The following is a 57671-nucleotide window of genomic DNA, read 5'->3' as shown; positions in this document are numbered from 1 at the left end:
CCTGCTAATTGTGCAACCTCTTCTCTTCGTAACCCAGGTGTCCTTCTCCGAGTTCCGGCAGGCAATCCAATAGACTCTGGCTTAATTTGGGCACGCTTAGCTTTTAAGAATGTCGACACAGCTTCTAGCCTAGTTTTATCATTCATTATTAAAACTCCTCATCTTATCAATTTAACCTAGTATTTATTATACCAGTATAAACAAGCCCTTGTAATAGGATAATAAGGATGTAAAATACAAGTATATTAATGATTTGGAGGAATGGGAAATGGAAAGAGTTGTAATTACCGGTATGGGAGTAGTTTCTCCTATAGGAAACAACATAAAAACATTTTGGAATAATTTGATTAATGGGAAATCTGGTATATCCATTATTGATACATTTGATGTAACTAATCAGAAGGCTAAAATTGCAGGTATCATACGAGATTTTGATGCAGATGAAATTTTAGGAAAGAATGAAGCAAGACGTTTAGATCGCTTTTCTCAATTTTCTTTGGCTGCAGCCGAACAAGCTTGGTCAGACTCTGAGTTAGATCTCAAACGTATAGACGGAGAAAGGTTAGGCGTATATGTAGGTTCAGGTATAGGGGGACTTGAAACCTTAATTGAAAATATTGATACGCTTAAACAGAAGGGACCAAGAAGAGTCAGCCCAACTCTAGTACCTGCTATGATTTCTAATGCCGCTGCAGCACAAATCAGTATCAAATGGAACGCCATGGGACCTTCTATGTCTCCTGTTTCCGCTTGTGCAATTGGGAATACAGCTATCGGAGAAGCCTTTAGACTAATCCGTTCTGGAGAAGTTGACGTTATGTTTGCAGGTGGAACAGAGGCAGCTTTAACAGACTTATCAATAGCAAGCTTTGGTAATGCTACAGCATTATCAACAAGAAACGATGAACCTACTAAAGCTAGTCGTCCATTTGATGAAAATCGAGATGGTTTTGTCATGTCAGAAGGAGCTGGAATACTAATCTTAGAATCTTTATCTCATGCTTTGCGTAGAGAGGCAAAGATTTATGCAGAAGTCATTGGATATGGTGCAAGTTCAGATGCACACCATATGGTAGCTACACACCCAGAAGGTAAAGGGGCATATCTTGCAATGAGATCCGCTTTAAAAAATGCCAATATATCACCTGAAGAAATTAATGTAATTAGTGCCCACGCAACAAGTACAAAAGTTGGGGACATCTCTGAAACGATGGCTATTAAGCAGCTATTTGGAAAGCAAGCTTATAAGATTCCAATTTCAGCTAATAAATCTATGCTTGGTCATATGTTAGGGGCAGCTGGTGGAGTTGAAGCAATTGCTTTAGCAATGAGCATAAAGGAACAGATAGTTCCTCCAACAATTAACTTAGAAAACCCTGATCCATTATGTGATCTAGATTATGTACCGTCTGTAGCTCGCCAAGTGAAAATAAATACAGGCCTATCTAACTCATTTGGTTTCGGAGGTCATAATGCGGCTATTGTTTTAAAAAAATACGAGTAAATAAGCTTTCTCTCGTAAATCTAACCTTTTCCTATAGAAACGGTTAGATTTATTAAATTAAATGGCCCGATTGTTGAACTCAAGTTAAACAACACTGTTGAACTAACCTGCTGCTTTAGTTCAATAAAAAAAGAGCTACCTAAGCAACTCAATGATCTTCAAGTAAAGCCCCTGTTAGCCATCCATGTAGCGGAAAACCCGCGCTATACCACAGAGAATGAAAGTTTATGACGTTCTTTCATGGGAGTTTAATTAGATTATTGAAGAATTATTGACAAGTTCCTCTACCATTATTGCTTGTTTGTTTTAATTCCTTCTTATATTTAGTATAAGAAACAAGAACTCCTATCAAATAAATTACCCATGGTATTGGATTAGTCAATCCAATACCAGCCTGAGAAACACCACCAAGTAAACTTAAGATTATAAGTAATGAGAAAATGTATATCCCCGAAAAAAAGGTGAAAATAAGTTCTTGTTTACTTGATTTAAATACTGGTTTCCCAATTTGACGAGTAATAAAAGCTAATACAATAAAGGTAACACCCCCCATTATCACTATTGACATATTTATTCCTATATCGGGGAAGAAGTCTATAACGACCATTAAAGTAAAAAATCCCACTACTAAAGTTTAGGATATATAATTAACTCTAGTTTTCATGCGTCACCCTCCTCTACTCAATCCAACCATACATTTAATTATTCTAATCATAACACCAATTCCCTTTTATTTAGGAAGTAATCATTAAACCATATACACCTTCTTGAACTAACCTGCTTCGTTATCTCAAGAAGAAAAAACACCCCTAAAGGCAGCCTTGTTCTGCTAATGCCCCTCGTTAGTGAACAGTTCGTTAAGGTGCATTCCATATAAAAGAACGCACTATGATTGGACCAATTACTGTAAATAATAGAACAAAAGCATTTCCAAAAATACCTATGTTTCTTGTAACTCCTTTATTGCCAAACCACGAAAGAATAAACCCAATAATTGAACCACCTATCATTAAAGGAAAGATTACTTCATCTGGAACTAAATCAATTCCGTTTAAAAATAAAATATAAACCACTAAATCAAATCCACATATTAATACCGATAAAACGTTGAAATAATTTTTCAATTTTCATACTCCCCCTTATTAACATTAACATATTCCTTGTTCAACTAAACTGCTTCGTTAGTACAATAAGAAAAAAAAAACTGTCTAAGAAGCTTAATAATCTTCAAGTAAAGCCCCCGTTAGTTGAAGAAGCACCTTCTCTTTTATTACACATTATGGTCGTACTGTGTATTAGATTTCATCTAACATAGATTGAATCTTATGATAGTCCTTATTCATAAGATTGTTATTTCCCAGTGTCAATAATGTTAATAACTGTGTCTAAGTTTAAGGGGTCACTTCAATGTAAAATGTCCGTTTTTAAGAACTATTATAGAAATAACAAAAAACAGAGAAAACCTATCAAGTAGATTTTCTCTGTTTTCATTATTTATCCATTTGAATCTGTTTCACTAGATAGTAGTTGAATTCTTAATTTAGACATTTCTTTGTCCAGTAACGAGGAAGCATTGGATAGCTCAATTAATTGTTTTTGAGCTTCTTCCGGTATCGATTCACCTTGATATTTATAGTTGAGTTTATGTTCTGTTGATGCCCAAAAATCCATAGCGGATGTTCGGATTTGGATTTCCGCGGGAACCCATATTACTTCATTAGATAAGATGACTTGCGTTTCTACAACAAGATGAAGGCTTTTGTAGCCACTCTTTTTAGGTTCTTTAATATAGTCTTTTACTCTAATCATGCGAATATCTTCACGCTGCTCGATATGTTCCTTCAGCAAATATACATCATCAATAAAGCTAGTGATAATTCGTACTCCAACAATATCTCGTATTTCTTGTTTAATAGATTCTTGAGTCAGCGGTATTTCTTTATTTTCAATCTTCTCAACCAATGACATAATAGTTTTCATGCGTGTTTTCATATGCTCAATGGGAGAGTATCCGTGTTTCGATTTCCATTCAAGATCAATAATATTGAAATCACTCTTCAACTCATATAACGCCATCTCATATGGGATGAAAAAGCCTTTCCAGTTTTTTAAAACCTTTTGAACTAAATCAATCTTATTTGTCTCTTGATACATATTAAACACCCCTTGATTAAAATCACACTTTATTATTCTGTCATCATATCACAGGTGGTTTGAATCGGATATATAAGAGTGACTAGCCAGGGGATGAAATGGAAGTGTAATCGTGTTGTAGAAACAAGCTAAATTGAAGAACGTTTGAGCTCCCCCAAACTGCGAGAAATCCATTATCTTAAATTTTCACGTCCCTGGGAACAATCAATTATGACTATTCCAATACCGGAATTATGGCGTTCGTCCAGATTTAATTAAATCATTGAGAAATGAAAATCTACAAACAAAAGTGTACGTCACATATGGCACGGAATGGTACTTGTATCTTGCACACCGCATTGCAGAGCATCCACCAAATCTGTATACGTTTGTATCTGATATGATTGAGTCAAAAAACTTACAGACCTCCCTTTATTAATAAAAAGGAGTATGAATATTTTAAAGGCAGAATGCTTTGCGCTGCCTTTTTTTGTTTCGCAGTTTGTGTCAAATGCGACATGAAAACTTCCATTGTCTTATTGAACTAACCTGCCCCGTTAGTTCAATAAGAAAAAGCTACCCCAAAGGCAGCCTTGTTCTGCTAAAGCCCCCGTTAGCTTAATAAGGTTTATTTTACTTCTATTGAAAAGGCATAGTTTCCGTTTCCTCGCTCCCAATTAGCTATTACATAATAAGCGTATACACCTTTTTCTTTCGGAACTTTAATTATGTCATTCTTTACTTCGATATCTATTTTATTGTTCTCATCCACCAATTGTTCAACTACCATCGTTCCCTCTAGGGGTTCTTTCTTAAATGTAATACTTATTTCTTCGTTTGGAGAGACCCCAGTTGGTTTGTGTTCATCTGCCATATCTAACGGACTAGTATAAATTTTATCTATACATTGGCCGGATAAAAGTCCATGCCAGCAGAATGACCCTTGTGTAGTAGGAATATCAACATCTCCTATTGTTACGTTTGGTGTAGGTGGTTCTGAACGAAACGGTTCAAAAAAAAATATTCCTATCATAATCAGTCCAATAATAATTAACACAGAAATCTTTTTAATTATACTCACCCCTTTATTTACAGTAGACGTTAATATTGAATAAAAGTAACAATTCTTATTGAACTAAACTGCTGCTTTAATTCAATAAGAAAAAAGGCTTTACTCCTACTTGATGTAAAGCCCGCATTAGTTGAATAAGGAATATCTTGTGATTTAACCAAACATTTAACTCAACTTTCCCTTGAACTGCCAATAAACGATATAAGTACCGATAAGGCTCGCTGCATTTTGTTAAATCTGGAATTCCCATAACCTTTTCATAACCAGATTAAAACTCCCTTGCCGATTTTTTATCTAGAACGTATAATGCAACCTTTACTTGAAATATGCTCTATATGCTGTGATAAAATCTTTTGGTGAAGATTTCACGATATACGTATATACACCTTGTAGCGTATGTAAATAGAGAATACCACCTTGATTTGCAATTTCTCGAAAAGAAAAATCCATCACAACCTTAATCGGAAACTCTCTATACTGTGTAACGACCTTGTCATTGTATAAGTAAATGATTCGGTCATGCTCAATTTCAAACTGTTCAAAACTTGTCACTTTTCTTTCAATTTTTATATAAGGATGTTGCGCTATCAAGCTCATATGATCCTCCTAAAATAAAGGCTTCTACTTCTAATTATATTATCACAATTCATGTTGTCTATTTGATTTAATTCCTCTTACACGTGTAGACCTTTCCAATGATGAAACATCCTGAATATTTAACCACGGTTTATAATCCGCACATACTCCAGAACCTCGACCGTCTTTAATCGACATCACAACTTTAGATGTCCTAGTTCTTTTAGACATAAAACACTCCTTGAGATTATAGTAATCCAAAGGAGTGAAACAGTATAACTTTATTTAAAACGGTATATCTTTTTTTAAACAGTAAAACTTCATTTAAAATCTACACAAATACTAGTTTATCCTTATTGAACTAACCTGCTTCGTTAGTTTAATAAGAATAAGCTACCCCAAAGGCAGCCTTTTTTTGCTTAAGCCCCCGTCAGTTGGATAAAAGTTATTTCTTCTTTCTTGTTTGAATGTATTTTTCCGTCAATAATCCCGCATTAAACACCAATAAAATCATGGTGAAGAAAAATATTACCCGAAATGTTGGATCCCTCTTGTCAGCAATAAACTCAATACTAGAAAAATTAACATAAACAAAGCCAATAGCAACAAATATAGATAAGATAAATTGCCCTTTTAAAGACTTAATCATAAAATACCCCCTATAAATATTATTTAACTGTCCTGCGTTAGTTTAAGAAAAAAGTGCCACCCCCAGACTTGAAGTAAAGCACCCCTTTCGTTCAATATTTTACATAAATCAACTTAATTAACACATTCGTAAAAAAAAACCTTATTTAACTAAAGTGCTCCGTTCATTCAATAAGAAAAATAGAGCTGCATATGCACCTCAATAATCTTCAAGTAAAGCCCCAGTTAGTCATCCATGAAGCCCTGTTCCACCATAGAATATGGGAGAAAACAATATTCTTTAATGGTAGTTGAATATTATTTTTGTGTTAGAACTCTATCTCCCTTGCTATTTGGCTGAGAGGTAACTTTAAAATCTACATCAAGATTAGTTTTATTAAACATTTGATGTGGAATATCAGGGGGACTTCATATCCTTCTTGCGGAATTAATTCTATCATTTCACCATCAACTCCAATCGTAGCTGTACCCGATAGCGAAAAATGTGTTCTTTAAACAATTAACCACTCCAATTACAAATATCTTAGGTCCGCTAATTGCGATTTTAGTTTAAGTACATTCCATCAAAATCATTATAGTTACATTAACATAAATATCCAACTGGGTAATCATCTAAGCTCTAAGAAATTTGCAGAGGAGAGATGATTTTAATCAAACTATATTTTAAATATGTACTCTATTCTTATGATGCTATCAGCTACTATAGAAACTATATTACTTTCAAATAATATATTTTCTGTTATAATAGTTTATGTAACTTGAAAAGGAGTGTGTATATTTGAGTAGAATGATTCAAAATACGTTGCTAGCATTCATTATCGCAACTTCCGTAACAGCATTATTTCAGGGCACGAGTTTTACTTGGATCAATGCGACTATTTTTCATATACCTGTTCTATTTATCGTATTATTATTTGCTGGTTTCATCATTGCAGAGGATGTTCGAAATTCCTTTAAAAAAGTATTATGGTTCGAAAAGCGCAAAGACAAGCGACCAATTTGGCAAGTAGGAATTGGAATGATTTTTTACTTCACGCAAATCGGATTTGTTGAAGTATTTGCGCGCTCACTTATGCAGTATGATTTAGGTGGAATGCCTCTGTATTTCGTCATTCCATTCTTAAATGCGTTCCTCTTAACAGTAATTTTTGAAGAGATTTTTTATCGTGAAGAAAAAGATTCTGTACAAAATTATAAATTTAAAAAGTTGAAATAATAAGGGTATACCCTAAAAAACGTTCCATTTGCATGTAAGCAAATGGAACGTTTTTTGCTTTTTTGAACAAACTATTCGCAGCGAAACACCTATATAATCAACATAAAGTTAGACTGGATAAAATTTCGCCGAGGTGTAATTAAGATGGGAAAAATCAGGTGAATTGTGAACAAACTGACTAGTCGTATGTATTAGAAAAATGAAATACTCGTTGACATGGAAAGGGAAAAGAAGCAAAATTTATGAGACCGAACTTATTAGTACGACAAATTTATTGAAAAGTTCTGTGTGCAACATTTGGCGTAATAAGGAAGGAGGCACTTACCTATGAAAACGCTGAAACGTATGCGCAAGGATCTTATTTTATATGTCATGTTACTTCCTGGCTTCATTTACTTCACAATTTTTCATATTATCCCGATTGTTAATATGAAACTTGCATTTGAAGATTATAAAATTATTGGGGAAAATACATGGGCTGGTATGAAGCATTTTAATACGCTCTTCAGTTCGCCGGCATTTTTAGATGTATTGCAGAACACTATTATTATTAGTTCGATGAAAATTATTTTTATCTTCCCGATTCCGATTATCCTTTCGTTACTTATTAATGAATTACGTTTTGGACCTTATCGGAAATTTATTCAATCAATATCGTACCTCCCTCATTTTCTGTCATGGGTAGTCATTGCAGGAATTTGGATTACTTTTTTAAATCCCGCTGATGGTGCAATTAATGTGATACGAAATTTCTTCAATCTTCCTTCAATTGATTTTATGACGAGTAAGGAACATATACGTTGGGTACTCGTGTTTTCCGAAATGTGGCGAAGTGCCGGCTGGGATACGATTTTATACATTGCAGCAATATTAAAAATAAGTCCTTCTCTTTATGAAGCAGCGAAAATGGACGGTGCATCAACGTTTCAACAAATGCGCTATATTACACTTCCGGCAATGGTGAGTACGGTAATTACGGTATTTATTTTAAATTTAGGTTTTTTCATGAATGCTGGATTTGACCAAGTATTCAATTTAATGAATGACTCTGTTTTAAGTGTCATTGATATTTTAGATACGTATGTATATCGAATCGGTTTAATGAATGGGCAATATGCTTATGCAACAGCGGCAAGTTTATTTAAAGGTGTAATTGGCTTAATATTAATTTTAGGTACACATTTTATATCGAAAAAAATTACGGGCAAAGGTGTATGGTAGGGGATGATTAAAATGAGAACATTTTCTGTTACAAAATCGATTATTCAATTTGTCTTATTTTTATTCGCGCTTGCGATTTTAATCCCATTACTAAACATTTTAGCGATGTCATTATCAGATCCAGCCCGCGTAAATGAGTTATCAGGCTTAGGCGTGTTACCTAAAGGGTTTTCGTTTATCAATTATGAAATTATTTTTTCGAACCCATTAATTATAAAAAGCTTACTGAATTCCTTATTTATCACGATTATCGGCACGTTATTAAATTTGTTTTTAACAGCCATGACAGCGTACGTATTAGCGCGTACTGAATTTGTAGGGAAGAAGTTTGTATTATTTGTATTAATCGGCATTATGGTATTTGAGCCTTCTATGATTACAGAGTATTTATTAATGAAAGATTTAGGACTGTTAAATTCCTATGCGTCTGTCATTTTGTATAAGGCGATTAATGTGTATTACTTATTTATTTTAATGCGATTCTTCCAAGAAATACCGGATAGCATTGTAGAAGCAGCGCGTATTGATGGGGCAGGACATTTTCGTATTTTTACCAGTATCATACTGCCGCTATCAAAGCCAGCATTAGCTACAATGGCATTATTTTATGGTGTTTATCACTGGAATGAATATTTCCGTGCGACGATTTATATTACGGATCCAAATAAATGGCCATTACAAGTTGTTTTGCGTCAATTCGTCGTGTCTCAAGATAATATGACGATGTTACAAGGGATTGAAGGGATGAGACCGGAATTACTTGCGTCACTTGATTTTGGTTCGTTGCAATCTACAACGATTGTCATTGCAGTCATTCCGATGTTATTACTTTATCCTTTAATCTTGAAATACTTCACAAAAGGTACGATGGATGGCGGAGAGAAAGAATAAGAAATGAAATGGAGGTATTTTAAATGAAGAAATTAAGTTTATTATTTTTAACGTTATTTGTATTAATTTTAGCGGCATGTAGTGATAAAGGCGACACATCGACAGAACCAGAAGTAAATGAAGAGGGCAAGACCGTTATTAAAGTAGTGTTTAAAGATGACGGTCCATCAAATCCAGAAGCGGTAAAGTTTTATGATGCGTTAGAGGTTGGTTTAAAGGAAGACAAAGGTTTAGATATTGAGTTTGAATTGGTTGAAGTAGCACAAGGTTCATACGCAGAAAAATTAAATTTATTATTATACAGTGGTACGATTCCAGATTTAATTTATTTCCAAGGTGGAGACGAGCAAATCGAGAATCAAGATCTTTTGGAAGATTTAACGCCGTACATCGAGAAGTCAGAACACTTAAAAGGTATTTTACAAGCACATAATAAAACACGTTTGGAAAATTATCCATATCTTTTATGGGTGAAAAATATCGACAATAAAGTGCCGGTAGTTCGTACAGATTTCCTAGAGCAAACGGATTCAGGTGCTACATTAGTGAAAAATCCAACAGTAGAAAACTACACAGCATTTTTAGAAGAATTAGTAGCAAAAGGGCTCGTGAAAAATGGTGTAACTGTTGCAGGTGATATCGCCGAGTTAGATTTTATTTTCAATGATGCATTTGGAGTTACTTCTTCTTGGTTACAACAAGACGGTGCATTTGTTTACAAAAAAGTATCGGCAGCAGAAAAAGATAAATTAGCTTATTATAGCGAGCTTTATTCAAAAGGTTTGCTGGATAATCAATATTTAACACAAGCTTGGGATACAAAAGAAGATGCATTTTATAATAATCAAACAGGTGTTATTGTAGGGACGAATGGGAAAGTAGTAGATTTTTATAATAGCCGTCAAAAACAAGTGAATGGTGAAACCGCTACATTAACCGTATTACCTCCTGCAAAAGGTGTAAGTCAAGGGTACGGTGCAATAAGTGTAACGAAAGAAACGCGCGGTTTAGCGATTTCTTCTCAATCACCGAACAAAGAGCTCGTATTTGAAATTTTAGATTACTTAGCGAGTCCAAACGGTTTAAAATTAGATTCTTTAGGTTATGAAGGCACACATTACACGACAAACGTTGATGTAGCGGAGTTAAATGATAAATATTATTCAGAATGGTTTGCTCGTTATTGGGAGCCGATGAATGCGGACTTAGGTGTAAAAGTGAGCGAGGATACTCCATTATTAAGCGCACCTGCGAAACAATCGCAAGAAGCAGTAAACTCGTATTATCATGAGGATAACAACTTTACGATCCCAGAAGATATGATTTCGCAATGGGATGCGATGGAAAACTTATACAAAGAATATGCAGCAGATATTATTACAGGGAAAAAATCAATCGATGCATTTGATGAGTTTGTTACGAAATGGCACGCATCTGGTGGAGAGCAACTAACGAAATATGCAAACGAAAATATTAAGTAACGGAATGTACAATACTTTCAGCAGATGAAGATGCTCTTGCTTCAAGCCTGATAGATTGAAATAGCACATGAAGAAGTGACAACTCTTTAATTAGGGTTGTCATTTTTTTTCGCTTCTCGCAAATTGGTTTTGTGGAAGTATTCGCGCGGGGCTTAATGCCATATGATTTAGTAGGCATGCCGATGTATGTGATTATTCCATTATTAAATGCGTTTTTATTAACGGTTATTTTTGAAGAGATTCCTTATATTGAAAAACGTGATACGGTTGAACAAGTTAAATTTAAAAAATCAAAATAAGCATATTATCACGTAATATTAGATCTTAGTCTTTATTGTTTATTCGGTTTGATTAGACAATAAAGGCTTTTCTATTTTAAAGAGCTGTTACAGAAAAGTGTACTTGTACTTTCTGTTCAGCTTTTTTGATTTCTTTAACCGTAATAGCGGTAATGGAATAAATGGAAATATTTATTAGAAAAATCTGAAATAAAGACCAAAAGTAATGTTGATGTATAATAGTGGATATAGTATTAAGGGTTTAATTCAATTGAAAAATAAAGAAATTAAATACCTAATATTGATGTGGATTTAGGTATATTGGATGGTATATCGAACATTTCCATGTTAGCAGAGAGTATTGGAGGAATATTTTTGATTTTACTTGATAGTACATACATATCGCCGCTTTTGTCAGAAACACTTTATGAAAAAGACATTGTCATGTGCGATATACAGCGAAAAGAAATACTGGGACAAAATTTAGTAGAGCAACACGATTTAGAAAATGTATTTCGATCAGAGGAATTAATAATTATGAATTCTGAGGAGGCTTTTCAACTATTAAATGAATTTCATAGTCAAGCAAACATAACAAAAGTAGCAAATTTATTTAAAAACAAGGTGGATTTTAGGAAATGTTTGTCAAAAATTTACCCCCATTTTTTCTTTTTAGAAGCTTCTATGAGAGAATTACATCATATAGATACTGAAATACTGCCTTATCCAGTTATATTGAAGCCTTCGATTGGCTATTCAAGTGTGGGGGTTTACCGGATAGATAATAAACATGAATATCAACGGGTTCTTGAAAATTTAGTCAGTACGATGCAATCGGGTAGTGAAAATTACTCAACGGATGTATTAGATACAAATTCATTTATTATTGAGAGCTATATCGAAGGTCAGGAATTTGCTGTAGATCTATATTTTGATGACAACAACGAACCGGTTTTACTGAATGTTTTTTCAAGGATGTTTAAAGATGAAAAAGATATGAGTGATCGCATTTATTATACAAGTAAGAAAATATTAGCCAATTATTTAGCGCCTATTTCGGCGTTTATAGCTAGACTAAATACATTATTTGATTTGAGAAAAATGCCATTACATATTGAGCTAAGAATGCAAAGTAATGGAGAATTTATACCTATTGAAATTAATCCACTGAGGTTTGCTGGAATAGGTACAACAGAGTTAGGCTATGTTGCTTACGGTGTCAATCCGTATCATCATTTTTTTGAACAATCAAAGCCAGATTGGCCACAGTTAATACAGGCAATGGACGATAAAATTTACAATTTTACATGTGCAGAATTCGATCATGATCTAAAAATCGATTCAAATTTCGTGATTTTGCATGATCAATTAAAAAAGCAGTTTGACCATATTTTAGAATATCGACATATCCCTTTAGAAAGTGGATCAACATTTGCCGTTATTTTTTACAGCTGTGATTCACTTGAACAAAACAATCATATTCTATCGCTGGACTTTATGTCATTTGTCGAGAAAAAAATGGCGATATCAAATTGAAATTCAAAATAGCAAGGAGGGGAAAGCTACTATTGATTATAGGTAGCTACCAATGTTCAAAATTATGAAATCAGTAAAAACGAAGGTTTTGTTAGCAGTTTTGATTCCGATTGTTGCGGTGAGTATCGTTTTTGGCTCTGTACTATTCTTCGTTTCAAGTAATTTAATTACTAGTCATATTATCCCGCAGTACAATCAAAATTTAATGTTAAATATGGAAAAGTTTAGTGTTATGGTTGATGCAGACATTGTAATTAATGCAAAATCTGATGAAGCTACATACAAGGAGTTACAGCGAGAAATCACAGCATTCCAAAATGAACTTGAGCTAGAAAATGCCTATATTATGAGTAAAGTAGATGGAGAAGAAGTGATATTAGCCTTAGGTAATACCGATGACTATTTAACACCATTAGCATTTACATCTGATCAAGCTAAGGCATTAAGCACACGGGATATGATTGTGAGTGAAATTTATGAAGACGATTATGGAAAGCATAAATCAACGTTTTTACAAATCCCAGGAACGGATTCTGTATTAGGATTAGATGCTGATGCCGATTTTATTGATGAGTTAAATAGTCTTTTAATAAAAATTGTTATGGGTCTTTTAGTTGTTGCAATAACTTTAGGTTCGATTATAGCGGTGATAATTTCCAAAAGGATTGTTAATCCTTTAATGGTATTAGCGGATCATACAGAAATTGTAGCAGCAGGAGACTTATCTAAGCAACTTGAAGTAAAAGGGCAGGATGAAATTGGCCGATTAGCACAGAGCTTCGAACATATGCAGTCTCAATTAAGAGAAACGATTGTACATGTTACGGATACTTCTCAACATGTAGAAGAAGGTTCAGCTACATTAAAATTGAGTGTAGAGCAATTAACGATTGCATCCAATCAAGTTTCTGGTGCCATTCAAGAAATTGCATCAAGTACAGAGCTTATCACATCAGGAGCAACTCAAAATCTTGTAGCAGTACAACAAATTGTTGATCAAATTACAGATATTTCAGATTTAACTCAGTCGGTTTCAAATGAAGCGAGTAATGCGACAAATGTAGCAACACAAGGAAATGAAGTTATTCAAAAATCAGTTGCTGGGATTGAGAGTATCAATGAGACAGCTAAGCTATCATTAGCTAAAACGCAGCAAATGAATAGCCGCTCTACGGAAGTAAGCCAAATTACGAAGATTATTTCAAATATTTCTGACCAAATTAATTTACTAGCATTAAATGCGGCCATTGAAGCAGCACGTGCTGGTGAATACGGGAAAGGCTTTGCTGTTGTAGCAGATGAAATTCGTTCATTAGCGGAGCAATCAGCTAACTCAGCAAGCAATATTACCACTTTAATAGCTGAGATGCAAAAAGATTCAAATGAATCCGTTGTTGCCATTAATAATGTAGTTTCAAAAATTGAGCAGGAAAGTTTGACAATTTATTCGGCAGGTGAAACGTTTAATACGATTTCTAACTTAGTGGACGAGATGAATAAAGAGATTCAAACGGTGACGATGACGATTCAAGGAATTTCGAATGGTTCACAGCAAATACTAGAAACAACTAATGTAACAGTACAATCATTAGAAGCAACAAATGAACATTCACAAAGCATTGCAGCATCGATGGAAGAGCAAACAGCTTCTTCTGAAGAAATGTTAAGTATTGCAACAGAGCTAAATGAAATGATTATTAAATTAAAATCTCAAATTAATCGATTTACTATATAAATTCTGCGACGAAATCATAGCGGCAGGAACACATTTCTTGAAGCCATGTCCCTAGAAAAGAGGAACGAATGTTAAGTGCACCACATCGTGTTTGGCTCCTGTAGAGTAGCAGAACGAACCTAATATTATCGATTCATTTATTTCTAACTTTTATAGTGGAAAGTGCTCTTTATGAGTGGAAATTTAAATGACAAGTCTAGAGCATGGAGTAGTTCGTGCTTCTAGGCTTTTTTCTTGTTTTTTCTACATTTATATTGGCATTTCTACGGAACAATCGCTAAAGTAGAAGGAGAACGTACAATCGTAATTCAAAACTTAAAAAGAGTGAGCACAGATGAAATTGATAAATTGGAGGAACACAGCATGACGAAAGAGAAATTACTTTTATTAGATGGCAATAGTTTAGCGTATCGTGCGTTTTTTGCATTACCACCGTTGACAAATGATAGTGGGATTCATACGAATGCAACATACGGCTTTACGACGATGCTACAAAAAATTATAGGTGAGGAAAATCCAACCCAAATGCTTGTAGCGTTTGATGCGGGGAAAACGACATTCCGCCATGAATCATACGGAGAATATAAAGGTGGACGTCAAAAAACGCCATCTGAATTATCGGAGCAATTTCCATACATTCGTAAGTTGGTTGATGCGTATCAAATTAAGCGCTATGAGTTATCTATGTATGAAGCGGATGATATTATCGGTACTTTAGCGAAACAAGCGGCAGCACTCGGAACAGAAGTCATTATCGTTTCAGGTGATAAAGATTTAACGCAATTGGCTTCGAATGAGGTGACCGTTTATATTACACGCAAAGGGATTACGGATATTGAAAAATATACACCGGCTTATATTGAAGAAAAATACGGCTTAACACCTGAGCAAATTATTGATATGAAGGGCTTAATGGGTGACCAATCCGATAATATTCCGGGTGTGCCAGGTGTTGGTGAAAAGACGGCAATTAAGCTATTAAAAGAACATGGAACGATCGAAGCGCTTTATGAGGCGATTGATTCGATGAAAGCTTCTAAAATGAAGGAAAAGTTGATTGAAAATGAAGAGCTTGCCCATTTATCGAAAAAGTTAGTCACAATCCATACGGAAGCCCCGATTGAAGTGTCGTTAAGTGAGCTAGCTTATGCAGGTCCAAATGAAGAGCAATTGCTTGAAGTTTGGCAGGAGCTTGGCTTTAAATCATTGATTGAAAAAAGTGATTTTGAAAGTGAAGAAATCGAACAAGAGGAGCTACAGTTTTTAATAGAAGAAGTTGTCACAGCGGACATGCTTCAAAATACGATGGCGATGCATTTAGAGCTTGAAAATGAGCATTATCATAGTTGCGAGGCACTTGGGTTAGCGTTAACAGATGGCAGTAATACAATTTTTACGGCTATAAATAATGTAGTAGAAAATAGTGCCTTAAAAACATGGCTACAAGATGCTACGAAGAAAAAGTATGTGACAGATAGTAAAGCAACACAAGCGATGCTTCACCGTTTAGGTATCGAATTAAAGGGTGTGGAATTTGATTTATTATTAGCTTCTTACATTATGAAACCGTCTACTTCCGGTGATGATGTGGCGACACATGCGAAGGAATTTGGATATCAAAATGTGAAGTCCAATGAATCGGTTTATGGAAAAGGTGCCAAATGGGCTGTACCAGCAGCCGATGTATTAGCGGATCATGTAAGCCGTAAAGCAATGGCGATTTGGAAGCTTCAGCCTGTTTTAGAAGAGAAATTAAAAACGAATGAACAGTTTGAGTTATATAAAGAGTTAGAGCTTCCGCTTGCTCATATTTTAGGGAAGATGGAGAGCGAGGGCATTACAGTAAACGCCGATACATTACAGCAAATGGGTGCTGACTTGAAGCAAAAACTAGATGTGATTGAGGCAACGATTTATGACGCGGCAGGTGAGACATTTAATATTAATTCACCGAAGCAACTAGGTGTTATTTTATTTGATAAGCTTGGTTTACCTGTCATTAAAAAAACAAAAACAGGCTATTCTACCGCAGCGGACGTGTTAGAAAAGCTTCAATCAGAACATGAAGTTGTGAAGCATATTTTAACGTACCGAACATTGGCGAAACTGCAATCGACGTACATTGAAGGCTTAACGAAAGAAATTCATCATGAAGATTCAAAAGTGCATACGCGTTTCCAACAAGCGTTAACGGCAACAGGTCGCTTAAGTTCAACAGATCCAAACTTACAAAACATCCCGATTCGTTTAGAAGAAGGGCGAAAAATTAGACAGGCGTTTATCCCATCTAAAAAAGACTGGATTTTATTTGCTGCGGACTATTCTCAAATTGAATTACGTGTATTAGCGCACATGTGTGAGGACCCTGCGTTAGTCGATGCGTTTACACAAGGGATGGATATTCATACTAGAACCGCGATGGATGTATTTAATGTCGAGGCGGATGAAGTGACGAGCAATATGCGTAGAACAGCGAAGGCGGTAAACTTTGGAATTGTATACGGTATTAGTGATTATGGTTTATCTCAAAGCTTAGACATTACTCGTAAAGAAGCGGCAACATTTATCGAAAACTATTTAGCAAGCTTCCCAGGTGTAAAAAATTACATGGATTCGATTGTTGTTGAGGCAAAGAAACAAGGTTTTGTCACAACGATATTAAACCGTCGTCGTTATTTACCGGATATTACTAGCTCGAATTTCAATTTGCGTAGCTTTGCAGAGCGAACGGCGATGAATACGCCAATTCAAGGAAGTGCGGCAGATATTATTAAAAAGGCGATGCTTGATATGGATGCGCGTTTGCAACAAGAAGGCTTGCAGGCGAAATTATTGTTACAAGTGCACGATGAATTAATTTTTGAAGCACCGAAAGAGGAAATCGAAATTTTAGAGCGTATCGTACCAGAAGTAATGGAAAATGCGATTCAATTAATCGTGCCATTGAAAGTTGATTTTTCATATGGCGACACGTGGTACGACGCGAAGTAAGGAGTTGTCATCATGCCAGAATTACCAGAAGTTGAAGGCGTTGTCCGCGATTTAAAACCGATTGTGGAAGGGAAAACAATCGAAAAAGTCGCATTATCCAGCGTGATTTTTGCTTCCAATGAGGCAGGCAAGCAAGCGATTGTTAAAAATATGGAACCGCAGTTATTTGAACAACTGCTTCAAAATAGGACGATTTTAGAAATTAAAAGACGTTCGAAATATATATTTTTCATGCTTGAAAATGAAGGGGAGTCCTTTGTTTTAGTAAATCATTTAGGCATGAGTGGCGCGTGGTTTGTGGTGAATGATGTGCTGGAAATTACTGAAGAAAAATTCCGCAAACATGTCCATGCTATTTTTACATTATCGACAGGCGAGCTGTTAGTGTATTCCGATATTCGCCGTTTTGGGGAATTGCGTTTTTTGAAGGAAATCGCGGATCACCCACCATTGTTGAAAATGGCACCCGAGCCGTTTGATGAAGATGCCTGTGCGTACTTTTTGGCGCAAAGTGAAAAACTGAAATATGCGAATAAGCCCATTAAAGAAGTCATTATGGATGGCCAAGTCATTTCCGGTTGCGGTAATATTTACGCGACCGAGGCACTTTTTAATATGGGTATTCATCCTGGACGTAAAACAAATCGCATCAGTCAGGCAAGAAAAGAAGCTTTGTTTCAAGTTATTTGTGACGTGCTTCAAGAAAGTATCGACTCAGGCGGCTCGACCATTTCAGATTATCGCAGTATTAATGGCGGGGCAGGAACGATGCAACATCGATTGAAAATGTACGGTAAAAAAGAATGCTTAGCGTGTGGTACAGAAACAAACTCAATGGTCATTGGCGGAAGAACATCTGTTTATTGCCCATATTGTCAAAAATAAGAGGTGTAATCATATGATTATTGGCTTAACTGGAAGTATTGCAAGTGGAAAAAGCACGGTCGCTAAAATGCTGGAGACGTATAAACTACCGATTGTCGATGCTGATTTAGTAGCGCGCCAAGTAGTGGGGCCCGGTTCAAATACATTACAGAAAATTGCCGAGGCATTTGGTCCAGAGGTTATTGCAGCTGACGGGACGATGGATCGTGCAAAAGTAGGTGCGATTATTTTTCATGATGAAGAAAAGCGCGCGGTGCTCAATGGCATTATTCATCCAGCCATTCGTGCGGAAATGATTCGTCAGCGGGATGAGCATGTGGCAAAAGGGGAACAAACCGTCATTATGGATATTCCGTTATTATTTGAAAGCAAATTGCAGCATTTTGTCGAGAAGATTTTGGTCGTTACTGTATCAGAGGACAACCAACTCCAACGCCTAATGGAGCGCAATGGTTTTTCGATGGAAGAAGCACACGCTCGTATCGCAACACAAATACCAGTTGCCGAAAAAGAAGCGTTAGCAGATGCCGTTATTTTTAATAATGGCATGCTAGAAGAAACGGCGAAGCAATTAGAGCAAATTTTGAAGCAGTGGCAAATCATTAAGTTTACTAAAAGTGAATAACATTTTGTAATGTAGAATGCATCGTTTGTTGTTTAACGATGCATTCTATTTGTGATGAGCGATAAACTCTTTCTAAGTGCATATGAAATCGTTTTCAGAAAATAACAACTTTATTTATTGCTGTTTAAATATGTTCACTATTAGAAAAAATGTGTTATACTAATGAGCGAATATAACAATTAGACTTAATCGTACTTTTAGGAGGATTTAAATAATATGACAGTTTCTATTGCAATCAATGGTTTTGGCCGTATCGGTCGTATGGTTTTCAGACAAGCGATGATGCAAGGTAATGTAAATATCGTAGCAGTTAATGCTAGTTACCCAGCTGAAACGTTAGCACATTTAATTAAGTATGACACAAATCATGGTACTTTCCCTGGAACAGTTGAAGCAGAAGAAGGCGCTTTAATCGTAAATGGTAAACGTGTTGTATTAGTGAGCGAACGTGATCCGTTAAAATTACCTTGGACTGAGATGGGCGTAGATATCGTTATCGAAGCAACTGGTAAATTTAATGACCGTGACAAAGCGGCGATGCATTTAGAAGCTGGTGCTAAAAAAGTTATTTTAACTGCTCCAGGTAAAAACGAAGATATTACGGTTGTTCTAGGTGTAAATGACGAGAAATTAGATTTATCAAAACATGATGTAATTTCAAATGCATCTTGTACAACAAACTGCTTAGCTCCAGTAGCGAAAGTATTAAATGATGAGTTTGGTATTGTAAACGGTTTAATGACAACAGTTCATGCTTATACAAATGACCAAAACAACATTGACAACCCACATAAAGATTTACGTCGTGCGCGTAACTGTGCATCATCAATTATTCCAACTTCAACTGGTGCAGCAAAAGCATTACGCTTAGTGTTACCGGAATTAGATGGCAAAATTCATGGTATGGCATTACGTGTACCAACACCGAATGTTTCTTTAGTAGACTTAGTAGTAGACTTAGAAAAAGACGTGACAGTGGAAGAAGTAAACAATGCATTCAAAGCGGCTGCTGAAGGTAAAATGAAAGGTATTTTAAACTTCACAATGGAGCCACTTGTATCTTCTGACTTCAACACAACGACTTTCTCTTCTACAGTAGACGGTTTAACGACAATCGTTTTAGGTGATCGTAAAGTAAAAGTTTTAGCTTGGTATGACAATGAGTGGGGTTATTCTGCTCGTGTAGTAGACTTAACAGTGAAAATTGCAAAAGAACTTGCAACAGTAAACGCTTAACTTGATTCAGCTGAATCAAGTTAAAGCACCTGGCGGATGTCACAGATTTTAAGGGGAGTTTTTCGAGCTCGCTCGAAAAAAATCTGGACGCAATTACGCAGAGGCGTAATTGATTAAAGTGAAATAAATCCTTTGCGAAAAGTTACTATTTTCTCGCAAAGGTTTTTTCTATTGCACATACATATTAAGAAGCTGTATAATTTTCGGAAACGATGCGCGCGCAGGAATGACTATTTCACGCGCGTTATTTTTGTTATAATACGATTATGACTTAAGAATCAGGAGAAAAAAACTATGAGATGTCCAGCTTGTCAATACAACGGAACACGTGTTGTAGACTCTAGACCTGTTGATGATAATAAAGAAATACGAAGACGTCGTGAATGCGAATCATGTAGCTTTCGATTTACTACGTTTGAAAAAATAGAAGAAACACCATTAATTGTTGTGAAAAAAGAAGGTTCCCGTGAGGAATTTACGCGTGAAAAGGTTTTACGTGGGCTTATTCGTGCTTGTGAAAAACGTCCGGTACCACTAGATCAGTTAGAAGAGCTTGTGATGGACATTGAAAAAGAGCTACGTCGTGTAGGAAATGCCGAAGTACGCTCAGAAGATGTCGGTGAAATGGTGATGGACCGTTTAGCGAAAATCGATGAAGTTGCATATGTTCGATTTGCATCGGTTTATCGTCAATTTAAAGACATTACCGTTTTTATTGAAGAACTAAAAGAGATTATGATCCGTCAATCACATGATAAATAATTCAGAGGGAGGTACAAAAAATGGTTCATTTGATGAAAGAATTACAGCCTACGGATCATTTTGAAATCAAGCTCCCTCACGCATTATCGACAAATGAACGCCAGCTTGTCACGTTATTTTATCAACCATTAACAGGGGCAGAACCGATTAGTCTTTATTTAACGTTATGGGCAGAGGCGGAAAGCTATGCGCCACAAGAGATGAACCATTATTATTTAATGAATGTATTGTCGATGCCGCTACCGAAAGTGTTCGAAGCACGCATTGCTTTAGAAGCAATCGGGTTATTACGTACGTGGAAAAAGGATTTAGGGACTAGCCGTCATTTTATATATGAGCTTGTGCGTCCATTAGATGCCCAAAGTTTTTTTAAAGATCCGCTACTGTCGATGTTTTTGTTCAGTAAAATTGGAGAAGGTCCTTATCGAAAACTGCGCCAACGATTTATTGCGCAACCAAATAATGAAGCATTTGAAGAAGTGACCCGGACGTTTATTGATGTGTACAAACCTGTGCATACGAATGTTCCGACTGATTTTAATGAAGAAGAAGCACCGAAGCAACAAGATTATCCGTTTTATTATGAACAATTTGATTTTCAATTATTACAGTCAGGCTTATCAGAGCAACTTGTCCCTTCTTCTGCATTGACGATTGAAGCGCGAGAAATGATTGCCAAGCTGTCCTTTTTATATAAGCTGTCCCCAATCGATATGCAAAAAGTCGTTATTTTAGCATTGGATGAGCAAATGAAGTTGCCGACAGAAAAGCTGAAAAAGGCTGCTGCAGATTACTATAAGCTAGCTGTCTCAAAAGATGCACCGACGTTTACAAAGACTTTCCAAAGTAAGCAAGTGGAAGAAACGGCTCCACAAAATTTATCGAAGGAGCAGGAATTGCTTCAATACTTAGAAACGACACCACCCGTACAAGTTTTGCGAGATATTAATAAAGGCAAGGAACCGCTCCCTTCGTCGATTCAGCTCGCGGAAGATTTAGTTGTCACATACAGTATGCCAGTGGGTGTTGTGAATGTCTTGCTCGAATATGTCATGCTTTCTACGGATATGAAGTTGCCGCGAAGTTATGTTGAAAAAATAGCTGATCACTGGAGTCGTAAGCATTTAAAAACGGCGAAAGAAGCGATGGATTTAGCGCGCCAAGAACGTGATAAATATGCGCAGTGGAAAACAGAAAGTGCTACGCCAAAACCTTCAACGAATCCGAGTAAACCGTTTCAAAAACCACCGGCGTCTCGCAAAAATACACGTAATGAGCAAGTGCCAGATTGGTTTTATAAGCGGGATGAACAACCGAAGCAAGAAGACACAAGTGCAGTCGATTTTGAAAAAGAACGTTTGAAAATATTGCAGAAACTAGATCAACAACAAAAGTAGGTGAATTCCAATCGAACCGATAAATGAACAGTTAAATCAAATAAAGAAAAAAATGCCGTCATTTGAAGCGCGTTTTGAAGAGATGCGTAGGGAAACCGTCGAGCATCCGAAAGTGCAACAATTTTTACTAGAACATAATCAACAGTTAACGAAACAAATGATTGATATTAGTTTACCGAAGCTGTATGAATACATTTCACAAGATACAGATTGCTGTGGCTGTGGTGATACGAGAAATTGTACGAACTTGTTAAAGGGGCACGTCCCGAAATTGTATACGACATACAATGCGATTGATACGACCTATGTGCCGTGTGCGCAAAAGTTACGAGAAGACGAAAGACGTGATGTGGCAAATATGATTTCAAGTATGTATATGCCAAAAGATGTCTTAAAGGCGACGTTGAAAGATTTAGCCATCGACAATCACTCCCGTTTGAGCATTGCGGATCAAGCAGCTGAATTTGTTGCAGAATTTAGTCGTACAGGTGTGCTACCCAAAAAAGGGTTTTACTTATATGGTCCGTTTGGTATAGGGAAATCCTTCGTGCTTGGTGCGATAGCCAATGAACTCGCTTCATTAAAAGTGCGTTCGGTTGTGGTTTTTGTACCAGAATTTTTACGTGAAATGAAAAATGCGATTTCAGATAATACATTAAATGGGAAAATTGATTTTGTGAAAAAAGCACCTGTTTTGATGCTGGATGATATTGGCGCTGAAACGATGTCAGCATGGACGCGCGATGAAATAATAGGGACGATTCTGCATTATCGTATGAGTGAAGAATTACCAACCTTTATTACGTCAAACTTTGATTACGCAGGACTAGAGCATCATTTAGCACAGTCTCAGCGTGGCGATATCGAGGTTGTGAAAGCTGCGCGTGTAATGGAGCGGATTAAAGCGGTAACGACCCCAATTCAGATGGATGGCATTAACCGCCGTCTGTAATTTTTCGGAAAAATCGTTTATTAGCAGTTGCAATCCGCATGAAACGAGCGTATACTACTGTAGTAATTAACAACATTAATAAATGCCTTGAAAAGGACAACAAGTTTTATGAACTAGCTATTAGAGAGGGAAGTCATGGCTGCGAGCTTCCTAGCACAAGCGTAAACCTTTACTACCTTGGAGCAGTGGCGGGGCAAATCCGTCAACGTTTCTCAGTACGTTAACTGACCGAGAGCTTCTTATTCGTATTTTACGAAGAAGGAAGAAGGGTGGCACCACGAGCATATACAGCATCGTCCCTTTACCAGGGACGGTGCTTTTTATTTTGCCAAAAATAAGGAGGACAACAACATGTCAGAAATGATTCAATTAACTTTCCCAGATGGCGCAGTGAAGGAATTCGCTAAAGGCACATCTACTTTAGACATTGCAGGTTCAATTAGCCCAGGTCTAAAAAAATCTACATTAGCAGGTAAAATTAATGGCACGTTAATCGATGCTAAAACAGGTATTGAGCAAGACGGTGCAATTGAGATTATTACGAATAAATCATCAGAAGCATTAGAAATTTTACGTCACTCAACAGCGCATTTAACTGCACAAGCGGTAAAACGACTTTTCCCGGAAGTGAAATTAGGAATTGGTCCGGTTATTGATTCAGGTTTCTACTATGATATCGATGCACCGACGCCGATTACAGCAGAAGATTTACCGGCAATTGAAAAAGAAATGAAAAAAATTATCGCTGAAAATATCGAAATCGATCGTAAAGCGGTTTCTCGTAATGAAGCACAAGCGATTTATGAGCAAGTTGGCGACGAATACAAATTAGAATTATTAGAAGCGATCCCAGCTGATGACGAAGTATCGATCTACTACCAAGGTGATTTCTTTGACCTTTGCCGTGGCGTTCACGTGCCATCAACAGGGAAATTAAAAGAGTTTAAATTATTATCTTTAGCAGGTGCTTACTGGCGCGGAAACTCAGATAATAAAATGCTACAACGTATTTACGGTACAGCTTTCTTCACGAAGGATGAGTTAAAGCATCACTTACAAATGATTGAAGAAGCAAAAGAGCGTGACCACCGTAAAATCGGTAAAGAATTAAATTTATTTATGACGAGCCAAACAGTTGGTCAAGGTTTACCATTATGGTTACCAAACGGTGCAACAATTCGCCGTACAATCGAGCGTTACATCGTCGATAAAGAAATCTCTTTAGGTTATAAGCATGTTTACACACCAGTTCTTGGGTCAAAAACATTATATGAGACTTCAGGTCACTGGGATCACTATCAAGATGGTATGTTCCCACCGATGGAGATGGACAATGAAACGCTTGTATTACGTCCGATGAACTGCCCTCACCATATGATGGTATTCAAAAATGGTTTACATTCTTATCGTCACTTACCACTTCGTATTGCAGAGTTAGGAACAATGCACCGTTATGAAATGTCTGGAGCAGTTTCAGGTTTACAACGTGTACGAGGAATGACGTTAAATGATGCACATATTTTCGTTCGTCCAGATCAAATTAAAGCAGAGTTCAAAAAAGTAGTGGAGTTAATTCTTGAAGTTTACAAAGACTTTGATTTAACAGATTACTCATTCCGTTTATCTTACCGTGATCCGAACAACAAAGAGAAATACTATGATGACGATGAAATGTGGGAAACAGCACAACGCATGCTAAAAGAAGCGATGGATGAGCTTGGTCTAGATTACTTTGAAGCAGAAGATGAAGCGGCGTTCTACGGACCGAAATTAGATGTTCAAGTAAAAACAGCGATTGGTAAAGAAGAAACATTATCAACTGCACAACTTGATTTCTTATTACCACAACGCTTTGACCTTTCTTACATTGGTGAAGATGGTCAACCGCAACGTCCGGTAGTTATTCACCGCGGTGTTGTATCAACTATGGAACGTTTCGTAGCCTTCTTAATTGAAGAATACAAAGGCGCATTCCCTACATGGTTAGCACCAGTACAAGCGACAATTATTCCAGTATCGAACTCGGTGCATTATGATTACGCGCGTGAAGTACAGGAAAAATTAGCAGCAGCTGGCATCCGTGTAGAAATGGATGATCGTGAAGAGAAATTAGGCTATAAAATCCGTGAAGCACAAATGCAAAAAATTCCTTACATGCTTGTTATCGGAGACAAAGAAGTCGAAGCAGGCGGCGTAAATATTCGTCGTTACGGCTCAAAAGATTCTGAAACAGTTAGCTTTGAGGAATTCTTAACAACTATTTCAGCAGAAGCAACGAAATAATATTAGGATAGAAGTTACTCGAGAGGTGAATCCTTTTGGGTAACTTCTTTTCTTTAAGTACGTGCTACGAAAATTGAAAAAAACGGTATTCTGACAAGGTGTCAAAATACCGTTTGGAAAGTTTATAATTTAAATTGTGTTACCGAATTTTGGAGTTGTTCTGCACTATTGCTTAAATTAGTTGAGACGTTTGCAATATCTTGTAACGACTGCATTTGATTAATAATGGCATCATTCGATTGAGCGGATTCATTTGAAACGATTGCTGCTTGTGATGCTAATTCTTGTACAGAAGCGGTCACTTCCTCAGCCGCTGCCGAAATTTCCTCGGTTACTGATGAAACATCCTCGATTTGTTCTTTCATTTGATCAACGGCTACTGAAATATTATTGAAGGATTTTCCGGCATTTTCAATAATACCAACACCTTGCTCAACAGAAGTTAAACTATCTTGAATCGCATTTTCTACGTTTTTCGTGTCATGTTGAATTTCTGTTGTTAATGAAACGATTTTTCCTGCTGAATGGTTCGATTCTTCTGCAAGTTTACGAACTTCATCTGCTACGACAGCAAAGCCTTTTCCGTGTTCGCCAGCACGTGCTGCTTCGATCGCGGCGTTTAATGCCAATAAGTTCGTTTGGTCGGTAATGCTTGTAATCACCTTTGAAATGTTTTCGATTTCAGCGGATTGCTTACTTAATTTTTGGATAAGCTCGGTTTTTAACTTTGTTGATTGGTAAATCGTTTACATTTGACGTTTTGCTATTGAAACATTAGCCTCACCTTCATCCGCAATTGTCGATGTAGCCGATGCTGACGAATGAAGCGTCTGCGCAGATTCCGCAATGCGCTGGATAGCAGAAGAAGTTTCCTCCATTGCTACGGCACATTCTTTTGCTGCTGCAGCGGCACTTGATGTGTTAACTGAAGATAGCTGTGCACTTTTTGATATGTTTTCGGATGTTTTTGTCATCTCGGTTGTTGAAGCACTTAATTCTTCGGAAGACGTACTTAACTGCTCGACATTCGTAGCCATTGAATGAATTAACTGCTGTATCGTACTTTTCATTGTGTTAAATGCTGTTGTTAATTGTCCAATTTCATCTTTTGATTTTACTTGAATATCGGATTCACTTAAATTCCCAGAAGCGATCGTTTGAACAGCAGTTTTTAATTTTTGTAAAGGTGTTGAAATTTGACGGCTTAGTATGAGTGCTATAATAATACCAACAATAATCGCTGTGAAAAAATTAATTGTCGAAATGATTAGGGCCATGGTCATATTTTGATCACCGGAATTTTGGGCTTCATCAAATAATTGTTTTATTAAATTATTTAATTCATTCCCTGCTGCTACTGCCTCATCACGAGCCGGGAGAACATTATTCGTATAATGGATTACCGCCGTTTGAGAGCCATCATGTTCGTTTAATGAAAGGGTTTCAGCTAATTGTTCTTCATAAGTTTCTACTTTTGTAGCGAGCGCAGCAAGCATATCCTTTGTCTCAGAACGTTTGAACTGTTCGTTTAAAGAAGCAATCGCAGCATCCAAACTTGTTTGTGTATTATGGAAGTCTTGCAGGGAAGCATTGTCCCCTAATATGTAAGTTTGGGCTTGTGAAGCTTCTAATGTAATATAATGCTGTATATCGCTCACTTCATATAATTGAGGTAAACCAGTTTTTAACGTATCGCTATAATGTTTATCTATATTGGTTAGCTGAGTGAATAGAACCGTACATGCAACCATTATGATTAAAATCATAGCGGAAAATCCTAAGAGTAATTTCTTTTTAATGGACATTTTATACACTCCTTTAGTATAGTTATATTTAGCTTAATATAAAGTAAGTTGAAATGATGTGTCAGAATAGTGAGAAAATAATGATCCGAAGTATTATTTTTTTCTTTATAAATATTGTTGACATTATTTAATGAAACATGTTATTATTATTTAGGTTATGAATACAAAGTTTGAAAGTAGAGGCTGCCCGCTTCTCACCTGACGAATGCTTCCGAGTTATTTACAGGTAATTACACGTTGAATTGTTTTACGCAATCGTTGCGTATGCACATATAGCGGGCGGACATCTCAAATGTCCGTCTTTTTTGTTGGGTTAAACCACAAAATGATTGGGAATATGAATTTATTTCCAAGTGACATATGGACATATCACCGAGGTGTACCGTTCGACCAGGGTATATACTTTACACCAAATCTATGTATTCGGGACACTATCTTGGAGGTGGATTAATATTAGCAAAGACATGTATGTAAACGAAGGCATTCGCGCACGTGAACTTCGATTAATCGATCACAATGGAGATCAACTAGGCGTTAAAACACGTATTGAAGCGTTAGAACTTGCTACTCGTGCTAACTTGGATCTTGTCCTTGTGGCCCCTCAAGCCAAGCCACCGGTCGCTCGTATCATGGACCATGGTAAGTTTAAGTTTGATCAGCAAAAGAAAGACCGTGAAATTCGTAAAAATCAAAAGGTTATCATTATGAAAGAGGTTCGTTTGAGCCCTACAATTGATGAGCATGATTTCCAAACGAAGTTACGTGCCGGCATTAAGTTCCTTGAAAAAGGCGACAAAGTGAAGGCATCTATACGTTTCAAAGGTCGAGCAATCACACACAAAGAAATTGGTCAGCGTGTGTTAGATCGCTTTGCTGAAGCTTGTGCTGAAATATCTACGGTTGAACAAAAACCGAAGATGGAAGGCAGAAGTATGTTCTTAATTCTTCAACCGAAGGCAGAGAACTAAAAAGTATTGTTAGAAACAAGTTTAGGAGGAAATCGACATGCCAAAAATGAAAACTCACCGTGGAGCTGCGAAGCGTTTCAAAAAAACAGGTACTGGTAAATTAAAGTTTGACCGCGCTTACGGAAGCCACTTATTCGCTAACAAATCAACTAAAGCAAAACGTCACTTACGTAAAGCTAAAGTTGCATCATCTGGCGATTTCAAACGTATCCGTACATTATTAACGTACATGAAATAATCGTTTAACGATTTTTCGGTAAAACAAAAACAAAAATACAATTAAACATTCGAAAGAATAAGCAGGAGGTAATTGCTATGCCACGCGTAAAAGGCGGAACAGTAACACGCGCTCGTCGCAAAAAAGTATTAAAATTAGCTAAAGGTTACTATGGTTCAAAACATACATTATATAAAGTAGCTAACCAAGCAGTAATGAAGTCAGGTTCTTATGCATACCGTGACCGTCGTCAAAAGAAACGTGATTTCCGTAAATTATGGATCACTCGTATCAACGCGGCTGCACGCATGAATGGTTTATCTTATAGCCGTTTAATGCACGGTTTAAAATTAGCTGGTATCGAAGTTAACCGTAAAATGTTAGCTGACTTAGCTGTAAACGATGCTGCAGCATTCGCTCAATTAGCTGAAGCTTCTAAAAACGCTCAAGCTAAATAATTTACACTTCAAAAGACTGACAGGGAGAATAGCTCTCCTTATCAGTCTTTTTTTCGGTCGTTAGGAAAGTAGCTGCTTTGAGAGAAACGAGCACACGAATTTTGTGCGAACGAGTTCTTTCTAAGAAGCGAAAGGAGGAACGAAATTTTATGGATTTAGCTGTACTTGCATACGTTTCGATTGTTTCACTTATTTTATGTATCTATATGTATAGTGATAAGGAACGTGCTAAAAATAAAGAATGGCGTATATCAGAAAAAACATTATTTACGTTAGCTTTTTTCGGAGGCGCAATCGGAGGCGTGCTCGGCATGTATTTATTCCGACACAAAACGAGAAATAACGCCTTCGCATTTGGTTTTCCGTTACTCGCTGCTGTACATATTTTCTTACTCGTTCAGCTGTTTTAACATTAAACGCACGGCAAAAATCCACCATTAAACATAAGTTGAAATGGTGGATTTTTGATTAGAGTAGCTCTCAAAGAAAGTAACTTAAAAAGAAGCCTGTACGTTAATCTTTCATTAGCTTCTCAATCGGATTTTTCCAGTTAATTTTTGCATTTGGATAACTCATTAAAATTTCTTTTTCTAAATAGAGAAAATCCTCTCTTGTAAAACCTTGTAACTTCATCGAATCATGCACAAAAACGAAAATACTAACTACTTCAAACGCATTTTCAGTAGTACCTAAATATTTCTCACCTTCAAATAACGCATCTTTATAGGAAATGAAAAAGTTTTTACGAATATTTTTGACATCATCATAAAAGTAATATTGCCCATTTTCATATGCTTCATCGAGTTTACGCTTCGGATCTGTTAAATAACGTACTCCTTTATAAAATATGTAAATGATGAGAATAATAATGGCAATGCGCAATAATAGAGCCACTGAACTTCCCCCTTGCTTACGCTGTTTTCATGCTATACGATTGAGTAGTGTAAAAGGTTTCATTTTTTTGATAAGTAAGGAGAAATAGTATGGAATTTAAACAGTTATTTGAAATGCAGCATGCGCTTGATCAATTTATTGAAGAAACGCAAAATGTACAAAAGGATGTATTTGAGGAAAAAAGTTTAGCACTTTTAGTAGAATTATCAGAACTTGCGAATGAAACGCGCTGTTTTAAATTTTGGTCGACAAAAGGGGCTTCAGAACGCGAAGTTATTTTAGAGGAATTTGTGGATTCGATTCATTTCATGCTGTCGCTTGGAAATATGCGAGGTTTTCTATTAACGGAATGGCCAAATTTACAACAAAAACAAGAACTAACGCCATTATTTATCGAACTGACACAAGTTGTTTTGACTTTCGTAAAAGTGCAGACGGAAGCGAGTTATCAAGCGCTGTGGAATAGTTATAGTATACTTGCATATAATTTAGGGTTTACTGTGGAAGATATCGTAAAGGCTTATAAAGAAAAGAACGAAAAAAATTATGAGCGCCAGCGTTCAGGGTATTGACTTGATTCGGCAGTGGTTTTAACCCCCCAGCCGAATCAAGTCAATGTTCCAGCGGATGTCACAGATTTTTTAGAGGAGTTTTTCGAGCATGCTCGAAAAAAATCTGGACACAATTACGCCGAGGCGTAATTGATTACTACTATTTCACATTTCGAAATAATTTCGTTATAATATGGAATGAAGTACATATTTAGGAGGCAGATGAATGATGACAAAGCTTGACTCAACATTACAAATGTTTAAAGATTTAACGGATGCAAACGGAATTCCAGGAAATGAGCGTGCACCTCGCGAGGTAATGAAAAAATACATTACACCATTTGCTGATGAAATTGAAACAGATAACTTAGGAAGTTTAATCGCTAAAAAAGTGGGCGATGAAAACGGACCGAAAATTATGGTTGCCGGCCACTTAGATGAAGTTGGTTTCATGGTAACACGTATTGATGATAAAGGTTTCGTATTTTTCCAAACAGTTGGCGGCTGGTGGGGCCAAGTAATGCTTGCGCAACGTGTGACAATTACAACGCGTAAAGACGGAGAAATTATTGGGGTAATCGGTTCAAAACCACCTCATATTTTACCAGCAGAAGTGCGTAATAAGCCAGTTGATGTTAAAGCGATGTTCGTTGATATTGGTGCAACTTCTAAAGAAGAAGCGATGGAGTGGGGCGTTCGTCCAGGCGATATGATCACACCATTTTTCGAATTCCACGTAATGAAAAATGAAAAGCATTTATTAGCAAAAGCTTGGGATAACCGAATTGGCTGTGCGATTGCAATCGATGTATTAAAAGCATTAAAAGACGAAAAACATCCAAACATTGTTTACGGTGTAGGGAATGTACAAGAAGAAATTGGTCTACGTGGTGCGAAAACGTCAACATTCAAAGTACAACCAGATATCGGTTTTGCAGTAGATGTAGGTGTAGCAGGTGACACGCCAGGCGTAACACCAAGTGAGTCGACTTCTAAAATCGGTGCAGGTCCACAAATCGTTGTATATGATGCGTCAATGGTGTCACACACAGGCTTACGTGAATTGGTTATTGATACTGCAGAAGAAGCAGGCATTCCATATCAATTCGAAGCGATGGCTGGCGGCGGTACAGATGCGGGCTCTATCCATATTACAGCAAATGGTGTTCCATCACTTTCAATCGGTGTTGCGACGCGTTATATCCATTCACATGCAGGTATTTTACACCGTGATGACTATGACAACGCGGTTAAATTAATTGTAGAAGTGATCAAAAAATTAGACCGAGATACAGTGAATAAAATTATTTTCGACTAATAAATTGAGCTGAAACGATTTTTAGTATATGTAGAAGGTAGATTAATTCTGAAAAGGAATTAACCTACCTTTTGTATTATGTAAATATCTTTTGTTTTAATATTCTAATCATACAAATGAAAAAAGAACGGGGGAACGAAAATGATTTGGTTCATATTAGCAGGGCTATTTATCTTTTTAGGCATTGCAGTACATAAAATGAAATGGTATTTCTTAATTTCGGGCGACAATACAATGTCAAAAGAGCGCAAGGCTAATGTTGATACAAAAGGACTCGGGCGCATGACAGGTATGTATATGTACTTCCTAGCACTAATATTTGCAGTAATGGGCGCCTTGCAGTGGATGGGTAAACCGGCAGTGTCAGTACCGATTATGATGGCGATTGCCGCAGCGACGGTTGTTTTCATTATGAAGGCGCAAAAGTTCAATGGCAATTTAGTTGATGAAAACGGCAAATGGAAAAAAGGTGCGAGTAAGCAATTAAAAATACCAATAATTATTTTAGTTATTACGTCAATAGGTGTAGCGATTTTAATGTATTTTTCAACGCAGCAATCTGGCATTGTCGCGAGTGAAGAGGCGCTTAAAATAGGTGGCATGTATGGAGATACATATGAGTGGGCAGAAATGGAGCAGCTTTCTTTAATAGGAGAACTCCCTGAAATCTCGATGCGTACAAATGGATCTGCTGTCGGCTCCCAATTAAAAGGACATTTTAAATTTGAAAATGGTGAGAAGGCAAAACTTTTCGTTGACAAAAGTGTACCACCATTTATTTCGTTTGTCGTGAATGATAAAAAAACCATATTCAATTTAGATACAGCAGATGAAACTGCGATGTTTTATAAAATGATGGAAGAAAAAGTTCAACACGAATAATTCAAAAGGGCGTATGAAATGAGTTTAAATTTCATACGCCTTTTCAATTTAAATACTTATAGAATGTACTCCATTTAACTTTGCTTTAATAGCTACGATTAATTGCTCCGTCATTTGTGGGACAAAGGTTTCTAAAACGGGATTAATCATCATGCCCATCATTCCACTTGCAGAAAGGTCGAGGCTTCCAGTGAATTGTGTTGTCGTTTCGTTCACCTTATGCAGCTTAAAATAGCCATGCCCATTAAAGCTATCCGAAAGACCAGTTAACTTGAACTTCACATCGGACGGTGCAGTGACTTCTTGAATATCAACTTGTAATTTGATTGTTTTTTTCGTGAAACCAAGATCCGCTTTAAATACCCAATGAAATTGCATATCATTTTGTACCTCATGTGCTAAATAACCAGAAATTAATGGCGCCCATGCATTAAAATCCTTCGTAAAATCCCAAACGACCTCATTGTTTAATGCGACTTCAACTGTGTGAATAGCTTGTGGCATTGCTCGTTCATCCCCTTTGAACTTCATTTCGAATGGCTTTGTAAGGAATAGGGAAACATCCAAATGAAAACCAATCATTCGTTTCATTATTAAGGAAAATAACTATAATTTCAATATAATTTTCTATTAATTCTAATAAAGTTAGTTATTTTCTACTTAAAACAGGTATTTACTTTATTATCTAAAAACCGATTTATGCCTAATTATAAATAAAATTAAATATTTAATTTTTTATAATAATTCACTTGATTTTATAATTATGCATATGTATAATAAAGACAACATTAAGGTTACAGAGGTGTAGGACATGAAATTATTAGAAGAAATACAGTTAAAGCCTGTCGAAAGCTTAAAAGGCAAAGATTTGCTAACACTGCTTGATTATACAAGCGAAGAAGTTCAAGATTTAATTAAATTAGCAACGCAGCTCAAAACAATTACAAAAGCGGGTAAATGCCCACGTCTACTAGAAGGTAAAACGTTAGGGATGATTTTTGAAAAAAGCTCGACTCGTACGCGTGTTTCATTTGAAGTAGGCATGCAGCAGCTAGGTGGCTATGGCATGTATATGAATGCAAGAGATATGCAAATTGGTCGCGGTGAGCCTGTTTCAGATACAGGTCAAGTTTTGTCAGGATATTTAGACGGTATTATGATTCGTGCCAATTCACATACAATGGTTGAAGAACTTGCGGAGGCTGCTTCGATTCCGGTAATCAATGGTTTAACAGACATTGATCACCCTTGCCAAGCATTAGCTGACCTTGAAACAATCGCTGAAAATAAAGGTGAATTAAAAGGCTTGAAAATTGCCTATGTTGGGGATGGCAATAATGTTGCCCACGCATTAATCGTTGCAGCTGCACATGTAGGTATGCACGTAACGGTTGCAACACCAGCTGGTTATGAATGTGATGAAACGATTATCGAAAAAGCACAACAAATTGCAGCGAAAAATGGCAGTATCGTTTTTGTTACCAATGATCCTGTATTAGCTGTAAAAGATGCGGATGCGATTTATGCAGATGTTTGGACATCGATGGGGCAAGAGGAAGAAACGGCACAGCGCTTAAAGGACTTTACGGGTTATCAAATTAATGATGCACTTGTTGCCCATGCGAAGCCGGATTATATGTTCCTTCACTGTTTACCAGCACATCGCGAGGAAGAAGTAGCAACATCTGTCATTGATGGACCGAATTCGTACATTTTTGAACAAGCAGAAAATCGTTTGCATGCACAAAAAGCAGTGTTAGTTTCACTGTTGGCTGAATAGAAGAAGCTTCACGATTACGGGTTGTAATGGTGTTGCTATATAAGGATGTCTACTTGCGAGCAGGAAGGGTGAACAAGTAGACAGTAGCGCTGTTTGATGTTGGAATGGGAGACGCTGTGACACATCAAATAACTACACGTGATGAACGTACTCAAGATGGAATACCTCATCACTACATAGTAAAAGCAATCCGGGAGACGCTGGGTTGCTTTTTTTGATATTTAAAGGGGGGCAACTTGCAATTTTATCTTATTAAACTGAAGGTGAGTTTTTGGAAGGATTAACTTAGAATATTATCGAATTATTATAGGGGAGAGGTGTTTAACATGAAATTACTTACTGAAATTATGAATGAAGAAATAGCTAGAGATATTCTTAGCTGGGAATATGAGAAACCATATGATTTTTATAATAATGAACAAACAGATGAAGCGATAAAGGAACTACTTGATGGCTCATATATTGCGCTACTTAATGATCATCAACAATTAATTGGATTTTTTTGCACGGGTGACAATGCGCAAGTTCCTGTTGGAAAAAAGTTTGGTGTTTATTCAGAGCGTTCAATTGATATGGGATTAGGTATGAACCCTAAATACGTAGGCAAAGGGAGTGGTTTTGAATTTAGCTCATTTATTTTGCGTTATATTGAAAAGAACTATCAAGGCACTCCAATTCGATTGACAGTAGCAAAATTCAATCAAAGGGCAATCCATCTATATGAAAAGCTTGGTTTTGAGAAGAAAGACGAATTTAGCTCTGATTTTGCAGAATTCATGACTATGGTTAAAAAAGAGTAGGGGGTAAATAGATGGTTATTATTAGAAACATCGAAAAAAGTGAATTTGATTTTTTGACAGATATGTTTTATGAATCAATCCATATACTTGAGAATAAACAGAATAAAGAGGAATTAATAAATTCGCCTCATTTAAAAAAATATCACGAAGGTTGGGGAAGAGATGGCGACGCAGCATTAATCGCATTAAATACGAATAATGAAGCGGTAGGAGCTGTTTGGTATAGATTGTTTGATGAATTAAATCAGGGATATGGTTATGTAGACAGTCAAACGCATGAATTAGGAATTGCAGTTGCGGAAGAAGTTAGAGGAACAGGAATAGGAACTTTGCTTATGAAGAAAATAATTCATCAAGCAATTTGTGAGGGATATAAATCCATTTCCCTAAGTGTCGATCCTGAAAATAGTAATGCAGTTCATATTTATAAGAAATTGGGCTTTTTAGATTACGGCATGTCAGGAACATCCATTACTATGGTGTATAGAGTAAAAGAATAGTAAATCTTTTTTAGAGAAAGGTTGTGAAGTATTGGGTGGCTATAAAGCGATACTATTTGATTTAGATGATACTTTACTTAATAGGGATAATGCTGTAGAGAAAATGTTTTTAATTATTTTAGAAAAGTGCTATGAGAATGTTAAAAACTCCGAAAGAAACAGAATGCTAAATAAGTTTAAGGAATATGACAATAAAGGCTATGGCAATAATAATAAAATAAAAGTTTTGGAATCACTTTTCGATGAATTTCCACCCCGATATAGATTGCCACGCAACGACATTCAAGATTTTTGGAATCATCATTTTCCAAATTGCTTTTCGATAAATCAAGAAACTATAAATATCATCAATACGATAAAGATGCATGTTAAAGTTGCGATTATAACAAATGGTTCAACTCAAAGACAAAAAGCTAAAATAATTCACACTAATTTAAATCGTTATTTTGATATAATCATTATTTCTGAAGAAGTGGGGTTAAGTAAACCGGACAAACGCATATTTGAATTAGCATTAAATAAGCTTAATGTGGAACAGGAAGACGCATTATTCGTTGGAGATGACTTAGAAAAGGATATTGGCGGGTGCCAAAATGCAAAAATAAAGGGCATATGGTTCAATCCTCATTTGATTAAGAATGATACCGCAATAAAACCAAATGGTGAGATTGATTCCTTGGATAAATTATTAAGTTATTTTACATAGTAATTAGAAGCAGGTATATGGATGAGTGAAGAAGCGGGAATTATATGAGGGATAATTCATATTCATGAATCAAATAATAAGCTAAGGGGGAGAGAGGATATATACTGAAAAAGAGTCCCTTCAGATAGTTTGTAGGGACTTTCCTATATAATTGATGTATAAATTTAAACCCAAAATGATTATTTGTATTTTTTGGCTAGAGATTCGCTGCCAATTGCTCCAATGATAGTCATAAAAAACGGTCCAATTTGAAATAACAGAGACCCCTGTAAGAACACGATATTTAAATCAAATAATTTATTCCCAATTACAATGAATATCTTAGCTAGTATGCTTAAAAAGCCAATTATTAAAAGAAAATCAAAAAATAATTTCCATCTTGGATAGGCTAATTTTTGGCTATCTTTTATAAGTTTCTCTTTCAAAGAAGCATCCTCCTTTACTAATTCGTCCAGAGTAATTTCAAATATATCACTTAACTTAATTAGCAACTCAATACTTGGGTAACTTTCTCCACGTTCCCACTTGGAAATAGATTGTCTACTAATATTAAGTTTTTCTCCAAGCTGTTGTTGTGACATATTGTGCTTTTGACGTTCTTCTTTTATTTTTGAAGAAAAATACATATGATCAACTCCTATCCCCAGTATATTTATTTTTACTAAAAAACTAAAGAACCGTATAGTTGCAAAGGTGTAAACTGTTAGTTTCCCCTTGGAAAAAACGTTACATAGTAGTTATATCAACTATGTAACGCTCTTTTATTTTTTCTTTAATTACTATGACAAATGTATTCAATTAATAAGGTACACCATCTAAAAATGTACCGTTACGATAGCTAGCGTACGCTTCTTTAATTTCTTCTTCTGTATTCATAACGAATGGACCGCGCGCAGCAATCGGCTCTTTAATAGGTAATCCCGCGAAAACAACGAATTTTGCAGTAGATATCGCGCTAAATGGAATCGAACCTATTTCGTTGGAACTGTCAAAACGAACGACTTGATGTGACTGTATTGTTTGATCTTGAATTGTAATGCTCCCTTCAAGAACATAAAGATAGCTATTATATTGTACAGGAATAACTAGCTCAGATGCCCCGTTTTCTACAGTAACAGCCGCAAAAGTAAAGGGTGTGAATAGTTTCATCGGAGACTTAGCGCCGTTCATTTCACCAGCATATACCTCAATTTTACCGCCATCGAATTCAGTAACTGGTACATTTTTATGTGCTAAATCCTCATATTGACCGTCGACTTTTTTGTGTTCACGTGATAGATTGACCCAAAGTTGTAGGACACGCGCTTCTTGCCCAGGATCCGGGTTTTCATTGTGAATAATGCCTCGACCAGCCGTCATAATTTGAAAATCACCAGGATTTAAACGACCTCCGCCATTTGTTTTACTATCATAATGCTCCAAACTGCCATCAATGACATAGGTAACGGTTTGAATACCTTTATGTGGGTGATCGGCAAATGTATTATGTGCAAATTGATCGTCAGCTAAAATAATAAAAGGATCATGTTCTTGTGGATTCGTTGGCTGTAATACTAAACGTACTTGTCGACCAGCGCCACCTTGAAGTGGAATGGATTGAACGGATTTAATTGTTATCATAAAATACGCCACCTTTTTTGAATGTTTGTTATGTAAGCAACACGTGTTGTATATTTGTACTATAAGGTGAATCGTGCAAATGTTCAATGAACAGCAATGAAATTCTGTTGTAAAGTAGAAAAAACACCTCGACGCTGATTTGAGAAGGGGCATTCTCAATTTCAACGGTAGGTGTTTTACTAGTGCTCATATTTTTAAATTACTACGTGCCTGTTTTTTTAATGAAATAACTAATTCACTCTTTTGTAATCCGCTCATTACGATGCGAACTGAGCAGCTAACTTTTGGGAAAATTCGTTCCTTTCATTTTCATTTGCTGCACTCCACCATTTCTCTAAAAACACACCGAGACCTGGTAGCAGATGCTCCTCACCGCGTGAAATAGCATCGTTTACAATATCGCTAAACTCCTGTGGCTGTTGATTTGTTACGTTTGCCGTAATGGCTTGTCGAATTTGAAAATCCATATGAAACCTCCTTTTCACTTACTATGAGCCAAAATTCAACAATTATACATGGAATCCATTAGGGAAAAAAAGCGTTTTATGCTAGAATAGGTAATCGAATAAAGGTAGAGGACGGATAAAATGAAACGAATTGAATCAACTCAAAACTCGCTTGTGAAGCATTGGAAAAAGTTGTTAACGCAGCGCAAAGAACGTGAAAAATCAGGCGAATATATCATAGAAGGTTTTCATTTAGTAGAAGAAGCATTGAAACATAAAGATCAAATTACCCAAATAATTGTTCGTGACGGCGTAGATTTGCCGTTACTTTGGGACATTGATAGTGTCGAGCTTGTTGAGGTTAATGATGCCGTAGCAAAGGAAATTGCCGAAACGGAAACTTCACAAGGTGTGTTTGCACATTGTACGCAACGTGAAGTGTCGGATGATGAAAAATATGATTGGCGTAAAGTATTGTTAGTCGATGCCGTACAAGATCCGGGGAATATTGGTACGATGATTCGAACGGCTGATGCAGCTGGAATTGATGCAGTTGTACTAGGAAAAGGTTGTGTGGACGCATTCAATCCAAAAACATTACGCTCTGCACAAGGTTCGCATTTCCATATTCCTGTTGTACGCGGAGATTTAATGGAATGGATTGAAAACCTTCAGCAAGATGGTGTTCGTGTATATGGTACATCACTTGAAGAAGCAGTTTCGTATAAGGATGTCGAGCCAAGCGATGCCTTTGCATTACTTTTAGGCAATGAAGGTAGTGGGATAAGTCCACAATTGCTTGCTAAAACAGATCAAAATGTCATTATCCCAATATTAGGTGGGGCAGAATCTTTAAATGTAGCAGTGGCAGCAGGCATCTTGTTGTATGCATTTGTGAAATAAAAAATTTAAAAGCTAAATTGTTAATGAAATCCCTGTGAAATGTGCAGGGATTTTTTTGCTATATAAATTCAACAAAAGTTTCTATCTTTCCATTGTCAGTATTCTAATAGGGATTTTCATAAAGTATATGCTAGTTTAGGCTGGCTAAGCACATGAGGCGCACAGACAAGGTTAGCACAAATCTATACGTCTCGTCGTAAATGATTAACTATGGAAATATGAAGGCATACAAAAAGCGCTTTTGAGGAAAACTGAAAAATCGCTCTACGTTTAGATAAAAAGCGGTTTATCCCTGGTTTATTTGTAAAAAACATGTAGGTCATACAAATTGTTGATGAATCTAAATAATCGGAAAATAAAAACTTTTGTATGTTCATCAAAATGTCATTATTAATATAATGTAGTTTAATCGCTCGATATTGCGACTTTTTCATATAGATTGATTCGTTATTCCGTATTGCCGAATTTATCCATCGAAAAAAAGGGGGTAAAATTAGCGTTTTTCCAGTTAGATGTTTTGACTCTTATTTAATGTTTCACTAGAATCGATAACAGTTAGACAAGTCATTTAGGTGCTGCGCATGAAACGATAATAAATTCTTCTGTCGAGATTGCCGAAAACATCACTTACGATTGATAAAATACGTACGGATGAAAAAGTATGTATTGTGGGAACATATAACTTAGTTTTCACTATACACATAGTGCAAAAGGTAACAAAAGGTTTTTATTTTATGCAACACTTATTTTTTAGAGTTTAAGCACTCATTGAAAGCGCTTAAGACAAATCTAACTAGCTCTATCTATATTGGAAAGGAGTCCAACTATGAAAGTAAATATGAAGGGAACATTACTCTCTCTCATGGGACTAGGCGCAGTATTATTAGCAGGCTGTAATGATAAATTAGCAGTCCTTGATCCTAAAGGTCCTCAAGCACAAAGACAGGCCGACGATACGATTTTATTAATTACGCTTATGTCAGGCATTGTACTTGTCGTATTTGCAATGTTGGTATTTATGTTAATTAAATACCGCGCATCAAAACAAAGTCCAGATTATGAACCACCACATATCGAGGGTCACTGGCTTGTAGAAACGATTATGATTGGTATTCCTGTAATTATCGTTATTTTCTTATCATTTGTATCTGTTAAGAGTAACTATATTGTTGAAAGTATCCCTCAAGGATATGAAGATCAGGAACCACTTGTAATTTATGCTTCATCTTCAGACTGGAAATGGCATTTCAGCTATCCAGAACAAGATATTGAAACAGTAAACTATTTATACATTCCAGCTAATCGTCCAATCGAATTTAGATTATATTCATTCGGTTCGATTACAAGTTTCTGGATCCCACAACTTGGTGGTCAGAAATATGCCATGTCAGACATGGTTACAACATTAAATTTAGCAGCGGACGCTCCAGGTGAATTTATGGGACGTAACGCAAACTTTAGTGGTCGTGGATCAGCAGAAAATACATTTGTTACAACGTCTATGACAAATGCTAAGTTTGATGAATGGGTAGAAGAAGTACATGCTACTGCTGACCCAATTACTGAAGAAAAGTTTGAAAAGATGTTAGAACCAGGCCATCTTGGTCGCGAAACTTATACAGGTACACACTTAGAGTTCTCACCTGCTCCACATCATGATGATCATGATTCATCAGAAGAAGATTCTTCTGTAGAAGAGCATGAAGAACATTCTACTAAGTAATTTTTCTTAATATAGAACTTTTGAAAGGAGTACTACAATGAAAGAATTTTTTGCTCAGTTTGCCATTCCGCATCCAAGTTTATTAATTTATATTGCGATGGCTTCTATGATTATTGGCGGAATCGCTTTAGTAGCTATTGTCACATACTTTAAATTGTGGGGCTATTTATGGCGCGAATGGATTACAACTGTTGACCATAAAAAAATCGGTATCATGTATTTACTCACTGCGCTATTAATGCTATTCCGCGGTGGTGTAGATGCAATGATGCTTCGTATGCAGCTTGCTGTTCCAGATAATTCATTTTTAGATGCACAGCACTACAATGAAGTATTCACAACACACGGAGTAGTCATGATTTTATTCATGGCCATGCCATTTATCACATTCTTCTTTAACTATTTAGTACCATTACAAATCGGGGCTCGTGACGTAGCGTTCCCACGATTAAACGCAATTTCTTTCTGGTTATTCTTCATGGGTATGGGATTATTCAACCTCTCATTCGTAATTGGTGGATCTCCAGATGCTGGTTGGACTTCTTACTTCCCACTAGCAAGTAATGAATTTAGTACTTCTGTTGGTACAAACTACTATATGATTTCGCTCCAAATAGCGGGTCTTGGTACGTTAATCACAGGTATTAACTTTATCACAACGATTATGAAGATGCGTGCACCAGGCATGACATTATTCAAAATGCCAATGTTCACTTGGTCGGCACTTATTGCCAACTTAATTATCGTATTCGCATTCCCTGTATTAACAGTGGCACTTGCAATGGGTACGTTAGACCGTTTATTCGGTACACAATTCTTTACTATGGATAACGGTGGTATGGATATGCTTTGGGCCAACCTATTCTGGGTTTGGGGACATCCTGAAGTATACATCCTGATTTTACCAGCGTTCGGTCTGTTCTCAGAAATTATTACAACATTTGCTCGTCGTAATTTATATGGCTACAACTCAATGGTTTGGTCAATGCTTATGATTTCTGTGTTCTCATTTGCGGTTTGGACGCACCATTTCTTCACAATGGGTCAAGGTGCTTTAACAAACTCAATCTTTTCGATTACAACAATGGCGATTGCCATCCCGACAGGTGTAAAAATCTTTAACTGGATACTCACACTGTACAAAGGGAAAATTGTTATCACGACACCAATGTTATACGCGTTACACTTCTTACCGTTATTTACATTAGGTGGGGTAACTGGGGTTATGCTTGCAATGTCAGCAGCTGACTACCAATACCACAACACAATGTTCTTAGTAGCTCACTTCCATAACGTAATCATCCCTGGTGTTGTTTACGCGATGTTAGGTGGTTTAACATTCTACTGGCCAAAAATGTTTGGCTTCATGCTGAATGAAAAAATTGGTAAAGCAACAGTTTGGGTAATGTCTACTGGTTTCTTATTAGCGTTCATGCCAATGTATATCACTGGTTTAGACGGTCAAGCACGTCGTATGTACACGTACTCAGAATCAACAGGCTTTAGCTTACTAAACATGGTATCATTCATCGGTGCTGGTCTGATGACAGTATCATTCCTTATGCTCGTATGGAACATTTGGTACAGCTTTAAAAACTCTTCACGTGATATTTCAAGTGACCCTTGGGATGCACGCGGACTTGAGTGGGCAACGCATACACCAGTTCCTGTTTATAACTTTGCAATTGTTCCGAACCTTGAAAAAGGCTCACCAGAAGCGTTCTGGGATGCTAAGAAAAATGGCGTTGAATTATTTAAAGGTAAAATTGAAGACATTCATATGCCAAATAACTCGGGGCAACCGTTTATTATGTCAATATTCTTCTTCATTGCAGGCTTCGCTATGGTTTTCAGTATGTGGCCAATGGCGATTTTCGGACTAATCGGCGTATTAGCTACGATGGCAGTACGTTCATTAGAAGACGATCATGGTTACCATATCCATGCACATGAAGTAGAAGAAACAGAAAAAAGTTATGACAAAGGAGGTGCGAAATAATGGGTAAAGTAAATAACAATGTTCCTTTAGAGTATTCTACTGAGGAAAACAATTTGAAAATCTTTGGTTTCTGGGTATTCCTAGGTGCGGAAATTATGTTATTCGGTACATTATTCGCATCATACTTCACACTTTCAGGCCGTACAGGTAACGGTCCAACTGGTGCTGAGATTTTCGAAATCACACCAGTTTTACTTGAAACATTTATTTTATTAGCATCAAGTTTTACAATTGGATTAGCCATTCATGCGATGCGTCTTGGTAGTAAAAAGGCGACGATGTCATTTATGATAATCACATTACTATTAGGTGCAGCATTCTTAAGTGTAGAGATTTATGAATTTATGCACTATGCACACATTGGTGCTGGCATTACAGTAAGTGCATTTACATCGATTTTATTAACAACTTTAGGAACACACGGACTTCACGTTACATTCGGTTTATTATGGGGTACATTCTTAGTAATCCAAATCGCAAAACGTGGGTTAACATCAGTGACTGCAGGGAAAACATTCATCTTCTCTCTATACTGGCACTTCCTAGACGTTGTTTGGATCTTCATCTTTAGTTTCGTGTACTTGAAAGGAATGATGTAATATGGCGAAGTTCTTTCCTTTAGGTCAAGTAATGGGCTTCATCTTCTCTCTTGTATTAACAGGAATTGCGATGTTAGTGTATTTCACAGATATGTCATTCACAACAGGTATGATTGTTCTTTTAGTAACAGCGTTTATACAAGCTGGATTACAGTTCATCGTATTCATGCATGCTGGTGAAACAGAAGATAAATGGTCAATTTATTCAAATATTTTTTACGGTCTTGGTTTAGTAATTATGACAGTTTTAGGTACACTTTTAATCCTACTTTGGGATATGTAATTTTCTGAAACGCTCTAATTTAGTTGAAATATTGTTCAAAATACATTAGACTAAATGGAGAATAATTATTAAATGCTTTGACCGGGAAAAGTAATTATGTGAATTTGTTTTAGGAAATGTGAGCCGAGACTGCAAGCTTACGTACAAATTGCATTATGAAGTTCACCCCGCGAGCAGCTTCCGGGAGCCAGTATTGGTGAAAGGATAGCCGGCGTAATGAGTCGTTAGCTCAAATGAAGTGATTGCATTTTTGCAATAACTAGGGTGGTACCGCGAAACTCGTCCTCGTCCCTTTTTTAGGGGGCGAGGTTTTTTTGTGGGCCTAAATGGTAACTACTAAAAAACTTATGCAGCTCGCGTTTATATTGAACGCTTGCTGTTTTTCTATTTAAGGAGGAAATCAAAAAATGGAACAACAATTAACGAAATTAGAACAAGAAGTTTTAACGAAGATTGCAGAAGCTGCCGATTTAAAAGCATTAAATGAAGTTCGTGTCGCTTATTTAGGTAAAAAGGGACCGATTACCGATTTACTAAAAGGAATGGGTAAGCTTTCTGCTGAAGAACGTCCAAAAATGGGCGCTCTTGTGAATACTGTACGTGAAAATGTAACAGCTCAACTAGAGCAAAAGGTCGCTTTACTTGAAGAAGCAGCTATTTTAGCACAACTAGAAAATGAATCAATTGATGTAACATTACCAGGTGCACAAGTACGCATCGGGAATCGTCATCCATTAACACGTGTAGTAGAAGAAATTGAAGACTTATTCGTTGGTATGGGTTACGAAATCGCAGAAGGTCCAGAAGTCGAAAGAGACTACTATAACTTCGAAGCATTAAACTTACCAAAAGGTCATCCGGCTCGTGATATGCAAGATACTTTCTATATTACAGAAGAGCTATTATTACGCACGCATACATCACCAGTGCAAGCACGTACAATGGAAGCGAAAAAAGGGGAACATATTCGTATTATTTGCCCTGGTAAAGTATTCCGCCGTGATGCAGATGACGCGACGCATTCACATCAATTCATGCAAATTGAAGGGTTAGTAATTGGCGAAAATATCCGCATGTCTGATTTAAAAGGAACATTGGATGTATTAGCTAAGAAAATGTTCGGTGCGGAGCGTGAAATTCGCTTACGTCCATCTTTCTTCCCGTTCACAGAACCATCAGTTGAAGTAGATGTGTCTTGCCATAAATGTGGTGGTGAAGGCTGTAACGTATGTAAAAAGACAGGCTGGATTGAAATTTTAGGTGCGGGTATGGTTCATCCAAACGTGCTTGAAATGGCTGGCTATGATTCGAAAAAGGTTTCAGGTTTCGCATTCGGTATCGGTGCAGAGCGTATTGCAATGTTAAAATATGGGGTGGATGATATTCGTCATTTCTATACAAATGACACGCGTTTCTTATCACAATTCCATCAAGCAGAAGTGTAAGGGGGAAGAAATAAATGTTAGTATCATTAAAATGGTTAAGCCAATATGTTGATGTTGATTCATTAACAGCCAATGAGTTAGCTGAAAAAATTACGCGTGCAGGGATTGAAGTAGATGCAGTAATCGACCGTTCACAAGGGATGACAAATGTTGTTGTAGGTCATGTTGTATCAAAAGAAAAACATCCTGAAGCGGATAAATTAAATGTGTGCCAAGTAGATGTTGGGGAAGAAGAGCTTCAACAAATCGTATGTGGTGCACCAAATGTTGATGCGGGGCAAAAAGTAATCGTTGCGCGTCCAGGAGCAAAATTACCAGGTGGCATTAAGATTAAAAAAGCAAAATTACGCGGTCAAGAATCGAACGGAATGATTTGTTCATTACAAGAGCTTGGCATAGAAGGGCGTCTTGTACCAAAAGCGTATGCAGAAGGTATTTATGTATTACCTGCTGACAGCGTTCCAGGAGCGGATGTTTTAGCGTTATTTGGCTTAGACGATACGGTATTAGAACTTGGTTTAACACCAAACCGTTCGGATGCGATGAGTATGCTAGGTGTTGCGTATGATGTAGCAGCGATTTTAGGGCAAGATGTGAAATTACCAGAAATTACGTATGCAGCTGCTTCAGAAAAAGCTACGGATTTATTAAAACTTCGTGTTGAAAATATTGAAGCAAACCCAATGTACGCAGCAAAAGTTGTAAAAAATATTGAAGTGAAAGACTCACCACTATGGCTACAAAGTTACTTAATGGCAGCAGGTGTACGTCCACTAAATAACGTAGTCGACATTACAAACTATGTACTAATGGAATACGGTCAACCTTTACACGCATTTGACTATGATCGTTTAGAAACGGGTGAAATTGTTACGCGTCTTGCAAAAGATGGTGAAACGATGACGACGTTAGATGACCAAGAGCGTAAATTAGCGAGTCACAACCTTGTGATTACGAATGGTTTAGAAGCAGAAGCCATTGCTGGTGTAATGGGCGGAGCAAAATCAGAAGTAACAGATGCTACGAAAACAGTCGTAATTGAATCGGCTTATTTCAATCCTGCATCAGTTCGTCGTACATCGAAAGAAATCGGTGTACGCTCGGATTCGTCAGCTCGCTTTGAAAAAGGTGTGGATCCGAATCGTGTGTTACTAGCAGCTGAACGTGCAGCACAATTACTTGCGGAGCTTGCAAATGGTGATGTATTAGAAGGTACTGTTTTAGTAGATGAGCTAGATAAAACGCCTGTACGTATTGTCGTATCACCAGATTTCATTAATGGTCGTTTAGGAATGAAAATTTCTTTAGAAGAAATGTTAGACATTTTAGCGCGTTTAAAATTCGATGTGGAAGCAGCGAATGGCGTATTAGTAATTGATGCACCAACGCGTCGTGGAGATATTAAAATTCCAGAAGATATCGTAGAAGAAATTGCCCGTATGTATGGTTATGATGAAATTCCGATGAGCTTACCAGCGGGTGATCAACCAGGGAAGTTAACCGCGTACCAAGCAGGTCGCCGTATCGTTCGCAATGTCATGGAAGGCGCAGGGCTTTACCAAGCAGTTACGTACTCATTGACTTCTTCAGCAAATGCACAAAAATTTGCATTAAAAGAAGAAACGACAACAAAATTATTAATGCCGATGTCTGAAGATCGTTCAACATTGCGCCAAAGCTTAATCCCACATTTAGTGGAATCAGCAAGCTATAACGTAGCTCGTCAAGCTGATACAGTAGCTTTATATGAAGTTGGTTCTGTCTTCTTTGGTCAAACAGCGGAGGGCACACCAGTTGAAGAAGAGCATTTAGCCCTTGTATTAACAGGTAAATGGATTGATAATAGCTGGCAAGGTGAAAAGAAAAATGTCGATTTCTTCGTTGCAAAAGGAATGATTGAGGCTGTCTTTGCAAAATTAGGATTAACGAACCATGTGACGTATGCAAAAGCAGTAGTAGATGGTTTACATCCTGGACGTACAGCTGAAATTTTACTAGATGGCGAAAAAATTGGGGTTCTTGCACAATTACATCCACAAGAGCAAAAAGCAATGGATCTTAAGGAAACGTATGTAGCAGAACTAAATTTACATGCGATTTTAAAAGCGGCAAAAGAAGAATTAATTTATTCGGTAGTGCCTCGTTTCCCAGTAATGACACGTGATATTGCTCTTGAGCTTGATCGTACAGTGCCAGCTGGTGAAATTGTTGCAATTATTGAAAACGCCGGTACAAAATTATTAAAAGATGTGAAAGTATTCGATGTTTATGAAGGGGAAAAAATGACAGAAGGTAAAAAATCAGTTGCCTTCTCATTGAAATATTTCGACCCTGAACGTACATTAACAGACGAAGAAGTAGTAGCAGCTCACAATAAAGTATTAAAAGCATTAGCCGTGGCCGGTGCAGAAGTACGCTAAATAATTAAACAAAACTCCGATGATTTTCTACTCAATCATCGGTTTTTTTGTGCATATTTTCTCATCTTTTGTATTTTGGACTTGCTGGTTTTACGATTAATCCTTCAATACGTTGGGCATTCTGTACATATCGAGGCAAAAAATAGAGGGGGATTTTGATGTTCAGAAGAAGGGGAGGAAAAGGGGAGGGTTTTAATGCGTATGAAAACCTTCAACAAGAAGAGAAATCTCTTTTTCCAAAATTAACGGACAACCTATTTTTCATTCGAAATTCACTCGTTCATACGGAAGATTTGATTATTCATCAAATATCCGAAACGGAATCGCTCTTTTTTATTGAATCTTTAGTTGATTCAAAAGAGATTTCTGATAAAGTTTTAACTCGCATTATGGATCGTGACAATGAAATCGTATGTGATCAAAAAATAACGAACCTTTATGAAATGACAAATTTACTTTTAGATGGTTACGCTTTGTTTATTTCAGAAAGTAGGACCTATGCAGCTGCTTTCAATTCCGCAGCACTAGAAAAGAGAACGATTCAAGAGCCTTTAAGTGAAAAGATATTAAAAGGTTCACATGCAGGATTTATTGAGAATTTAGATACAAATATTCAATTAGTTAGAAAGGCCGTTAAAAATCCTAAGCTATTGGTAAGGTATATGACGCTAGGAGAAAGATCCCGCACAAAAGTTGCCGTCATCTATTTAGAAGATTTGGCCAACGATGATATCATAAATGAATTATTTCGCCGATTATCTTACGCGAAAGTAGATTATATACAGTCACCAGGACATATTCAGGAATTTATTGAAGACGAAACCTATTCTCCTTTTCCGCAAATGTTAAATACGGAACGACCTGATCGAGTCGTAGCTAATTTGATGGAAGGAAGGTTTGCCATCATAGCTGATGGGAGTCCAACGGCTATGATTGCACCGATAAATTTCTTTGCTTTTATACAGACTCCGGATGATTATAATAATCGTTGGCTAATTGGTACCTTTTTAACGTTATTCCGAACGATGAGTATAATGATTGCGATTGGATTACCTTCTTTATACATTGCGGTCGTTTCCTTTCATTACGAAATAATTCCATTTGAACTCGTCCTTGCTTTAAAGGGAACGTTAGAATTTGTCCCCGTTCCGCCCATTATAGAAGCTGTGTCTATGCTTATTATTTTAGAACTTTTAAGTGAGGCAGCTACGCGTTTGCCAAGTCCAATTGCCCAGACGATTGGTGTAGTAGGTGGATTAGTTATTGGAACAGCGGTAGTTGAAGCGAATTTAGTATCGAATTCTATGGTTGTGGTCGTTGCGCTTACAGCAGTAGCCTCCTATGCACTTCCTATTACAGAGATGGGGACAACCATTCGCTTGCTTAGTTTCCCTCTCATGGTGGCCTCCTCTTTATTTGGTCTAGTTGGGATTGTGTTTGGATTAATGATTATTTTACTTCACCTATGTAAGCTGGAATCCTTTGGTACACCTTATTTTACGCCATTAGCTCCTTTTAAGTTTTCTGAAAACAAAGATACAATAATTAGGCTTCCGCTTTGGAAATTTATCAAAAGGCCAACTGGTCCACGTCCAAAAGATATTGTAAGAACAGGTCACCCTAGGGGATGGAAAAAAGATGAATGAAAAAAGCATTTCTCAAAAGCAATTATTTTTTATGGTTTTACAGTCCCAAATAGGGATAGGGCTTCTAGCACTTCCCTCCAATGTTTTTGGTCATTCCCAAAATGATGGATGGATGTCTGTCCTGTTGGCAGGGGCTAGTATACAAATATTAATTTTGATACTGTGGACTTTACTTAATGGATTTAAAGGCAAGAGCATTTTTGAAATCTCGGTCATTGTATTTGGCAAATATGTAGGGAAATTTATTAACATTTTATACACCGTTTACTTTCTGCTTGTTATGGCTTTATTAGCGCTTCTGTTTGCAAATCTTTTAAAAGAATGGATATTAGGGTATACACCGTTTTCAATTCTACTCTTGATTATACTGGCAACAGCAATCTATATAGGAAAGAGCAATTTGCGGGTGTTGGCTCGATTTTATATGTTAACCGCTGGAGTAGTCATCATTTCCATCGTACTTCCTTGGTTCGCCTTCACATTCAATTTCGAATGGGCCTATTTATTTCCGATGGGACAATCGGGAGTGGGGAATATTACGATGGGAGCCCATGATGCCATTGTAGCCATGTTAGGATTTGAGATAATTGCAGTCGTTTTACCTTTCGTGGAGGGGACGTATAAACAATCATTAAAAAGCGTCTCATTGGCAAATATGACGGGGACCTTGATGTATGTTTATTTTACGATTGCTTGCTATCTAATATTTAGTCCTGCGGAAATTAAGATTATTTCAGAACCTGTATTATATTTATTAAAAGCAGTGAATTTCCAATGGGTTGAGAGACTCGATCTAATTTTCCTATCGATTTGGATTATACCAATGACAACCTCCCTTGTAACATATTTTTATTTATCAAGTAAAGGTGCAGCGTATACCCTACATAAAGGGCAAAGAAAGTACACCATTTGGTACTTGCCGCTCATTGTGTTTATTTTAGGTTTATTTCTTTCTTCCGAGTTCGAAATGAAACAATTTAGTAAATATATTACTGCTAGCAGTTATATCTTTACTGTATTTTTTCCACTCCTTACTTTACTTGTGTCAATAGTAAGGAAAAAATACAACTATAGGAGTTCATCTGTATGAAAAAAGGAATGCTCATCTTGATCGTTATGAATGTATGGTTATTAACGGGCTGTTGGGATGTACGGCTATTAAAAGATAATAGCTTAGTAGTAGGGATAGGTCTAGACGTAGAAGACGATGATAAAATAATGAATACATCCGTCATCAGACAAATCAAACAAGACAGTGGGGGGACAGGAAAGCCTGCTACGGCAAACGTTATTTATAGTGCTGCTGGAAATACATTGCGAGAAACGCGGACCTACATTGAAAAGCAGCTTGGTGGAAAATACGCATCGAATAAAATGCAAGTTCTAATGCTTGGAGAGGATTTAGCGGGAGAAGATATTCTTCCAATTATAGATGTTTTTTATAGGGATCCAAGAAATTCCTTAGGGGCAAAACTGGTCGTTGCTGAAGGCACTGCTAAGGAGCTCCTTAATATGAAAATGTCAGAGGATGTTTTTATTAGTGAAAAAATATTTAAGGCTTTAATAGAAACAGAAGAACAAACCCTAATTCCTGGTGTTTCGATTCAATCTGTTTGCCCGGATTTATTTGACCCAGGGATAGATTTTGCGCTGCCGTATATAAAAACAAAAAATTCAGACACTTTCGATGTAGCTGGAATGGCTCTTTTTCATGATACGAGCTTCACAGGTACAGTATTAGAGGGCGAAGATGGAACAGTCTTGTTATATTTGAATGGAGAACATGGGGCAAGTTCAACGTTAAGCTTCAATGTCAATCCAGAAGAAGAACAACGTCAGAATCAATTCATCACGACTAATGCTTTTTTAAAGGATCAAAAGTTAAAGGTAAAAGTCGATAAAAGTCATAATGTTTCTGTTGAAATTAATGTGAAATTAAATGTTACAGTAGTAGAATATCCGAAAGATCATTTATTTGATCATGAAAAAGAACTTAAATTGAATAAGGAAATTTCTAAGCAATTAACCGAAAAAGCAGAAAAGGTCATTGAACAATTACAAAAAGCCAATTGTGATTATTTTGGAATTGGTAGGGAACTAATGGCTTATCATCCTGAAACGTGGAAGGAAATCGATTGGCCTAACACGTTTCCTACGATTGATATAAAACCTAATATAGAAGTGGAAATAACAGGGACGGGTATTCTTAAATAAGTGTTTTTACCGTTTCGTAAAAAAAAGTGATACGAGAAGTCAAGAGTTAATTACTCTTGTCTTCTTGTATCACAGACGGTTTTTTAAAAATGCCTATAATCGTAGCCGCTAAACCACTCACGACATGAATAATTCCGAATGTATAAAAGTTTAGAAAAACATGATTCGTATATTCATTCAGCGCAGGAAAACCGTATATTTGCGAATCTTTTGTATGTGTATTGCCACCAAGTGAAGCGTACACATCATTTTTAAACTCGATTGCATAAAAAATGAGCACCATAAGTAGTGCGACGCCAAAAATTAAATAGATGAGGCGCATCAATTGATCACGTGCCTGGCGCGATGTTACTAGGAAAAAACGATATGTAGTAAACAAGCTTAACAGAATAAATGGTACAGCAAGTGCTAAGCCAAGTGCGCCAAGATTTCCGGCTTGTGCAACATCATCTGGTTTCATTGTGAAAAAGTGTTGAATAAGCATCACACCGAATAAACTAATGCCCATACTAATGAGCCAACTAAGACGTAACATTGTGAATCCTCCGTTTCTAGTTAACACTATACAGGCTAGTTGCTTCCCTTTCAATGGAAGAAAAGCGTCCTTTCTAGCTTAATTTCAAGTATAATGAAAGAGAAATGAGGCAAAGGGGAGGAAATGTTATGCTTACGACAGAAGAAACGGTATTAGTGTTAATTGATATTCAAGGAAAGCTAGCTCAAATTGTGGATGAAAGTGAATTTGTAATCGACAGCATTTCAAAAGTGGTACAAGGAGCACAAGCGTTACAGCTACCTATTTTATGGCTAGAGCAATACCCGAAAGGTTTAGGGCCAACTGTGGAAAAAATTTCACAACATTTAACGGGCATTAAGCCGATTGAAAAAATAACATTTAGCGCTTATGATACGCCTGCATTTGTAGAACAATTAGAAGCAACGGGCAGAAAAAAGGTATTGCTTGCAGGTATTGAAACGCATATTTGTGTGTATCAAACAGCCGCTCACTTACTAGCAAATGGCTATGAGGTGGAAGTATTAGCAGATTGTGTGACGTCACGTACAGCTGGAAATCGCGAAGTAGGCGTTCAAAAAATGCTTCAATTAGGGGCAAAGTTAACAAGTGTCGAAATGGCATTATTTGAAATGCAGCAAATTGCGAAGGGCGATGCATTTAAAACGATAAGTGCGTTAGTGAAATAAAGCTGAAAGGATAGTAGAGCTTGGGAATTTGCTCTAGCTATCCTTTTTACCACGTTTTTTAGTGCAACACCGAAATCGGCTAGTTTTCGATATATTTTGGCGAGTAACGCTTGAAAATTGGCTAGTTTACGGAAAATTTTGGATAGTTACTGAATGAAAATATGAGATGAAACAAAAAAGTACATCACTAAATATTAGTGACGTACTTAAACTTTTTACTATTTAAATTGCGGCAATTTTTTTAACGCCAAACATACAGGAATGGCAATTAACATACCAACAGCATTTTGCACTAAGTTTCCTGGAATTGAGGCTAGAGGCATAACCCAATTTTTAAAGATAACGAGCTCACATACATAATAGCCTAATAACATAAATGGAACAGAACTAATAATTGCAATTACATTAAAAATAGGACTTTTCCCTTTACGGCCACCTGACCAGGCGATTTTCCCGACAATATAACCTTGCACACCACGTGCTACTAACGTAAATGGCGCCCATAAAGTCCAGCCTGAAAATAAATCAAATAACGCCATCCCCACTGCACCCGCAATGGCCCCTTTCTTCGGACCGAACATAATTGCAGCGATAAATAACATACCTGTACCCAAGTGAACCAGTCCGCCATTCGCTGCGATTGGTAGTCGAATATTAATGAAAAATGTTGCAACAAATACAAGTGAGATGAGCAGGCTCGTTACGATTAAGTCGTATGTTTGATTGCTATTACCATATGCCATAGGACTAGATTTTAATGGTTCTGCAGCAAGTATTACATTTGAGTTTCTCTTGTTCGAACCTGGGATTAAAGGTTCAGGCGTCACGGTATGGAAAGTTGAATCAGCTTGATGATCGTTTGCGGCTGTATAACTTTTTGTTGTTTGCATCAGTAAGCACTCCCTTTGTTTTGTTTTAATTGCTCTTAATATTATCAACAGTCTGACATTTGTAAAAGTGCCAATTAAATAATAAATGTTAAGGTCAGAGGGGAAACTGAAAAATCCCCACATGCCATTAAAGGCATATGAGGATTTCAAATGAAAACTTATTTAGTATAGTTATCGAAGTAACCTTGGATATAGATCATAGGCGTACCTTTATCACCAGAACCAGAAGTTAAGTCAGATAAAGAACCGATTAAATCCGTTAATTTACGAGGAGTTGTACCTTGAGCGGCCATATTCCCTGTTAAGTCTTCTTCTTTATTGTTGATGTAATTTTTAATGGCTGCTTTTAATTCTTCGCCATGTAATTCAGCAAAATCATTGTCTGCTAAATATTTTAATTTAATCTCATTCGGTGTACCATCAAGACCTGGTGTGTAGGCAGGAGATACAACAGGATCTGCAAGCTCCCAAATTTGACCAACAGGATCTTTAAACGCGCCATCACCGTAAATCATTACTTCAACTAATTTACCAGTAGCTGCAAGAATTTTTGATTGAATGTCATCAACGATTGGTTGACAGTTATCTGGGAATAATTTAATACCATCTTCAGTTGATTTATTTGAACCTAATAAGCCGTACTGCGAATTGCAGCCTGAGCCATTATTTGATTCTGATAAAATATTGTCTAAACCAAATACCTTTTCAGCACCGGCAGTAGTTAAAATACGTTTTGTACGGAAACGAGAGTGGATATCACAAGTTAACACGCTCTTCGTATAATCTAAAATCGTTTTGGCATTGTTTGAGAAAATAACTTCTACTTCTGCGCCTTGTTCAATAATTAATTCTTTGTAGTACTCAATATAATCAATACCTGTAAATGTATGTTTTTTGTAGCCGAAGTGACCACGGAATTGTGCTTCTGTTAATACATCTGTCCATGGGTTAACGCCTTTTTCGTCGAGCTCATCAAGTGATACTAAATGGTTCCCAACTTCATCAGATGGGTAGCTTAGCATAAGAACAATTTTCTTTGAACCTTTTGCAATCCCTTTTAAAATGTTAGAGAAGCGGTTACGTGAAAGGATTGGGAAAATTACCCCAACTGTATCATCACCGAATTTTGCTTTTACATCAGCAGCGATATCTCCAATTTTTGCATAGTTCCCTTGTGCACGCGCAACAACTGATTCTGTTACTGTTACGATATCACGATCAGCGATTTCAAAACCTTCTACTTTTGCTGCGTTTAATGCTGTGTCGACAACGATTTGTACAATGTCGTCCCCTTCATTAATAATCGGGCCACGAAGACCTCGTACAACAGTTCCTACTACACGTTCCATTATAATCTCTCCCATCAATGTATGTTTCTATACTTATTAAGTCTTGACTTATTCTTACAAGGTTTACTATACCTTAAATTTATGGTATAAGTAAAATTAATCATTCTAATAACTGATATAAGAGGTGCTTATATGATTGCGAAGCTCGAATCGTATCGGATTTTTAATGTTGTAAGTCGTAATCAAAGCTTTTCGAAGGCAGCGGCAGAATTATATATGACACAACCCGCAGTCAGTCAAACGATTTCAAAGCTTGAAAAAGAACTTGAAACCTTACTTTTTAATCGTACCCCAAAAGGAGTTACATTAACAAATGAGGGCAAGCTTTTACATGAATATGTGAATTCAGCTCTTGGCATTTTAGATGCTGGGGAAGAAAAAATATTAGAATTTAAAAATTTAACAACAGGTCAGCTAAGAATTGGTGTAGGAGATACGATTTCCCGTTATTTTCTTTTACCCTATTTAGAAGCATTTCATGTAAAATATCCTGGAATTAAGTTGAAGGTATTAAATGGTACGACGACTGAAATATTGGCGTTTATTAAAGCGGGAGAGGCCGATGTAGGTATTTGTAACTTACCAATAGTAGATGAACAATTGCAAGTCGTACCGTGTAAGGAAGTTCATGACATATTCGTATGTGGTGAAAAGTATAGAAATTTAACGAAAAAGCCAATTAGTTTGGATATGCTGATGAAGTTACCGTTAATCTTTTTAGAAAAAAAAGCAAATTCACGAAATTATGTAGAAAATTATTTAAAAGAACAAGGGTATTCCATTTCACCTGAATTTGAATTAGGTTCTCATGATTTAGTGTTAGAGTTTGCGAAAATCAATTTGGGCGTTGCAAGCGTGACGAAAGAGTTTGCAATGGATTATTTGGATAAAGGGATTTTGCATGAAGTCCGTTTACAACTAGAAGTACCAAAGCGTAGTATTGGAATTGTTCATTTGAAATCAGTACCACTATCAAGAGCAACGAAAAAATTTATTGCGATTGTTGATCCAGCAATTGCGTATAACTAAGTTAAGAATAAAAGGAGCAAATATATGAGTAAACCATTCCAACAATTTAATTTATCTGAAGAAATCATCCGCGCACTAGGGGATTTAGATTATACAGAGCCAACAGAAATTCAAGAAAGAGTCCTGCCAATTGCACTAAATAAAGAAGATATCATCGCAAAATCACAAACTGGTAGTGGGAAAACAGCTGCATTTGCGATTCCGATTTGTGAAAACGTCGAATGGTTAGAAAATAAACCGCAAGCACTTGTCCTAACACCGACAAGAGAATTAGCCGTACAAGTAAAGGAAGAATTCACGAATATTGGGCGCTACAAACGTATTAAAGCGACAGCACTATACGGCAAACAGCCATTTCGTTATCAGCAAGATGAGCTGAAGCAAAAAACGCATGTTGCGGTAGGAACGCCTGGCCGTGTACTCGACCACATTGAAAAGGGAACGCTTAAGCTAGAAAAAATAAAGTATCTTGTTTTAGATGAATCAGATGAAATGCTGAATATGGGCTTTTTAGACCAAGTGGAAGCGATTTTATCGTACTTACCAAAAGAACGTGTAACGATGCTCTTTTCAGCAACTGTGCCGGCTGAAATTAAAACATTAGCGTTGCGCCATATGAACCAGCCTGTTGATATTGAAGTGGAGCAAGCGCAGCAAACAGCATCTCATATAGAGCATGTCGCGATGGAAGTACCAGAGGAAGCAAAATTTGACGTATTAAAAAAGACATTAATTATTGAAAATCCAGACAGCTGTATTATTTTTTGCCGCACAAAAGATCGTGTAGATGAAGTACATGACCGCTTATATGATTTAGAATATAGTGTCGACAAGCTACATGGCGGGATGGAGCAGTCTACCCGATTAATGGTAATGGATGACTATAAGCGCGGTAAGTTCCGTTATTTAGTTGCGACAGATGTGGCAGCGCGCGGGATTGACGTGGAAAATATTTCACTTGTCGTTAACTATGACCTCCCACTAGAAAAAGAAGCTTATGTTCACCGGACAGGTCGAACAGGTCGTGCGGGATTATCAGGTAAAGCGATTACGCTTGTAACACCTTATGAGCAAAAATTTTTAGCGGGGATTGAAGAATTTATTCAATTTGAGCTTGCGAAAGTCCCACTTCCAACAGCAGAGGCAGTAGCGGCAAACCAAGATGCATTTGAACAAAAAATGGATGCCATGCCGATTAAGAAAAAATCGAAAAGTGCTAAAGTAGATGCACAAATTACGAAGCTCTATTTCAACGGCGGTAAGAAGAAGAAATTGCGTGCGGTAGACTTTGTAGGGACAATCGCCAAAATCCCAGGTATGACGGGAGATGATATTGGGATCATTACGATTTTAGATACATCAACCTTTATCGAAATCTTGAATGGTAAAGGCCATTTAGTGTTAAAGGCAATGAAAACAACAACAATTAAAGGCAAGCAAATAAAAGTGCATATCGCGAATAGTAAGTCATTTTAAAAGCATAATAAAAAAGCATTTGCCTCTATTGGGACTGACCCCCGTATATAAGACAGAGGTCAAAAAAGCATTTATCCAACCAGTTGTCGGTATTGAACCGGCGACTGGTTGTTTAATTTCGCTTG

58 protein-coding genes, 1 pseudogene and 1 other annotated feature (1 of these 60 running past the window's edge) are annotated in these 57671 nt (G+C 36.8%); of the genes and pseudogenes, 41 read left to right on the top strand and 18 right to left on the bottom strand.

Annotated elements, in window-relative coordinates; genetic code table 11:
* Nucleotides 1-146 carry the 5' end (the start) of a helix-turn-helix transcriptional regulator gene (locus ACQKIH_RS06075; RefSeq protein WP_057989327.1) on the bottom strand. Its footprint begins 703 nt before the window's first position, so only the first 146 of its 849 coding nucleotides appear in the window; it begins with the start codon at nucleotides 144-146; its stop codon lies beyond the left edge, outside the window.
* Nucleotides 147-268: 122 nt separating this feature from the next.
* On the opposite strand from ACQKIH_RS06075, the gene fabF reads away from it, so the two are divergent.
* Complete coding sequence (gene fabF / locus ACQKIH_RS06070; RefSeq protein WP_057989329.1) at nucleotides 269-1504, top strand: beta-ketoacyl-ACP synthase II; 1236 nt, start codon at nucleotides 269-271, stop codon at nucleotides 1502-1504.
* Between the two features lie 268 nt (nucleotides 1505-1772).
* Here fabF and ACQKIH_RS06065 read toward each other — a convergent pair whose 3' ends face one another.
* The 3 genes from ACQKIH_RS06065 to ACQKIH_RS06055 form a co-directional block, all read right to left on the bottom strand.
* Nucleotides 1773-2111, bottom strand: a complete 339-nt coding sequence (locus ACQKIH_RS06065) for a hypothetical protein (RefSeq protein ID WP_427764134.1) — start codon at nucleotides 2109-2111, stop codon at nucleotides 1773-1775.
* A 250-nt stretch (nucleotides 2112-2361) separates the two neighbouring features.
* A complete protein-coding gene (locus ACQKIH_RS06060; protein WP_057989333.1) occupies nucleotides 2362-2628 on the bottom strand; it encodes a hypothetical protein in 267 nt (88 codons plus the stop codon).
* 370 nt (nucleotides 2629-2998) lie between these two features.
* A complete protein-coding gene (locus ACQKIH_RS06055; protein WP_427764129.1) occupies nucleotides 2999-3658 on the bottom strand; it encodes a GTP pyrophosphokinase in 660 nt (219 codons plus the stop codon).
* Between the two features lie 262 nt (nucleotides 3659-3920).
* Between ACQKIH_RS06055 and ACQKIH_RS06050 the strand changes: the two genes are divergently transcribed.
* Nucleotides 3921-4076 (top strand): hypothetical protein, encoded by a 156-nt coding sequence (locus ACQKIH_RS06050; RefSeq protein WP_427764127.1) that lies wholly within the window; start codon nucleotides 3921-3923, stop codon nucleotides 4074-4076.
* A gap of 189 nt (nucleotides 4077-4265) precedes the next feature.
* Here the strand turns inward: ACQKIH_RS06050 and ACQKIH_RS06045 are convergent, their stop codons facing one another.
* The 4 genes and pseudogenes from ACQKIH_RS06045 to ACQKIH_RS06030 form a co-directional block, all read right to left on the bottom strand.
* Nucleotides 4266-4694, bottom strand: a complete 429-nt coding sequence (locus tag ACQKIH_RS06045) for a hypothetical protein (RefSeq protein WP_057989788.1) — start codon at nucleotides 4692-4694, stop codon at nucleotides 4266-4268.
* Nucleotides 4695-5024: 330 nt separating this feature from the next.
* Nucleotides 5025-5306, bottom strand: a complete 282-nt coding sequence (locus tag ACQKIH_RS06040; RefSeq protein WP_057989787.1) for a hypothetical protein — start codon at nucleotides 5304-5306, stop codon at nucleotides 5025-5027.
* A gap of 48 nt (nucleotides 5307-5354) precedes the next feature.
* Nucleotides 5355-5516: pseudogene (locus ACQKIH_RS06035) on the bottom strand (TnsA endonuclease N-terminal domain-containing protein); the annotation flags it as partial.
* 214 nt (nucleotides 5517-5730) lie between these two features.
* Complete coding sequence (locus ACQKIH_RS06030) at nucleotides 5731-5934, bottom strand: hypothetical protein (protein ID WP_057989786.1); 204 nt, start codon at nucleotides 5932-5934, stop codon at nucleotides 5731-5733.
* Nucleotides 5935-6720: 786 nt separating this feature from the next.
* On the opposite strand from ACQKIH_RS06030, the gene ACQKIH_RS06025 reads away from it, so the two are divergent.
* The 15 genes from ACQKIH_RS06025 (at nucleotide 6721) to thrS (ending at nucleotide 25422) form a co-directional block, all read left to right on the top strand.
* On the top strand, nucleotides 6721-7149 hold the full coding sequence (locus ACQKIH_RS06025) for a hypothetical protein (protein WP_057989792.1): 429 nt from the start codon (nucleotides 6721-6723) through the stop codon (nucleotides 7147-7149).
* Nucleotides 7150-7476: 327 nt separating this feature from the next.
* Complete coding sequence (locus ACQKIH_RS06020) at nucleotides 7477-8370, top strand: ABC transporter permease (RefSeq protein ID WP_427764123.1); 894 nt, start codon at nucleotides 7477-7479, stop codon at nucleotides 8368-8370.
* Nucleotides 8371-8382: 12 nt separating this feature from the next.
* Entirely contained in the window at nucleotides 8383-9261 is an 879-nt protein-coding gene (locus tag ACQKIH_RS06015) for a carbohydrate ABC transporter permease (RefSeq protein ID WP_057989784.1), read from the top strand.
* A 23-nt stretch (nucleotides 9262-9284) separates the two neighbouring features.
* Nucleotides 9285-10742 carry an extracellular solute-binding protein gene (locus tag ACQKIH_RS06010; protein ID WP_057989783.1) on the top strand — a complete coding sequence of 486 codons (1458 nt, stop codon included), beginning with the start codon at nucleotides 9285-9287 and terminating at the stop codon, nucleotides 10740-10742.
* 131 nt (nucleotides 10743-10873) lie between these two features.
* Entirely contained in the window at nucleotides 10874-11041 is a 168-nt protein-coding gene (locus ACQKIH_RS06005) for a hypothetical protein (protein WP_427764119.1), read from the top strand.
* A 354-nt stretch (nucleotides 11042-11395) separates the two neighbouring features.
* Nucleotides 11396-12556 carry an ATP-grasp domain-containing protein gene (locus ACQKIH_RS06000; RefSeq protein ID WP_057989782.1) on the top strand — a complete coding sequence of 387 codons (1161 nt, stop codon included), beginning with the start codon at nucleotides 11396-11398 and terminating at the stop codon, nucleotides 12554-12556.
* Nucleotides 12557-12608: 52 nt separating this feature from the next.
* Nucleotides 12609-14291, top strand: a complete 1683-nt coding sequence (locus tag ACQKIH_RS05995; protein WP_427764117.1) for a methyl-accepting chemotaxis protein — start codon at nucleotides 12609-12611, stop codon at nucleotides 14289-14291.
* Between the two features lie 363 nt (nucleotides 14292-14654).
* Nucleotides 14655-17282, top strand: coding sequence for a DNA polymerase I (gene polA, locus ACQKIH_RS05990; RefSeq protein WP_427764115.1), 2628 nt, complete (start codon nucleotides 14655-14657; stop codon nucleotides 17280-17282).
* 12 nt (nucleotides 17283-17294) lie between these two features.
* Complete coding sequence (gene mutM, locus ACQKIH_RS05985) at nucleotides 17295-18167, top strand: bifunctional DNA-formamidopyrimidine glycosylase/DNA-(apurinic or apyrimidinic site) lyase (protein WP_057989779.1); 873 nt, start codon at nucleotides 17295-17297, stop codon at nucleotides 18165-18167.
* Between the two features lie 13 nt (nucleotides 18168-18180).
* Nucleotides 18181-18792, top strand: a complete 612-nt coding sequence (coaE, locus tag ACQKIH_RS05980; protein ID WP_427764113.1) for a dephospho-CoA kinase — start codon at nucleotides 18181-18183, stop codon at nucleotides 18790-18792.
* 216 nt (nucleotides 18793-19008) lie between these two features.
* A complete protein-coding gene (locus ACQKIH_RS05975) occupies nucleotides 19009-20028 on the top strand; it encodes a glyceraldehyde-3-phosphate dehydrogenase (RefSeq protein ID WP_057989777.1) in 1020 nt (339 codons plus the stop codon).
* 294 nt (nucleotides 20029-20322) lie between these two features.
* A complete protein-coding gene (gene nrdR, locus ACQKIH_RS05970) occupies nucleotides 20323-20790 on the top strand; it encodes a transcriptional regulator NrdR (protein ID WP_057989776.1) in 468 nt (155 codons plus the stop codon).
* Nucleotides 20791-20810: 20 nt separating this feature from the next.
* The gene (locus ACQKIH_RS05965; protein WP_427764110.1) at nucleotides 20811-22187 is read left to right on the top strand and encodes a replication initiation and membrane attachment family protein; all 1377 of its coding nucleotides are present in this window, start codon (nucleotides 20811-20813) and stop codon (nucleotides 22185-22187) included.
* 10 nt (nucleotides 22188-22197) lie between these two features.
* A complete protein-coding gene (gene dnaI / locus ACQKIH_RS05960) occupies nucleotides 22198-23139 on the top strand; it encodes a primosomal protein DnaI (RefSeq protein ID WP_427764328.1) in 942 nt (313 codons plus the stop codon).
* Nucleotides 23140-23490: 351 nt separating this feature from the next.
* Nucleotides 23491-25422 (top strand): threonine--tRNA ligase, encoded by a 1932-nt coding sequence (gene thrS / locus ACQKIH_RS05955; protein WP_057989773.1) that lies wholly within the window; start codon nucleotides 23491-23493, stop codon nucleotides 25420-25422.
* A gap of 122 nt (nucleotides 25423-25544) precedes the next feature.
* Here the strand turns inward: thrS and ACQKIH_RS05950 are convergent, their stop codons facing one another.
* Together ACQKIH_RS05950 and ACQKIH_RS05945 are read right to left on the bottom strand one after the other, a co-directional pair.
* Nucleotides 25545-26084 carry a methyl-accepting chemotaxis protein gene (locus tag ACQKIH_RS05950; protein ID WP_427764107.1) on the bottom strand — a complete coding sequence of 180 codons (540 nt, stop codon included), beginning with the start codon at nucleotides 26082-26084 and terminating at the stop codon, nucleotides 25545-25547.
* An 84-nt stretch (nucleotides 26085-26168) separates the two neighbouring features.
* Nucleotides 26169-27227: a HAMP domain-containing protein gene (locus ACQKIH_RS05945; RefSeq protein WP_427764104.1), complete on the bottom strand. Its 1059-nt coding sequence runs from the start codon at nucleotides 27225-27227 to the stop codon at nucleotides 26169-26171.
* A 464-nt stretch (nucleotides 27228-27691) separates the two neighbouring features.
* Here ACQKIH_RS05945 and infC point away from each other — a divergent pair, with 464 nt between their 5' ends.
* The 4 genes from infC (at nucleotide 27692) to ACQKIH_RS05925 (ending at nucleotide 29280) form a co-directional block, all read left to right on the top strand.
* Nucleotides 27692-28195, top strand: coding sequence for a translation initiation factor IF-3 (gene infC / locus ACQKIH_RS05940; protein WP_057989771.1), 504 nt, complete (start codon nucleotides 27692-27694; stop codon nucleotides 28193-28195).
* A 37-nt stretch (nucleotides 28196-28232) separates the two neighbouring features.
* The gene (gene rpmI, locus ACQKIH_RS05935; RefSeq protein WP_036156293.1) at nucleotides 28233-28433 is read left to right on the top strand and encodes a 50S ribosomal protein L35; all 201 of its coding nucleotides are present in this window, start codon (nucleotides 28233-28235) and stop codon (nucleotides 28431-28433) included.
* Nucleotides 28434-28510: 77 nt separating this feature from the next.
* Nucleotides 28511-28870 (top strand): 50S ribosomal protein L20, encoded by a 360-nt coding sequence (gene rplT / locus ACQKIH_RS05930; protein WP_057989770.1) that lies wholly within the window; start codon nucleotides 28511-28513, stop codon nucleotides 28868-28870.
* 149 nt (nucleotides 28871-29019) lie between these two features.
* Entirely contained in the window at nucleotides 29020-29280 is a 261-nt protein-coding gene (locus ACQKIH_RS05925) for a DUF1294 domain-containing protein (RefSeq protein ID WP_057989769.1), read from the top strand.
* 103 nt (nucleotides 29281-29383) lie between these two features.
* On the opposite strand, the gene ACQKIH_RS05920 is transcribed toward ACQKIH_RS05925, so the two are convergent.
* Complete coding sequence (locus tag ACQKIH_RS05920) at nucleotides 29384-29764, bottom strand: hypothetical protein (RefSeq protein WP_057989768.1); 381 nt, start codon at nucleotides 29762-29764, stop codon at nucleotides 29384-29386.
* An 89-nt stretch (nucleotides 29765-29853) separates the two neighbouring features.
* On the opposite strand from ACQKIH_RS05920, the gene ACQKIH_RS05915 reads away from it, so the two are divergent.
* The 3 genes from ACQKIH_RS05915 (at nucleotide 29854) to ACQKIH_RS05905 (ending at nucleotide 32515) form a co-directional block, all read left to right on the top strand.
* Nucleotides 29854-30336, top strand: coding sequence for a dUTP diphosphatase (locus ACQKIH_RS05915; RefSeq protein ID WP_057989767.1), 483 nt, complete (start codon nucleotides 29854-29856; stop codon nucleotides 30334-30336).
* A gap of 208 nt (nucleotides 30337-30544) precedes the next feature.
* The gene (locus tag ACQKIH_RS05910) at nucleotides 30545-31633 is read left to right on the top strand and encodes a M42 family metallopeptidase (RefSeq protein ID WP_057989791.1); all 1089 of its coding nucleotides are present in this window, start codon (nucleotides 30545-30547) and stop codon (nucleotides 31631-31633) included.
* Nucleotides 31634-31774: 141 nt separating this feature from the next.
* On the top strand, nucleotides 31775-32515 hold the full coding sequence (locus tag ACQKIH_RS05905; RefSeq protein WP_427764099.1) for a DUF3784 domain-containing protein: 741 nt from the start codon (nucleotides 31775-31777) through the stop codon (nucleotides 32513-32515).
* A 48-nt stretch (nucleotides 32516-32563) separates the two neighbouring features.
* Here the strand turns inward: ACQKIH_RS05905 and ACQKIH_RS05900 are convergent, their stop codons facing one another.
* Nucleotides 32564-33106 carry an SRPBCC family protein gene (locus tag ACQKIH_RS05900; protein ID WP_427764096.1) on the bottom strand — a complete coding sequence of 181 codons (543 nt, stop codon included), beginning with the start codon at nucleotides 33104-33106 and terminating at the stop codon, nucleotides 32564-32566.
* A gap of 220 nt (nucleotides 33107-33326) precedes the next feature.
* On the opposite strand from ACQKIH_RS05900, the gene argF reads away from it, so the two are divergent.
* The 4 genes from argF (at nucleotide 33327) to ACQKIH_RS05880 (ending at nucleotide 36301) form a co-directional block, all read left to right on the top strand.
* Complete coding sequence (gene argF, locus ACQKIH_RS05895) at nucleotides 33327-34295, top strand: ornithine carbamoyltransferase (protein WP_057989764.1); 969 nt, start codon at nucleotides 33327-33329, stop codon at nucleotides 34293-34295.
* A 326-nt stretch (nucleotides 34296-34621) separates the two neighbouring features.
* Nucleotides 34622-35095 carry a GNAT family N-acetyltransferase gene (locus tag ACQKIH_RS05890; RefSeq protein WP_427764093.1) on the top strand — a complete coding sequence of 158 codons (474 nt, stop codon included), beginning with the start codon at nucleotides 34622-34624 and terminating at the stop codon, nucleotides 35093-35095.
* 11 nt (nucleotides 35096-35106) lie between these two features.
* Nucleotides 35107-35595 carry a GNAT family N-acetyltransferase gene (locus tag ACQKIH_RS05885; RefSeq protein ID WP_427764091.1) on the top strand — a complete coding sequence of 163 codons (489 nt, stop codon included), beginning with the start codon at nucleotides 35107-35109 and terminating at the stop codon, nucleotides 35593-35595.
* A 49-nt stretch (nucleotides 35596-35644) separates the two neighbouring features.
* Nucleotides 35645-36301 (top strand): HAD family hydrolase, encoded by a 657-nt coding sequence (locus ACQKIH_RS05880; RefSeq protein ID WP_427764325.1) that lies wholly within the window; start codon nucleotides 35645-35647, stop codon nucleotides 36299-36301.
* A 179-nt stretch (nucleotides 36302-36480) separates the two neighbouring features.
* Here the strand turns inward: ACQKIH_RS05880 and ACQKIH_RS05875 are convergent, their stop codons facing one another.
* From ACQKIH_RS05875 to sspI, 3 genes are all read right to left on the bottom strand, one after another.
* Nucleotides 36481-36927 (bottom strand): helix-turn-helix domain-containing protein, encoded by a 447-nt coding sequence (locus tag ACQKIH_RS05875; protein WP_057989761.1) that lies wholly within the window; start codon nucleotides 36925-36927, stop codon nucleotides 36481-36483.
* Nucleotides 36928-37099: 172 nt separating this feature from the next.
* Nucleotides 37100-37921 carry a pirin family protein gene (locus tag ACQKIH_RS05870; protein WP_427764088.1) on the bottom strand — a complete coding sequence of 274 codons (822 nt, stop codon included), beginning with the start codon at nucleotides 37919-37921 and terminating at the stop codon, nucleotides 37100-37102.
* Nucleotides 37922-38178: 257 nt separating this feature from the next.
* Entirely contained in the window at nucleotides 38179-38388 is a 210-nt protein-coding gene (gene sspI, locus ACQKIH_RS05865) for a small acid-soluble spore protein SspI (RefSeq protein ID WP_057989759.1), read from the bottom strand.
* A gap of 120 nt (nucleotides 38389-38508) precedes the next feature.
* On the opposite strand from sspI, the gene ACQKIH_RS05860 reads away from it, so the two are divergent.
* The 10 genes from ACQKIH_RS05860 to ACQKIH_RS05815 all read left to right on the top strand — a co-directional run bounded on the left by ACQKIH_RS05860 (nucleotide 38509) and on the right by ACQKIH_RS05815 (nucleotide 51599).
* On the top strand, nucleotides 38509-39270 hold the full coding sequence (locus tag ACQKIH_RS05860) for a TrmH family RNA methyltransferase (RefSeq protein WP_427764085.1): 762 nt from the start codon (nucleotides 38509-38511) through the stop codon (nucleotides 39268-39270).
* An 826-nt stretch (nucleotides 39271-40096) separates the two neighbouring features.
* Complete coding sequence (qoxA, locus tag ACQKIH_RS05855; RefSeq protein WP_427764083.1) at nucleotides 40097-40993, top strand: cytochrome aa3 quinol oxidase subunit II; 897 nt, start codon at nucleotides 40097-40099, stop codon at nucleotides 40991-40993.
* A 37-nt stretch (nucleotides 40994-41030) separates the two neighbouring features.
* Nucleotides 41031-42992: a cytochrome aa3 quinol oxidase subunit I gene (gene qoxB, locus ACQKIH_RS05850; protein WP_057989756.1), complete on the top strand. Its 1962-nt coding sequence runs from the start codon at nucleotides 41031-41033 to the stop codon at nucleotides 42990-42992.
* Nucleotides 42992-43591, top strand: coding sequence for a cytochrome aa3 quinol oxidase subunit III (qoxC, locus tag ACQKIH_RS05845; RefSeq protein WP_057989755.1), 600 nt, complete (start codon nucleotides 42992-42994; stop codon nucleotides 43589-43591). Before qoxB ends, qoxC begins: the two co-directional genes overlap by 1 nt.
* Nucleotide 43592: 1 nt before the next feature.
* A complete protein-coding gene (gene qoxD / locus ACQKIH_RS05840; RefSeq protein ID WP_057989754.1) occupies nucleotides 43593-43874 on the top strand; it encodes a cytochrome aa3 quinol oxidase subunit IV in 282 nt (93 codons plus the stop codon).
* 68 nt (nucleotides 43875-43942) lie between these two features.
* Nucleotides 43943-44170 (top strand) — a binding site (T-box leader).
* A 111-nt stretch (nucleotides 44171-44281) separates the two neighbouring features.
* Entirely contained in the window at nucleotides 44282-45319 is a 1038-nt protein-coding gene (pheS, locus tag ACQKIH_RS05835) for a phenylalanine--tRNA ligase subunit alpha (RefSeq protein ID WP_427764080.1), read from the top strand.
* Between the two features lie 14 nt (nucleotides 45320-45333).
* Nucleotides 45334-47739 carry a phenylalanine--tRNA ligase subunit beta gene (pheT, locus tag ACQKIH_RS05830; RefSeq protein WP_427764078.1) on the top strand — a complete coding sequence of 802 codons (2406 nt, stop codon included), beginning with the start codon at nucleotides 45334-45336 and terminating at the stop codon, nucleotides 47737-47739.
* A gap of 158 nt (nucleotides 47740-47897) precedes the next feature.
* Nucleotides 47898-49385, top strand: coding sequence for a spore germination protein (locus tag ACQKIH_RS05825; RefSeq protein WP_427764075.1), 1488 nt, complete (start codon nucleotides 47898-47900; stop codon nucleotides 49383-49385).
* Nucleotides 49378-50475, top strand: coding sequence for a GerAB/ArcD/ProY family transporter (locus ACQKIH_RS05820; RefSeq protein WP_427764073.1), 1098 nt, complete (start codon nucleotides 49378-49380; stop codon nucleotides 50473-50475). Before ACQKIH_RS05825 ends, ACQKIH_RS05820 begins: the two co-directional genes overlap by 8 nt.
* A complete protein-coding gene (locus tag ACQKIH_RS05815; protein ID WP_427764070.1) occupies nucleotides 50472-51599 on the top strand; it encodes a Ger(x)C family spore germination protein in 1128 nt (375 codons plus the stop codon). The genes ACQKIH_RS05820 and ACQKIH_RS05815 overlap by 4 nt, the downstream gene beginning before the upstream one ends.
* A gap of 46 nt (nucleotides 51600-51645) precedes the next feature.
* Here ACQKIH_RS05815 and ACQKIH_RS05810 read toward each other — a convergent pair whose 3' ends face one another.
* Nucleotides 51646-52134 (bottom strand): nucleoside-diphosphate sugar epimerase, encoded by a 489-nt coding sequence (locus ACQKIH_RS05810; RefSeq protein ID WP_427764068.1) that lies wholly within the window; start codon nucleotides 52132-52134, stop codon nucleotides 51646-51648.
* 128 nt (nucleotides 52135-52262) lie between these two features.
* Between ACQKIH_RS05810 and ACQKIH_RS05805 the strand changes: the two genes are divergently transcribed.
* Complete coding sequence (locus tag ACQKIH_RS05805) at nucleotides 52263-52802, top strand: hydrolase (RefSeq protein ID WP_427764065.1); 540 nt, start codon at nucleotides 52263-52265, stop codon at nucleotides 52800-52802.
* Between the two features lie 218 nt (nucleotides 52803-53020).
* Here ACQKIH_RS05805 and ACQKIH_RS05800 read toward each other — a convergent pair whose 3' ends face one another.
* Both ACQKIH_RS05800 and ACQKIH_RS05795 read right to left on the bottom strand, forming a co-directional pair.
* Entirely contained in the window at nucleotides 53021-53545 is a 525-nt protein-coding gene (locus tag ACQKIH_RS05800) for an ECF transporter S component (RefSeq protein ID WP_427764322.1), read from the bottom strand.
* 305 nt (nucleotides 53546-53850) lie between these two features.
* Nucleotides 53851-55041, bottom strand: coding sequence for a coenzyme F420-0:L-glutamate ligase (locus ACQKIH_RS05795; RefSeq protein WP_427764062.1), 1191 nt, complete (start codon nucleotides 55039-55041; stop codon nucleotides 53851-53853).
* Nucleotides 55042-55173: 132 nt separating this feature from the next.
* Here ACQKIH_RS05795 and ACQKIH_RS05790 point away from each other — a divergent pair, with 132 nt between their 5' ends.
* Both ACQKIH_RS05790 and ACQKIH_RS05785 read left to right on the top strand, forming a co-directional pair.
* Nucleotides 55174-56070 (top strand): LysR family transcriptional regulator, encoded by an 897-nt coding sequence (locus ACQKIH_RS05790; protein WP_427764059.1) that lies wholly within the window; start codon nucleotides 55174-55176, stop codon nucleotides 56068-56070.
* A 24-nt stretch (nucleotides 56071-56094) separates the two neighbouring features.
* Nucleotides 56095-57546, top strand: coding sequence for a DEAD/DEAH box helicase (locus ACQKIH_RS05785; RefSeq protein ID WP_427764057.1), 1452 nt, complete (start codon nucleotides 56095-56097; stop codon nucleotides 57544-57546).
* The last annotated feature ends 125 nt before the right edge of the window (nucleotides 57547-57671 follow it).

The sequence above is a fragment of the Solibacillus cecembensis genome (assembly GCF_050272495.1).
Taxonomy (GTDB): domain Bacteria; phylum Bacillota; class Bacilli; order Bacillales_A; family Planococcaceae; genus Solibacillus; species Solibacillus cecembensis.
Note: the sequence above shows the minus strand (reverse complement) of the source record. Positions and strands in the feature narration are given on the sequence as shown.

What these genes read in the sequence shown, in the direction of transcription:
- fabF (WP_057989329.1), top strand. Translation starts at nt 269, where the DNA reads ATGGAAAGAGTTGTAATTACCGGTATGGGAGTAGTTTCTCCTATAGGA.
- ACQKIH_RS06065 (WP_427764134.1), bottom strand. Translation starts at nt 2,111, where the DNA reads ATGGTCGTTATAGACTTCTTCCCCGATATAGGAATAAATATGTCAATA.
- ACQKIH_RS06055 (WP_427764129.1), bottom strand. Translation starts at nt 3,658, where the DNA reads ATGTATCAAGAGACAAATAAGATTGATTTAGTTCAAAAGGTTTTAAAA.
- ACQKIH_RS06040 (WP_057989787.1), bottom strand. Translation starts at nt 5,306, where the DNA reads ATGAGCTTGATAGCGCAACATCCTTATATAAAAATTGAAAGAAAAGTG.
- ACQKIH_RS06030 (WP_057989786.1), bottom strand. Translation starts at nt 5,934, where the DNA reads ATGATTAAGTCTTTAAAAGGGCAATTTATCTTATCTATATTTGTTGCT.
- ACQKIH_RS06025 (WP_057989792.1), top strand. Translation starts at nt 6,721, where the DNA reads ATGATTCAAAATACGTTGCTAGCATTCATTATCGCAACTTCCGTAACA.
- ACQKIH_RS06020 (WP_427764123.1), top strand. Translation starts at nt 7,477, where the DNA reads ATGAAAACGCTGAAACGTATGCGCAAGGATCTTATTTTATATGTCATG.
- ACQKIH_RS06015 (WP_057989784.1), top strand. Translation starts at nt 8,383, where the DNA reads ATGAGAACATTTTCTGTTACAAAATCGATTATTCAATTTGTCTTATTT.
- ACQKIH_RS06010 (WP_057989783.1), top strand. Translation starts at nt 9,285, where the DNA reads ATGAAGAAATTAAGTTTATTATTTTTAACGTTATTTGTATTAATTTTA.
- ACQKIH_RS05995 (WP_427764117.1), top strand. Translation starts at nt 12,609, where the DNA reads ATGTTCAAAATTATGAAATCAGTAAAAACGAAGGTTTTGTTAGCAGTT.
- polA (WP_427764115.1), top strand. Translation starts at nt 14,655, where the DNA reads ATGACGAAAGAGAAATTACTTTTATTAGATGGCAATAGTTTAGCGTAT.
- mutM (WP_057989779.1), top strand. Translation starts at nt 17,295, where the DNA reads ATGCCAGAATTACCAGAAGTTGAAGGCGTTGTCCGCGATTTAAAACCG.
- coaE (WP_427764113.1), top strand. Translation starts at nt 18,181, where the DNA reads ATGATTATTGGCTTAACTGGAAGTATTGCAAGTGGAAAAAGCACGGTC.
- ACQKIH_RS05975 (WP_057989777.1), top strand. Translation starts at nt 19,009, where the DNA reads ATGACAGTTTCTATTGCAATCAATGGTTTTGGCCGTATCGGTCGTATG.
- nrdR (WP_057989776.1), top strand. Translation starts at nt 20,323, where the DNA reads ATGAGATGTCCAGCTTGTCAATACAACGGAACACGTGTTGTAGACTCT.
- ACQKIH_RS05965 (WP_427764110.1), top strand. Translation starts at nt 20,811, where the DNA reads ATGGTTCATTTGATGAAAGAATTACAGCCTACGGATCATTTTGAAATC.
- thrS (WP_057989773.1), top strand. Translation starts at nt 23,491, where the DNA reads ATGTCAGAAATGATTCAATTAACTTTCCCAGATGGCGCAGTGAAGGAA.
- ACQKIH_RS05945 (WP_427764104.1), bottom strand. Translation starts at nt 27,227, where the DNA reads ATGTCCATTAAAAAGAAATTACTCTTAGGATTTTCCGCTATGATTTTA.
- infC (WP_057989771.1), top strand. Translation starts at nt 27,692, where the DNA reads ATGTATGTAAACGAAGGCATTCGCGCACGTGAACTTCGATTAATCGAT.
- rpmI (WP_036156293.1), top strand. Translation starts at nt 28,233, where the DNA reads ATGCCAAAAATGAAAACTCACCGTGGAGCTGCGAAGCGTTTCAAAAAA.
- rplT (WP_057989770.1), top strand. Translation starts at nt 28,511, where the DNA reads ATGCCACGCGTAAAAGGCGGAACAGTAACACGCGCTCGTCGCAAAAAA.
- ACQKIH_RS05925 (WP_057989769.1), top strand. Translation starts at nt 29,020, where the DNA reads ATGGATTTAGCTGTACTTGCATACGTTTCGATTGTTTCACTTATTTTA.
- ACQKIH_RS05915 (WP_057989767.1), top strand. Translation starts at nt 29,854, where the DNA reads ATGGAATTTAAACAGTTATTTGAAATGCAGCATGCGCTTGATCAATTT.
- ACQKIH_RS05910 (WP_057989791.1), top strand. Translation starts at nt 30,545, where the DNA reads ATGACAAAGCTTGACTCAACATTACAAATGTTTAAAGATTTAACGGAT.
- ACQKIH_RS05905 (WP_427764099.1), top strand. Translation starts at nt 31,775, where the DNA reads ATGATTTGGTTCATATTAGCAGGGCTATTTATCTTTTTAGGCATTGCA.
- ACQKIH_RS05900 (WP_427764096.1), bottom strand. Translation starts at nt 33,106, where the DNA reads ATGAAACGAATGATTGGTTTTCATTTGGATGTTTCCCTATTCCTTACA.
- argF (WP_057989764.1), top strand. Translation starts at nt 33,327, where the DNA reads ATGAAATTATTAGAAGAAATACAGTTAAAGCCTGTCGAAAGCTTAAAA.
- ACQKIH_RS05890 (WP_427764093.1), top strand. Translation starts at nt 34,622, where the DNA reads ATGAAATTACTTACTGAAATTATGAATGAAGAAATAGCTAGAGATATT.
- ACQKIH_RS05885 (WP_427764091.1), top strand. Translation starts at nt 35,107, where the DNA reads ATGGTTATTATTAGAAACATCGAAAAAAGTGAATTTGATTTTTTGACA.
- ACQKIH_RS05875 (WP_057989761.1), bottom strand. Translation starts at nt 36,927, where the DNA reads ATGTATTTTTCTTCAAAAATAAAAGAAGAACGTCAAAAGCACAATATG.
- ACQKIH_RS05870 (WP_427764088.1), bottom strand. Translation starts at nt 37,921, where the DNA reads ATGATAACAATTAAATCCGTTCAATCCATTCCACTTCAAGGTGGCGCT.
- sspI (WP_057989759.1), bottom strand. Translation starts at nt 38,388, where the DNA reads ATGGATTTTCAAATTCGACAAGCCATTACGGCAAACGTAACAAATCAA.
- ACQKIH_RS05860 (WP_427764085.1), top strand. Translation starts at nt 38,509, where the DNA reads ATGAAACGAATTGAATCAACTCAAAACTCGCTTGTGAAGCATTGGAAA.
- qoxA (WP_427764083.1), top strand. Translation starts at nt 40,097, where the DNA reads ATGAAAGTAAATATGAAGGGAACATTACTCTCTCTCATGGGACTAGGC.
- qoxB (WP_057989756.1), top strand. Translation starts at nt 41,031, where the DNA reads ATGAAAGAATTTTTTGCTCAGTTTGCCATTCCGCATCCAAGTTTATTA.
- qoxC (WP_057989755.1), top strand. Translation starts at nt 42,992, where the DNA reads ATGGGTAAAGTAAATAACAATGTTCCTTTAGAGTATTCTACTGAGGAA.
- qoxD (WP_057989754.1), top strand. Translation starts at nt 43,593, where the DNA reads ATGGCGAAGTTCTTTCCTTTAGGTCAAGTAATGGGCTTCATCTTCTCT.
- pheS (WP_427764080.1), top strand. Translation starts at nt 44,282, where the DNA reads ATGGAACAACAATTAACGAAATTAGAACAAGAAGTTTTAACGAAGATT.
- pheT (WP_427764078.1), top strand. Translation starts at nt 45,334, where the DNA reads ATGTTAGTATCATTAAAATGGTTAAGCCAATATGTTGATGTTGATTCA.
- ACQKIH_RS05825 (WP_427764075.1), top strand. Translation starts at nt 47,898, where the DNA reads ATGTTCAGAAGAAGGGGAGGAAAAGGGGAGGGTTTTAATGCGTATGAA.
- ACQKIH_RS05820 (WP_427764073.1), top strand. Translation starts at nt 49,378, where the DNA reads ATGAATGAAAAAAGCATTTCTCAAAAGCAATTATTTTTTATGGTTTTA.
- ACQKIH_RS05815 (WP_427764070.1), top strand. Translation starts at nt 50,472, where the DNA reads ATGAAAAAAGGAATGCTCATCTTGATCGTTATGAATGTATGGTTATTA.
- ACQKIH_RS05810 (WP_427764068.1), bottom strand. Translation starts at nt 52,134, where the DNA reads ATGTTACGTCTTAGTTGGCTCATTAGTATGGGCATTAGTTTATTCGGT.
- ACQKIH_RS05805 (WP_427764065.1), top strand. Translation starts at nt 52,263, where the DNA reads ATGCTTACGACAGAAGAAACGGTATTAGTGTTAATTGATATTCAAGGA.
- ACQKIH_RS05800 (WP_427764322.1), bottom strand. Translation starts at nt 53,545, where the DNA reads ATGGCATATGGTAATAGCAATCAAACATACGACTTAATCGTAACGAGC.
- ACQKIH_RS05795 (WP_427764062.1), bottom strand. Translation starts at nt 55,041, where the DNA reads ATGGAACGTGTAGTAGGAACTGTTGTACGAGGTCTTCGTGGCCCGATT.
- ACQKIH_RS05790 (WP_427764059.1), top strand. Translation starts at nt 55,174, where the DNA reads ATGATTGCGAAGCTCGAATCGTATCGGATTTTTAATGTTGTAAGTCGT.
- ACQKIH_RS05785 (WP_427764057.1), top strand. Translation starts at nt 56,095, where the DNA reads ATGAGTAAACCATTCCAACAATTTAATTTATCTGAAGAAATCATCCGC.